This is a genomic window from Candidatus Francisella endociliophora (assembly GCF_000764555.1).
GTDB lineage: Bacteria > Pseudomonadota > Gammaproteobacteria > Francisellales > Francisellaceae > Francisella > Francisella endociliophora.
The window spans coordinates 922,742-979,287 of the sequence record NZ_CP009574.1 but is presented as its reverse complement, the minus strand read 5'-3'; the positions used below and the strand labels follow the sequence as shown (position 1 = coordinate 979,287).

Below are 56,546 nucleotides of genomic sequence, written 5' to 3'. Positions count from 1 at the left end.
TAGCCCTAAAAGATTCTATAACTTCTTCTAAAAACTTTAACGAGCATTTTTCATTTTGATCAATATCGCGAATATCGATAGCAAAGGGTGTATTTTGGAAAAAAGCCTTTGATTGAGAAATCTTAGAATTTAGTAGACTCTCTATTTGAGTGAACTCAGTTACATTAATGTTGATAGCACTTATAGTATAACTACCACCTTTAAAATGAAAAGCTTGTTTCATATCAGTAAGGCCTTAAGAGATATATGGTTTGTACTATTTGATCTTAGCTTCTTTATACATTACGTGTTTACGAACAACAGGATCAAACTTTTTGATTTCCATTTTTCCAGGCATTTCTCTTTTGTTTTTAGTAGTAGTGTAGAAGTGGCCTGTTTTAGCAGAAGAAACTAATCTGATTTTTTCTCTCATTTTATTATTCCTTTTTTAGAAACTTATTATTAAATTTTATGCCCTTGAGCACGAAGATCAGCAAGAACAGTATCAATACCTTTCTTGTCGATAATTCTCATACCTTTTGAGCTGATTTTTAGCTTAACGTATCTATTTTCGCTCTCTACCCAAAATCTATGAGTATGAAGGTTTGGAAGAAATCTTCTTCTAGTTTTGTTTTGAGCGTGTGAAACGTTATTACCTGTAGTAGGTCTTTTACCTGTAACTATACAAACTTTAGACATTTAGAAACCCTCCCTGGGCATTATTTTATTATCATTTATACAATATCTCGATGATTTTAGTACTTTTGGTATAAAAAGTAAACTAGAAAATACTATTAAATTATAGTTTTAGATATCTGGAGTCCCACCTGCATTTGAGGAATTTTGGATGTTTTTGTCAAAATTAAAGTTATCACCACTATCTACTAGTTCACTAGTCGGTGTATTGTAGTTTTGAGCTGGTGGTGTTGGGTCATTATCAACTTTAGTTGTTGTGCTCCCTGAATTAATTGATGAGCCTGAGTTAGCATTTTGACTATCAGATGAGTTGCTTTTATTGTTCTGTTCAGAGTTTTTTATGTTTGATGAGTTAGTGTTAGCTGGTGTATCACTGTCCTTTGCTTCACTTATTGCAGTGTTATTGTCTGAGGTATGTGGAGTGCTTTGCTTTTGATCATTGTCTTGGCTTTCTATATTGTTCTGAGGCGGGTTGTTGTCATCATTAGAGTTACTGTCTGTATTCGATGCTGTATCTTTTATTGTCGATCCTGATGTGGCCATAGTTGATCCAGAGTTTGCACCATCTTGATCAGGAAGGTATAAATCACCAGTTTGCCCACAAGCAGATAGTCCAATTATAAGGCTAGATATAAGAGCTGGCAGTATTAGTTTTTTCATTATTTAATCCTTTTATAGTATTTGTATGCTTAGAATTTAACAATAAAGACACTGGTTGGCAATATTATTGCGTATTTGTTGATTAAAATGATAAACTTTTAAATAGAATTATGTGGTTTAAAAAGATATGGAATTTATTGATTTTGCGGGTGTTGGGGAGGCAACTATAAAGGCTCTAGAAAAATATAATCTAGATAGTCCGCAAGACTTGTTAACTATATTCCCCAAAGATTATAAAGATACTCGTCACATATCATTGATTAAAGATCTTGTTTCAGAAAAAAAGTCTTTAATAGAAGGTAAAGTTAGTAATGTCACTTATAAGAAATTTGGTAGAAAGTTTTTACGTTTTGTAGTTAGTGATGGTACAGGTTTCTGCACGGTTGTTTTATTTAAGTTTTACCCAAATCAAATAGCAATGTTAGAAAATGCAGATATGGTTAGATGCTATGGTAAAGTGGAGATGTCTTTAAACCCTCAAATGGTTCACCCAGAGTGTGCAATTGTTAAAGATGGTCATAGTAGTTTAAAACAAGGTTTATCAGCTATTTATAGACTTAAGAAAATCCCTGATAGAATAATTACCTCGATAATATCTAAGCTTTTACAAGATAAAAAAGTTGCCAATATAGTTCCTAATGAATATCTGAGGCAGTTTAGTTTAATGAGTTTTAGAGATGCTTTGTACTATGTTCATGCTTTAACAGATTCAATAGATAAAAAACTACTAGCAAAAGCCAAAAAGTCGATTCAATTTGAAGAAATGGTAGGTTATCGCCTAGCAGAAGAAAGTATTCGTAAAGATGTTTCAGTATCTAAAGCGCCTATAATACATCTTTCAAAAACTCTAGAAGATAGATTCCATGCTAAATTGCCATATAGTTTAACTAATGCTCAATCAAGAACAATTAGTGAAATCTTTAACGACCTAGAACAAGATCAGGCAATGATACGGCTTTTGCAAGGTGATGTTGGTGCAGGTAAGACAATTGTTGCAACAGCTGCATTATATGCTGCTACTAGTTTAGGGTATCAAGCAGCTATTATGGCACCTACAGAGATTTTAGCTGAACAGCATTATAGTTTTTTATTAGATTTTCTCGAAGGTCTTGGTATTGAGGTTGTGCCATTGCTTGGAAAATTAACTACTAAACAGACAAGAGAAAGCCTTGAAAAGATTAGTAGGTTAGATAATTGCATAATTGTTGGGACTCATGCGATATTTCAAGAGCGAGTTGAATATAATAATTTAGGGTTGGTTATAGTTGATGAGCAACATAGGTTTGGTGTAGAGCAGCGTTTGGCTCTGATAAATAAGGCATCAGCTAAAGGCAATAAACTTGCACCTCATCAGCTTATAATTTCTGCAACACCGATCCCTCGAACTTTAGCAATGACTTTGTATGGAAACTTAAAGTTATCAATACTTGATGAATTACCTCCTAATCGTAAACCTATTTTAACAACTGTTTTAAATAGAGCTAAAAAAAGGAACTTGATATCTAAGTTAAAAGAAGCAGTCTCTCGAGGTGAGCAAATATATTGGGTTTGTCCATTAGTTGAAGAGTCTGAAAATATGGATTTTCTACAAGACGTTAAGACATTGTATCAGGAGTTAAAAGCAGATCTCGATGAGCAAAGAGTTGGGCTTGTTTACGGAAGTATGAAATCTAAAGAAAAAGTCCAAGAGATGGAAGCTTTTAAAAGTGGAAAGTATGATGTGCTTGTTGCTACAACAGTTATAGAAGTCGGTGTTGATGTGCCAAATGCCAGTATAATGATAATAGATAATGCTGAAAGGTTAGGTATTTCACAGCTACATCAGCTTCGTGGTAGAGTCGGTAGAGGCTCTAAAGAAAGTTACTGTATATTGTTATATAGTGATAAGATCAGTGAAGTAGGAAAGAAAAGATTGTCTTTAGTCAGAGAATCTCAAGATGGATTTTATCTGGCAGAAAAAGATCTTGAAATACGTGGTGCAGGAGATGTGTTAGGTAAAGAACAGTCAGGGATTTCTAGCTTTAAAACTTTTGATATAAATGAATACTATGATCAGTATGAGGATGTAGCTAAGCTAGCAACACTAATTGAGGATAATTATCCTGATGCAGCTAAAATGCTAGTAAATAAATGGTTTGATAAAAGGGTGAGTTATGTCGAGGTTTAATATATGTTTATAATAAGTATTTTTTCTATAGTTATTACTTTGCTTGTGACTTTATTTTTTGCAAAGAGACTTTATAGCTTTAGCGCAAAAAATAATAAACTTAAAACAAGAGCTGATTATGTTATAAATGGCGTAATACTGGGGTTTACATTTTTTTGCATTAGTAGTTTTATATATGTTTTGTTATTAAATATTATTTAGCTATTGAGGATTTATAAGAAAAAGATTAGTATTTGTATCTTCCAAAATTTGCCTTTAATTGTAGTTTAAATGTATTTTCTAGTAATTGCTCTTGTTATACTTCTGTCTGCTGTATGTATGGCTTATATGCTATATAAATTATTTAGGGGTGATGATTCATACCCAATAGATTCATTTTCTCAGAAAGTAAAATTAGCATTCTCTGGGATTGTCGCTTTTATTGCAGATACAATTGGTGTAGGTAGCTTTGCTGTTAATATTGCAATAGCTAGAACTTTTAAACTTGTTAAAGATGCAGAATTACCAGGTTTTGTTAATGGTGCTCAGATTATACCAGGAGCTATTGAGGCAGTATTTTTTTTAGGAGCTTTACACGTTGATCCTATTACTCTTATTATATTGGTTTTAGGAGCTACAGTTGGGGGCTTTGCAGGAGGTATGTTCGCATCTAGAATAAGTACTTCTATTATTAGACTTATTATGGTTTTTACTTTTATTTTAGTTATTTGCTTGTTAATAGGTAAATTGATGCATATTCTGCCTATAGGAGGAGATCTTTTGGCGCTGAAAGGGTGGAAGCTTTGGATAGGCTTTATCGGAATGTTTGTCTCTGGATTTTTAGTTTCCTTTGGGGTGGGTTTGTTTGCCTTGGTTCAAACGGTATTGTTTCTGCTAGGGATGTCACCTATAGTAGCATTCCCAATAATGACTACGGCTGGAGCTATTCAGCAACCGGTAACAACTTTTGCATTTCTATTGAATAATACTATTCCCTTAAAGAAAGCTTTGATTGTAGGTTGTTTTGGTATTATAGGTGTTTTTATCGGATTTAATATTATTACTATACTCTCTACAGAACAGTTGCAATGGCTTTTAGTTATTGTGATTGGATATAATACTATTTCTTTGATTAGAGCTATTAACTCTAAGAATAACTAAAAGTATAAAAGTTAAATATGATATTATTTAGCTATGTAATGAAGAATTAATTTTAAGTCTTATTTATGTCAAAAGAAAGTTGGGAGCTATTATCGTGGCAGGATGCCGTACCGCATATCTCTGAAGTGAATAATGATTTAGCTGAAACTATAAAAAATATTTCGCCACCTGATGATTGTGGGTTTGTAAAAGTTAGATATGAATATTCTCAGTTAATTCTTGAGAATGGTAAGGTTCATATTCCATATGGAGATAAGCTTTATCCTTTGGGTAGTAAAGAGCTACCTAATTATGTAAATGATGAGCTTGGTTATACAGATATTCCTATGGGACTTCCTCTTAATAAATTATTGGAACTATACCTTAGACAGGGGCAATATGATATTCCTTTCTCCATATATAATCCAGGAAACATCTTTTCACTATGGAGTGGATTGCAATTTGGTGTGTCAGCACCTCATAAAAGGTTTAAGAAAGGTTGGAGCATAGCAGCAGGAAATAGATCTTTATATTTGTTATCAAAAATATCTGATACTAGAAGTTATAACAGATTAAAAAAAGAGTTTAGTCTGGATTCAAAAAAGCCAGAGAATCTACTTGAACAAAGAGACGTTTTTGAAAAAATCTCAAAATACCAGTATAGAGATAGGTGGTATGTTGATGTTTTGTTTTTTTCAAAAGGGTGGTTCAGTGAGAAAAATGAGAAGGCATTAGAATCTTTTAAGTTGTTTCTTTATCGCCAAGGATGGGCTAGTACAACATTTTTAAGAGATAGTATCTCTTTTAAGTTTGATGTTTCATCAATTCTTGCCGAACAGAATAGTAAGCCGAATCCATATATTATTGATACAATTGATCATCTATATGCAATTGGATATGGTTATCATCCAGGGTTTTCAGCTGCTGATAGCCAAGCTGCGCCATTAGATTTCTTCAATGAAGTTTTATTAGAGATTTATGGATTAGAAAATGTTCCAATATTCTTTGGAGCTCAATATTTTGATATAAATGGAGAGGTGCCTTCTTACTATTCTTTATACCTACCTACATTAGTAGATTTTTCTCCACGTTCAAGAAAAGCAAGTAAAGTAGTTGATCTGGTCGAGTTGCATAATACTATAAAGCAAATTAGTTCATATTGTGATTTAAAGAAAGGAGAGTATGAGGCTGTTGATTATTGGTCAAAAATGACTCAGTATAGTTTCTTTCATACTCATCAGCTAGATAAGTATAGTATGCTACAGCCAACTTCTGAGATGCCAAACTATGATAGTAAACTAAGAAGCTGTCTTTCGAAATATCCTTATTTATCTTTTGGTGAGTCTTCTTCTTTTCTTAGAGGGTGTGTAAGAATAGATCCTAAAAGTTAACCTTGTTCGATAGGTCAAGATTAAAAAATATCCTATTGCTTTTATAATTGATAATAAGTTTAAATGTTTTGTAATAAAAGTATTTCTAAATTGCAATTATTGAGATTGAAGATCTGTTGCAGAGGCAATTTAATACATCAAGCATACAGACATAAAGAAACTAAGTCAGCAAAAGATGTAGTAGATGTTTTTCTAATATATGTGTTAGGCTGATTTGGTTAGTTTTAATCGCTTCATTAAATAGTTTAAGGTGGATATTAATTCTTAGAGTGGGCTATAATAGGTAGGATTTTAGACTTAATTTTAATATATGCTACTTTTTGGCATATAAAATCTATTAAACAGTGATGTAATAAATATGAGTGAAAGAAATATAGAGTTAGTCTCATGGCAAGAGGCCCAAAGTGTGATATCTAAAGTTAACCCTGACTTAGCTAAGGTAATAGACGAAATTGCTCCAAATGAAAGTTGTAAGTTTTTTAAGACAACATACCATTTTGGAGATGATATTGTGAAAAATGGCGAGTTACATATACCATTCAAAGGAGAACTTCATCCAATAAGTGCTACTAGTTTGCCTGCGAGTATTGTTAATGAGCTTTCATACTCAAATATCCCAGTAGGTTTGCCTGTAGATAAAAATATTGAAATATACTTTGAAGACTCAAGAGGAGTAGTTCCTTATGATAATTGTGTACCAGGTAGTCTATTTTCTATGAGATCTTTATTTTCCCATGATTATAACCATCAGGAGTTTACACAGACATGGAATATATCTGCTGGAGCCAGATCTCTTTATCTATTGCCAAAAATATCTGATACCAGAAGTTTTAATCGCTTAAAAAGAGCTTTTTCGCCAAATATCGCTAAAGCAAAAGATATGTTCGGGCAATGGGATATATTTAAACTTATATCAGAAAACTCGGATGATAAAGGTAAATGGACTGTAGATGTGTATTTTTTTACTAAGGATTGGTTTGATGAAGCCAAAAATGCAAACTTATCTATACTGAAACTTTACTTCTATGATTATATGTGGCCTTTCTTTAGTCGTATAGGTAATAGCATTTCTTTTAAATATAACTTTTCTAATATTTTGATAGATGAGTCAATGAGTGTTAATTCATATATTCTTGATACGTTGTATCATCTATATTCTATAAGACATAATATATTCCCAGGTTTTGGTATAGCTAATAACTTATCAGCGCCTATTGATACATTTGAACGAGCTTTAATAGATATTTATCAAATATCAGATATACCTATTTTTATGGCTCCTAAATACCTTAATGAGGATGATAATAATTCTGTTTATTATTCTTTGAAAATTCCTTGTCTGATGGATTTGTCATCAAGGCGTAAAGTTAGTAGAAAGACTGATATGTTAGACTTACTCGATTTAATAAACAAATTTAGCTCAAGAGTAAATTCAATCTCTGGTAGCGGTAGTTGTGAAAAAACATTGAAAGACTTTGTTATAAATACCCAATATGATTTTATTCATGGGGATGGTGATGACGGTGATGATAAATTCAAACCTATATCTAATGTTTATAAAGAAGATAAATATCTAGCTAACTATATGCAAAAATATCCTTCACTTAAGATTTCTGAAAGAGCTTCTTTTCTTCGTGGAAGTATTAAGATTTCAACCAAATAGAACAATACTAACCACATCATTATAAATGAACTTAAAAAAAAATCTATTGCTGTTATAATTAAAGCCGAGTTTTAATATTTCTAATAAAAGGATTCTTAAATGGCAATAATCAAGACTGAAGACTTTATCAATAGTGTTGCAGAAGCACTTCAATATATTTCATATTATCATCCAAAAGATTTTGTTGATGCGATGTATGAGGCATATCAGCGTGAAGAATCAAAGCCTGCTAAGGATGCAATGGCTCAAATACTTATAAACTCAAGAATGTCAGCAATGGGCAAGCGTCCAATTTGTCAAGATACTGGTATGGTTTGTGCTTTTGTTAAAGTTGGTATGGATGCTAAGCTTGATAATACAGATAGAACTATAACAGAGCTTGTAAATGAAGGTGTTAGAAGAGGATATGCTGATGAGCATAATCCATTAAGAGCATCTATGGTTTTCCCACCCCATGGAGCAAGAAAAAATACCAAAGATAATACTCCAGCAGTTGTACATATTGATATGGTGCATGGTGATAAAATTGAAGTTGATATCGCTGCAAAAGGTGGCGGATCTGAGTTTAAATCAAAATTTAAAGTACTAAACCCGAGTGATAGTATTGTTGATTGGGTAGAAGAAATGTTACCGACAATGGGTGCTGGTTGGTGTCCTCCTGGTATTATTGGTATTGGTATTGGCGGTACTGCTGAGAAGTCTATGCTTCTTGCAAAAGAGTCTTTAGGTGAGAAAATTGATATGCAAGATATTATCAAGAATGGACCACAAAATGAAACTGAACAATTAAGGTTAGATATTTATAATCGTGTTAATGCTCTTGGTATAGGCGCTCAAGGTTTAGGTGGCTTGACAACTGTACTTGATGTAAAAATTAATGAATATCCAACTCATGCTGCATGTAAGCCTGTGGCTCTAATTCCAAATTGTGCTGCTACACGTCATGTGCACTTTACACTTGATGGTTCTGGTGCGGTAGACTTACCAGCTCCAAAATTAGAAGACTGGCCTGTAATTGAGCAAAGTCAAAATGATGATGTGAAAAGAATTAATATAGACACTATTACAAAAGAAGAAATTCAATCTCTAAGATCAGGTGATAATGTTTTAATTAGCGGTAAGATCTTGACTGGTCGTGATGCTGCTCATAAGCGCTTACAAGATATGTATGAAGCAGGTGAAGAATTCCCTGTAAGCTTAAAAGATAGATTTATCTACTATGTTGGTCCTGTTGATCCTGTTGGTGATGAGGTAGTAGGTCCTGCTGGTCCGACTACTGCGACTCGTATGGATAAATTCACACCATTTATGCTAGAGAAAGCTGGTGTTGCAGGTATGATTGGTAAATCTGAAAGAGGGCAAGCAACAATTGATTCAATTAAGAAAAATAAAGCTGTATATCTAATGGGTGTTGGTGGTGCTGCTTATCTAATTTCTAAATCTATTAAAAAAGCAGAAGTTGTAGCATTTGCTGATCTTGGTATGGAAGCTATCTATGAGTTTGAAGTTGAAGATATGCCTGTGACTGTAGCGGTTGATTCTTTAGGTGTCTCAGCTCACCAGCAAGGGCCTAAACTGTGGAAGCAAAAAATAGCAGAAATTAAGAAGGTATAAGTTATGCAGGAATTAGTATTTTTTATAATGAAGATCTTTTATGTGGTGCTTACAATAGCTGTCATTGGTGGCATATTATTGATTTTTGTGAAAAAATTTAAGCGAGAAAAGGGTAGTTTATCTAAGAAAGATAATTCAAACCCTAACAATAGTTTAAAATGAAAAAAGATCAAATCTTTGAGTTTATAAAAAAAGTCCAAGCAATCTCACATACAGGTATTACTTACTCAAAATGTGAGTATGCTCTAGATAACTATCACGAGCTGTTAGAACTAAGCTCTAAGATGCTGCATGAGTATATAAAATCAGATGTTCAACCTTATGATATTTATCGTGAAATGTACTATCCAACTCCGCAACCAGGAGTGAGGGTAGTGATTTTTAAAGATAATAAACTTTTGATGGCACAGGATGTTGATACACCTGATAAATGGACTATTCCGGGTGGTTGGTGTGATATTGATCTTTCACCAGTTGAGACTTGTGTAAAAGAAGTCAAAGAAGAGACAGGTTATGATATCAAGGTAACCAAATTTTTAGCGCTTATGGATCGCAATAATTATACTCAAAGTGAAATTTATAATGTTTATAGTTTGGTGTTTTTAGCAGAGATTATCGGCGGAGAGAATAATCCTAATTTCGAAGTAAATGAGGTTGATTTTTTTGATTTGGATAGTTTGCCACCTTTGTCTCATAAATTGACACAAGAAGAGTTAGATATTATCTTAGAAACTTATAAAAAAGGAACAATATATTTTGAGTAAGGTTTACATTTGAGTTATAGATAAATACCATTTGTACTAATTTGGTAAAAATGGAAAATTAGATGATAATTTTAGGTGTGCATCTAACAATAGTTTTAAAATTTATAGTAACACTATTGGCTATAATCAATCCTTTTTCAATTTCAGGAATATATTTGAATGCTGTCGATTCGCTAAACAAAAAAGAGCAAAATGCTTTTGCTCTGACTGTTGCTATTACAGTTTTAATAACACTTATAGTTGTAACTTGGATAGGTATTAGTGTTTTAAATGCTTTTGGAATAAATATTGATGCATTTAGGTTTGGAGGGGGAATTATAGTACTTTTCTTTGGTTTAAGAGTAATTGGGATTATTCCTCAAATGCCAAGCTCAAAAGCTCAACAAGATGCTAAGAAACTAGCGATAGTGCCAATTGCAATTCCGTTAATTGCAGGACCTGGATCACTTGTTGCTACTATCTCACAGGTTCATGTGTACTTTACAACTTCAGAAACAAAGCTTGTTGCTTCAGAGTGTGTTATAGTAGTTACCTTTTTGCTTTGGATGTTTTTTAGAGAGTTGCCAAGAATTTTAGCTGTATTAGGGCATAATGTTATGGATATAATTGCTAAAATAATGGGATTATTCTTAACAGCCTTAGCAGTTGAAATGATGTTTGATGGTATTAAAGGTTTCTTTTTTAGTTAGGCTAAACAATATAGGAAAAAATAGATGATAAAAGTATTTGGGATAAATAATTGTACAAGCGTTAGGAATGCTCTTAAGTTTTTTGAAGAGAAGGGCAAGCAAGTAGAATATGTGAATCTTAGAAAAGAGAAACCTTCTTGGCAAGAAATGCAAAAGATTAAAGAAATGGGAGGTTTTCAAACTATAGATTTATTTAATTCAAAAGGAAAGCTATTTGCTGAAATGGGATTGAAAGAAAAGTTTACAAATTTATCAGAAGAGGAAGCATTTAAGCTTCTAGTTACTGATGCCTTACTTTTTAAAAGACCTTTGGTTGTAGATGGCGATTATGCTAGAACCGGTTGGAATAAAAAAGAATATGAAGCTCATTGGAACTAACAAAAATAAATATTCTCAGTCTTATTATGTTGCATCAGACTTAGCTTTTTCAATTTGAGCATCTAGTTTCGCAGCTTTTGAAAGATTTTGTTCAGCTTTAGCATTTAGAACTTTTGCTTGATCTTTTTCATATTCAGCTTTTGAGCTAGAAGCTTTAGATTCTTTATCAAGATTTTCAGCATCTGTAGCTAAGTTGCTTGCTTCAAGTTGGTTGTCTTTAGCTTGCTGGTTGAGTTCTTGTTGCTGTTGTTGAAGGTCTTCAAGAGCTCGTTCTTGTTTATTTGGTCCGCAAGATGTTAGTAAGCTGGCAAATACTGCTGATGAGATCGCTATTGTTAATATTTTTTTTAATTTCATAACTAGTTCTCCTAATTTTATACATTGTTGAGGTAACTAACTTAGTGTAATTATGCAAAATTACATAGAATTAGTAAATGATTATATGTTCGAATCATGCTTTATAATAAAAGTATTAAAATAGATTTACAGCATTAAAAAACATTATAAAACAGAAAAAAGTGATAATTATTGCTGTTAGGTTTAGTTCATTTCTGTTGCAAAAAAGTGAGATTAAAAACCAAGTGATAATTCCTGTGGCAATTCCTGTTGATATAGATGATGATAGTATCATCATTATTATTGTGAAAAAAGCAGGGGTAGCATGTCTAAAGTTGTTCCAGTTAACCCTTTCAACTTGCTGCATCATGATTACACCAATTAGGACTAATGCTGGAGATATTACTTCTATTGGTATCGCATTTATTAAAGGAGATAAAAATAGAAAAGGTAAGAACATAAGTCCAGCGAATACTGCTGTTAAACCTGTTCTACCACCTTGAGCAATACCTACACCTGACTCTACGGTTACTGTTGTTGGACTAGACCCAATTATCCCAGATAAAGTCGCAGATATAGAATCAGCTAAGAATGTTTTTTTGAGTTTTTTATCATTTAATCTTTGAGGCTTATCCATCTCATTATAAAGACTTGCGATTGATCCTGTTCCATCAAATAAACTAAGAAAGCAAAATGTAAAAATAGTTGGTAATATACTGAATTTTAATCCATCAAAAAAGTTGATTTGTCCTAAGAGTGAGAAATCAGGCCTTTCTAAAATTGTAGGAGGCAGATGAATGATTTTTTCAGTTGTTAGAGTATTTAAAAAAGCTGCTAAGACACAACCTGCTATTATAACAATAATTACCGGAGCAGGGGTTTTTTTGATGAATAAGATTAGTAAAGTAATTAAACATATTAAAAATAAAATATTGTGAACGTTTATCGAAGCCAAGCAAAGCATTTCGCTATTTGTTGTAATTAGGCCCCCATTGATTAATCCAACGTAAGCTACAAATAGTCCTATACCAGCACCTAAAGATTGTTTGACTGCAATGGGTAGACTGAGCATTATTTTTACACGAATGTTTAATATGACTAATAAACTGAAAATTATCCCAGACCAGAAAGTTGCTCCTAGTACTGTTTGCCATGGTAAGTGATATATCTTAACGGCAGTATAAGAAAAGAAGATATTCATTCCCATGCCAGGAGCTATAACAAATGGATTGCGAGCAAACAATCCCATCATAATAGTTCCAATAGCTGAAACTAATATAGTGCTTGTAACAAGTGCATCGTTAGGCATACCAGCTGCAGCTAGAATTTTTGGATTAACAACAATAATGTATGAAATGGCAAGAAAGGAAGCTAATCCCGCAAGAAATTCTTTCTTGATGGATGAGCTGTTTGCTTTTAAGTCAAAAAAAGCTTCTATTTTATTTAACATTTGCATATAGAAGATTACTAAAAGCTATATTGTAGTTTTATGTGATTTAAAAGTCTATTTTATTTTTAATTTTAATTAAATTTTTGAGTATTAATATAGCCTCCAGGCACTGATTCAATCAAAGATTTCATTTCTAGTTCAAATAGTATTTCTGTTACTTGGTTATATGGAAGCTTAGATTCTATAATTATTTTATCTAAAGTTGTTAAATTACTAGCTACAATCTGCAAAATACTCTGCTCTTGTAGACTAAGATGAGCTATTTGTGATTTTTTATTATTTTCTTGGATAGCTGATGGGTTACTATGATAATCAATATTTATTTCTTCAAGAATATCATTTATATTACTAACAAGTTTAGCCCCTTGTTTTATTAAATCATTACATCCTTCACTGGTTTTACTAAAGATGCTTCCTGGGATTGCAAAAACTTCTTTGTTTTGTTCTAGGGCTAATTGAGCTGTAATAAGCGAACCACTTTTATGAGCAGCTTCAACAACTATTACCCCTTTAGCTAAACCACTTATAATACGATTGCGTTGAGGAAAGTTATGTCTTAGTGGCCCTGTTCCTAAGGGAAATTCTGAAACTATTAATCCACTATTTTGTAGAATTCTGCTATATAAATCTCTATTCGAGCTTGGATATACAATATCTGCACCAGTTCCAACTACAGCTATCGTATTAAGGTTATTATCAAGGGCAAACTTGTGGGCTAAAGTGTCAATTCCATAAGCAAGCCCGCTTGTTACTGTAATTTTACTTTTAGAGAGATCATGACAGATTTTATCAGTTACATTTTTACCGTATGTCGAGTAATTTCTAGCACCAACTATAGCGAGTTGGGGAGAGTCTAAAAGAGTTAAGTTACCACTGCAATATATTATGAACGGAGCATCTGGCAGTTCTCTAAGGTTTTTCGGATAGTTTTTATCTAAAATTGTAACTATATGATTTTGTGGTTTGTTAATCCATCTATTTGCTTTTTCTAAGTATTGTGAATATTTTTCCTCTTTTAGGAAGCTGATAGTCTCTTTGCGAAGTTTAAGAGTTTTTATATGCTTATCAGGAAATTGTATGATTTCCTCAAGCTCAATGCCATTATTAATAGCAGTAGAAAATCGTGAATTGCCAAAGTAGGGCGTGTGAGATAGGATTATAGAGCTCTTAGTATTTGTAAGCATTATAAAATAGTTGTTGCCATTGTATCGCTGGTGATTTCTTGTAGAGAATTTACAATCATAGCTACTGAATAATGGTCAGACTCTCTGTATACAAAGCCATATCCAACATAGCGAGGAGGAACTGGATAACCATCAGATCGTGATTCTGGTTCGTATAAAAGCATCTCAGCACCAATTTTTAACCCATCAGCAGAGCCTTTGTTTAGTAATACGCTGTTGTAAGTTGATGAAAATGAATTTGTGTTCATCACATCTTCTAAAACATTTGCTGTTATTTTACTTTTCATTTTAAAGGTTTCTTCAGGTAGTTTTTTATCAACAAGATCATTTGGGATTACATAGTCTCCTACAGCAGCTTCTCGTGATAAGTTTGTAATAGTCATTGCTGTGATGCCTTTGAATACATAATCATACTTAGCATCTCCTAACTTATAGACTTTTTTATCTCCATTAAAGATCGAGATTGGCTTAGGATCTGTAATTATTCGGAATTTGAAGTCACCTTTTTCTTTTTTGATGTATTCTTTGTTTACAAAGAATTTGAAATTCACTCCTAAAACAGGTCTTTTTTCTCTAGAATCATATATTCTAGCAGTGTCTTCTAACTGGTTATTGCTTAGGAGATAGACGTTCGCAAAGAATTTAGTATAATCAGCAGGTCTTACATGCTTTATGTTATGTTCTATATTATCTATTTGTTCAAGCATTTTGCTTTGAATAGTTATTTCGACTCTTTGATTAATTGCTCTATTTGCATTTGAATCATTTGGGACTAGTGGATCTTGGTAACCTAGAGCTTTAACAGTAATGTCATTATCTTCAGATTCAAGTCCTTTGTTTACTAAATACTCTCTAACACTAATGGCTCTATTCTTTGATAATCGAATATTGTGCTCAGTTAATAAGTCTTTGTCAGAAATAAGTTTAGAATCTACCTTACCTGCATAGCCTTTGACCGTGAATCTTGTTGTTCCACTTAGCTTAAGATAGGCAAATAACTTATCAAGGACTTCTTTTGCTTGATTGTTTAACGTAAAGCTATCAGAGTCAAATTTTACATTGGTTTCTATTAAGTCAGCGCCTGCTTGCTCTTTTATACAGATAAAAGATTTACTTTCCTCAAGAAGTTTTGTTGTGCAGGGTTCGAGAGTGGGGAAAGATAGGGGAGCATCTTTTTTATCTTTACTATTTTCTTTTTCATCACTTGTGTCCGAGCTAAGCGTTTCACAGCCAGTTATTAAAACTACTAATAAAAGTAGGAAAGCAGTACGTAATAGATGTTTCATAAGATTATTTTAAAACTTATAATTTTATGGTAATTCTACTACAAACTTACCAATGTGAATAGTGGTATTTAGATATGATTTGTAACAGCTCTAAACAAGGGATGATTAAAATATTCAAATATGGTATCTTTGGGTACAAATTATAAAGATGATAAATAAGTATGGAAATCGCGTCAGATAGTTTTGTAAAGATGCATTTTAAATTTAGACTTAAAGATGGGTCGATTGCTGAAGATACTGAGAATTATAATAGGCCTTTTATATTTCAGATGGGTCAAGGTTGTTTTACAGATAAGGTTGAGAATGAACTAATAGGGGCAACCATCGGTACAAGTAAGAGAGTTGTATTAATGCCAGAAGAAGCTTTTGGTGAAAAGCATCCTGCCAGTATATATTCAGTACCGAAGTATAGATTCCCAAAAAATATGGATCTTGAAGAGGGTTTGATAGTGTCATTTAGCCAAAAAGATGGTTCAAAGCTTCCTGGTTTGGTTACAGAGATTGGTGAAAATGATGTGACAGTTGATTTTAATCATCCTTTATCAGGCCAAATAATAGTTTTTGAAGCAAAGATTTTAGATATCGCAGATGAAGAAGGTAAATTAAATGAAGATATTGTTAGCTAACCCTAGAGGCTTTTGTGCCGGTGTTAGCAGAGCTGTAGAAACTGTAGAAAAAGTTTTAGAGGTTGAAACATCTCCAGTATATGTCCGTCATGAGGTTGTTCACAATAAAGTAGTAGTAGATTCTCTTAAGAAAAAAGGAGTTACTTTTGTTAAGGAAATTGATGAAGTACCGAATAATGCAGTATGCATATTTAGTGCTCATGGGGTTTCTTTAAAAGTTGAGGAAATGGCAGATAAAAAGAATCTGGTTCTTTACGATGCAACATGTCCTCTTGTAACAAAGGTTCATAGAGGAGTTAGGCTAGCTAGTAATAATGATGCTGAATGTATTCTTGTTGGCCATAAGGGGCACCCTGAAGTTCAGGGCACAATGGGACAATATCGTAGTGAAAAAGGCTCTATATACTTGGTTGAGAGCGAAGATGATGTGGAGAAACTTGAAATAAATGATCCTGAAAATGTCCATTATGCAACGCAAACAACTCTATCTGTTGATGAGACTCAGGGTATAATTCAAGCGCTAAAAGATAAGTACCCTAATATTAAAGGTCCTAAAAAAGAAGATATTTGTTACGCGACACAAAATCGCCAAGCGGCAATAAAATCTATGCTTAATTATATTGATGTTTTGGTTGTAGTAGGCTCTCAAAATAGCTCAAATTCAAATAGGTTAAGAGAACTGGCTACTCTAGAGGGAATAGAGTCATATCTTGTCGATAATCCTGCTGATATAGATAAAACATGGTTTGTTAATAAGAGTATTTGTGGAGTAAGTGCAGGAGCTTCTGCACCTGAGTATCTTGTTCAACAAATAATTTCTAAAATAACAGATGTTTGTGAGACTGAGGTTGATGTAGAAGAATTTGATGGTATAAAAGAAGAAGTATACTTTCCATTACCAAGACTTTTAAAACAGAAATTTAGTCAGAAATAGGTTTGTTTATGCAAAGATCAATAAGAGGAGCAACAACTATTGCTGAGGATACTAAAGCAAATGTTGTTAGCGCAACAATAGAGTTGCTTCAAGAAATTTTGAATCAAAACTCAGTAGAAATAGATGATATTGTAAATGTTATATTTACAGCTACTACTGATATTAGCTCGGGTTTTCCAGCAGTAGCTGCTAGAGAGCTAGGCTTAATAAATGTGCCGTTGATAGACTGTCAGCAAATGATGTGTGAAGATGCTTTAGAGCTTTGCATAAGAGTTATGTTGACATATAATACTCATAAGAGCCAAAGGGATATTAACCATGTTTACTTGCATGGTGCAAAAGTCTTAAGACCTGATTTACTAAAATAATAAAAGGTATTTTTTTTATGTGGTTATTAGAAAATATAGATATGAAAAAATCTAAGTATATATTGCCTAGCTTATTTACAAGTGCTAGCTTGTTATTTGCTTTTTTAGCAATTATATCAGCTTTTCAAGGTAGATTTGTATCATGTGCTGTATATATGCTTTTGGCAGGATTTGCAGATGCATTTGATGGTAGAGTAGCTAGATATACGCATACTCAAACAGAGTTTGGTGCTGCTTTAGATAGCTTAGCAGATGTGGTTTCTTTTGGAGCAACCCCTGCTTTAGTTATGTACTTTTGGAGCTTACATCATATTGGTCCTTTAGGGGCAGCAATTTCTTTTTTATACTTATTAGCAGTGGCTCTAAGATTGGCAAAGTTTGATACTATGCCATCTAAAGATATTAATGAAGAATGTATTATAGAGCGTAGATTATATTTCTATGGTATGCCTTGTCCAGCAGGTGCTGTAACAATATCAGGTCTTATTTGGCTTGGACAAAAGACTTTTATAGGAGATTATGCTTTTATAACTGTTTCATTAACTATCTTTACTGCTTTGTATCTAGCATTTATGATGGTAAGTGATATTAAATTTAGAAGTTTTAAAGATAGTGATGGTCATGGGAATATAAGTAAATTATATGTTATCTGTTTTATTTTGATTATTCTTATGTTATTCACAATGCCTGAAAAGCTACTTTATTTAATAATGATGGGATATGCATTATCAGGGCCAATATCTCATTATAAATATAAACAGAAAATAAAAAACAATGATTTAAATGAAAAATCAAGTGTTGATGGGAAGCAAATAATTGATGCAGATTAGAGATTAAGCCTTATTCTCTAATTGTAAATGCATCATCATGGCTAGGGTTTCCTTGTTCTGCTTCTATCTCTGCAGCTACACCACCAGGTTGTTGTAACGGTCCTGCCTCATTTGAATCAAGATCCTGTTCTGATGGTGGTGGAGCTACATATCCAAAAGAATCTCCTTGAGAGTTTGTACATGATATTAATGCTGTTATAAATACAGCCAATATTAGTAAAGCTAACTTTTTCATTTATTTACACCTCTAAAAATAGTTAATAGTACTACTGTAATAATAGCAGATTTATATCTAATTTAGATGCATTAAATAGTTTATAAATTTCTTTAGTTTTCGTATAATGATGGCAGTATGTGTAAAAAAATAAGCAAATAGTAAGCTTTTAGGATTAATCATGGATAACTCTATTTCTTTAGTGCAACTGATATGGCATGCAAACTTTATAGTTCAACTTATAATGTTGGCTTTGGTTGCTATGTCGATATATTCATGGGCTATTATGTTTGAAGTAAATAATCGTGTTAAGAAGTATCGTAATGAGCAAGCACAGTTTGATAAGCTTTTTTGGGCGGGGCATCACATTCAAAAATTATATGATTATTACTTACAGCATAAGGAGAATATCTTTGGGAAATCTATAATATTTTGTTCGGCTTTACGAGAGTTTAATGGACTAAAAGAGACTGGTGTTTTAAAGGGTGATACCATCCTTGAGGGTATGGAAAGAACTGTTAGTATAGCTATCTCTCAAGAAGCAAAAGAGCTAGATAAAAAACTTCCTGCTTTAGGTACTATAGGTGCTGTAGCGCCGTATATTGGTTTGGTTGGTACCGTTTGGGGAATCATGTCTTCATTTAACACTTTAGGTGGTGTGGAGCAAGCTACTATTTCAGTAGTAGCACCACATATTGCAGAGGCTTTGATTGCAACTGCTTTAGGTCTTTTTGTAGCTATTCCAGCTGTTATAGGACATAGCAGATTGTCAAATCAGGTTGATGATGTTCTATCTAGTTATGAGTCATTCCAGGATGACCTATGTATCTTGCTTTTGAAAGAAGCGTATAGGGATGAAACACAGTATCAAAATCAAGAAAGCCTTTAGGAAAGTCTTTTAATATGAAAAAAAGAAATAAAAGATTCTTTAGAAAAAAAAGACCTATGGTAGAAATCAATGTAGTTCCTTACATTGATGTTATGCTTGTGCTTTTAGTGATATTTATGATCACTACACCAATTCTAACTCAAGGTGTAAAAGTGGATTTACCAAAAGCTCAATCAGAAAAGATACCATCTAATGATAGTAAACCTATTGTTGTGACTGTTAATAAGCAGGGTGAATATTTTGTAAATCAGGGTGTTAGTGATCCTAAGCAAGCCTTAAGTTCAGGGGCTCTTGCAAATGCAGTTGTTAATTTGTCAAAGCAGAGTCCTGGTAAGCCTGTATATGTCAGAGGTGATAGTAGCGCAAGCTATGGTGAAGTTGTAAAAGCAATGGCTCTTATTCAAAGAGCTGGGGTTGATAAAGTGGGGTTAGTCACAGAAGATGGCAAATCTTAATTATCATAAAATATTACAATATTGTAAAAAACAAATAGATCAAAACCCATATACAGCTAAGGCTATACTGGTCCATGTTGGTATAGTAGTTATATTGTATATATTATCATTAGTTAGTATGCTCAGGTTTGAGTCTAGTCAAGCTACCTTACACGCACAAGTTTCAAATTCACCTAAGAAGATACAAGTAATTCAAGCTACATCTATAAGCAGTAGTGAATTAAGTAAACAGCTCTCTGCTTATGAAGATCATCAAAAACAGCTCAAGCAAGCCCAAGCAGATGTTAAAGAAGCTAGGCAAGATGTTAAAGAGGCGAGACAACAAGCTCTTAAAAGACATCAGCAAAAGATGAAGGAAAAAGCTGAAGCAGAACGTAAGGCTAAACTTGAAGCTAAACGTAAAGCAGTACTAGAAGAGAAGAGAAAACAGCAAGCTCAAGAGCGTAAAGCTGAACAGGAAAAGCAAGAGAAATTAGAAGCTGAGCGTAAGGCAAAAGAAGAAGAAAAGAAAAAAGCTCAAGAAGCTGCTAAGCGCAAGAAAGAGCAAGAACGTAAAGCAAGAGAAGAAGCAGAACAAAAAGCTCGTCAAGAAAGGTTGGCAAAAGCAAAAGCTGAGGCTCAAGCAGCAGCTAGAAAACAAGTTGAACAGAGCCAAGCTCAATCTGCAATTTCTAGCTATATATCTGAATACCAGAGTAGAGTTGGTGCCAATTGGATTAAAGATTCATGTCGAGGAATATATAATTTACCAAGAGCGGTTACACAAAATGGTAGATTTATTAAGTTAACGGGAACATCGGGTAGTTATAGGTGTGATCAGTCATTGATTGATGCTGTTAAAAATACTCAACCGCCAAATATATCAAACACAATTGCAAAACAAACAATACAAAGAGAAAACTTAAGCTTTGAGTTTGAGTCAAAATAGGAGTTTAGAAGAGGGTTATGATGAGAAAAATTGTTACGAGTTTTTTTGTTTTTGTTTTTCTACAGTCTAGCTTACAGGCAGAGCTAGTTGCTAGGGTTACTACAGGGGTAATTCAAAAGCCTCTTGTTTCTGTAATGAGTAATAACGTTATAGATCAGTTTCCTCAGGATATTAACTCTGTAATAGTTTCTGATTTAAACCATAATGCAAAGTTACATGGTAATGATACTATCAAGTATGAGATCAAACAAAAGCAGGATGTGCCTTGGACAAAGTTAAAAGCTGATTATGTTGTTTTAACTAAGTTTACTAAGAATTCTCATAATAATTATACTGTTGAAGTACAGATCTTAAAGAGAAATAATACAAGTTATATTCAGTCAATTACGTATAGAAATATAAATGTATCACTTATGCGAACTTTAGCGCATAAAATTTCTAATTATGTTTATGAGAAAATTACGGGGGATAAGGGCTTTTTCTTAACAAAACTTGCTTATGTGAAAGTGAGTAACCCATATGCTAGATATGGTAGAATTTATGAGCTTGTTATATCTGATTATGATGGCTTTAATAAGCATGCTGTACTTAGACAAACAGATAATCCAATAGCTACACCATCATGGTCAAAAGATGGTAGATATATTGTATATTCTAGCTATAGTGGTGGAAGTATGGGTGTTTATAAATTAGAGATTAGCACTGGGAAAGTTACGCGTATTACTAATTATAAGGGTATTAATAGTGCGCCATCATTCTCTCCAGATGGTAACTCAATTGCATTAGCTTTATCAAAAGGTTATTCAGACCAAACTAATGTTTATATAATGAATTTAGTTACAAGATCGCTTAAAAGAATAACTATAAACGGTATAAATACAGCGCCAAGATTTTCTCCTAATGGTAAGAGTATAATATTTACCTCAGATAGAGGTGGTAGGCCAAATATATATGTAGCACCTGTGAGTTCTAAATACCCTCAATCATCAAGATTAAGTAGCAAAATATATCAAGGGTATGAGCCAAATTATACTCCAGATGGTAAGGATGTTGTCTTTATGTACCAGAGATCGCGCTCAAGTGGTATTCAGATTGCTGACTTTAATTTAGCTAGTGGAAACATAACCACTTTAACAAAGGGTAAATCAGATAGTTCACCTACTGTTTCGCCATATGGAGATATGATAGCTTATATATCTACAAACTCTAGAGGCTATAGCTCTCTAGATATGGTATCATTAGATTCAGATAATCATTTTAATGTCGAAACAGCAAATGATGGAAGTACACTTATTCAATCACCAAGCTGGTCGCCTAAGAACTTTTAAGGGGCTTTAAATGAGAACTACTTTAAAAATTTATATTGTAATTTTTACTAGTATAATTCTAACAAGTTGTGCTTGGTATAAAGGCCCTCCTCTACAGTCAAATGCAAATGGAAGTCTTGATGGATCATCTCTTGATGAAACAAGTGGTCCTGGTTTTATTAGTACTTTAGAATCTGCAGATAATTATGGAGCTAGTGATACAGGCTATGCAGATAATGGTGGTAATTATGTTGTTTCAAATTTTGATAATGTCGATTAATATAGGAGATTAAAATGAAAAAAAGTATCGTAGGATTAGCAGTAGTAGGCTCTATGCTTATGTTATCAAGCTGCTCTAGCACTAGACCTGATAATAGTGATTTGATCAAAGATAAGTATGCTGGAGTGGATAGCTCTCAAGCTTTAGAAATGTCATCTCAGATATTTGGCTCTGATAATATGAGCTCTGATGAAGTTGCTAAAATGAAAGAAGAACTTATGAATATTAATTGCAGATCAGTATACTTTGGTTTTGATAGTGATAATATCACAGATGATGCTAAGCAATGTCTTGATCAAACAGCTGACTATTTGATTGCTCACCCAGATCAACCTATTAAGTTATCTGGTAATACTGACCCTAGAGGAAGTGAGAAATATAACTTTAATCTAGGTCAGAAGCGTGCTGAGGCAGTTTATAATTATCTACTAGATAAGAATGTTAATAAAGACCAGCTTTGTGTAGTAAGTTATGGTAAATTAAAGCCAGCAGCAGAGCCAACACAATTTTATGATGAGTTCTGTGCTGATGGCGTAAATGACTCTTGCTCATATAAAGCATCTGAGAAAGCTTACTATTTGGACAGAAGAACTGATCTTGACTTTGGTGTTAAGTGTGATGAAGATAGTTCTTCGTCAGATGTCGCGAGTGAGATGTAATTTTCTTTATCTATTTTTTTCTTTAGAATTGTTCTAAAATAGTCATATAAATTTATTTTTCAAAACATTAATATGATTAAAATTCCTAAAATTGGCTTTGTTAGTCTTGGCTGTCCAAAAAATCTTGTTGATTCTGAGCGTATAATAACTAAGTTAAAAGCAGAAGGTTATGACTTGGTAGATAACTATGATAATGCTGATATGGTTATCGTTAACACATGTGGATTTTTAAATTCTGCTATTGATGAGTCTTTAGAAGTGATTGGTGAAGCAATTGCTGAAAATGGTAAAGTCTTAGTAACAGGGTGTCTTGGTAATAAAGCTGAGATGATTAAAGAAAAGCATCCTCAAGTTTTAAGTATTACTGGCCCACAGGATTATGAAAATCTTATCGAAGCTGTACATACACATGCACCTATATTTGCAAATGATTTTGTTTCGTTAGTACCACCTCAAGGTATTAAGCTTACACCAAGGCATTACTCATATTTAAAGATATCAGAAGGGTGTAATAATACTTGTACTTTTTGTATTATTCCAGATATTCGTGGTAAATTAAAAAGTCGTTCTATAGACAATATCATGAAAGAAGCTGAAAAACTTAAAAATGCTGGTGTCAAAGAGTTACTTGTAATATCGCAAGACACATCTGCTTATGGTGTTGATATTAAATATAAGCCTGGAATATGGAATGATAAGGAATATCAGAGTAATATTTTAGACCTTGCTACAGCTCTTGGCGATTTAGATATGTGGACAAGAATGCATTATGTATATCCGTATCCACATGTTGATAAGATTGTACCGCTTATGGCTCAAGGAAAGATACTTCCTTATTTAGATGTACCTTTACAACACTCATCACCAGAAGTTTTAAAAAGAATGAAACGACCAGCTCATACTCAAAAGACTCTTGATAGAATCAACAAGTGGAGAGATATTTGTCCAGATATAACTATTCGTAGTACATTTATAGTTGGTTTCCCAGGTGAGACAGAAGCTGATTTTGAGCACTTATTAGACTTTGCTGAAAAAGCTCAACTAGATAGAGTAGGTTGTTTTAAGTACTCTGAAGTAGAGGGAGCAAAGGCTAATCAATTTGATAATTTAATTTCTGAAGAGATTAAGCAACAGAGATTAGATGAATTTATGGGATTACAAGCTCAAATAAGTGCTAATAAGCTTGAAGGTTTTGTTGGTACAGAGCAACAGATCATAATTGATTCAATAAATCCTGACGAAAACTATGCTATTGGGCGTACAAGATATGATGCACCAGAAGTAGATGGACAAGTTATTGTAGGTGATGCAGCAGAGAGAGGGTTAAAAGTAGGTGAATTTGCGAATGTTGAAATTACTGAATCTACTGAATATGACTTAATTGCAGATTAGATTCTTTTCATTAAACTTTCTTAATATTTATCTGTGTAAAAAATCCATAAGTTTATTTGTATACTTAGAATACTAAACTTTTATTTGGGAGAGTTTTATGAGTAGTAATCTAGTTGTTATTGGAGCTTCTGGTTCTATAGGACATTCTGTAACTAAAAGATTAAGGTATTTGTACCCAGATGTGCATATATATGCTTTTTCACGCACCAAAGTAACTAATTTTATAGATGATGTGGTTTATCAATACATTGATTACTTTGATGAGTCAACAATCGAGAAAGCTGCAAAAGATGTTTATGAAAAATCAGGAGCTATTAGTCTAGTTTTTGTAGCCACTGGTATACTACATACTTCCGAGATAAAACCTGAGAAAGCTCTAAAAGAGCTATCCGCTGATAAATTTATTGAACTTTTTAAGGCAAATACAATTTTTCCAGCTTTAGTAGCAAAGCATTTTATACCCAAGTTATCTAAAGATACTAAATCTGTATTTGCAGCCGTCTCTGCACGAGTTGGTAGTATTTCTGATAATAAACTTGGCGGTTGGTATGCTTATAGAGCTTCAAAGGCTGCTTTAAATATGTTTATCAAAACGGTAAGTATTGAAACTAAGCGTGTAAATCCAAACACTGTAATAGTTGGGGTACATCCAGGAACTGTCGATAGTCATTTATCAGAACCTTTTCAAGCAAGAGTACCTCAAGGAAAGCTTTTTACACCTGAGTATTCAGCTAGTAAGTTAATTGACGTACTAAATGATTTAAAAGTAGACGACAGTGGTAAATGTTTTGCATGGGATGGTAAGGAGGTGTTACCTTAATTATGAAGAAATAGCACTTACCTACGAAGACAGTAATCAATCATTTAATTGGAATAAGATGTAGGGAAGAAGTAAAGTACTGTTTAGATATGTGTTAAAGATCAAATAAAAAATAAGTTTATCAATTTAATGTTGAGAGTTTTCCCTTTGCTTTTTTAATATCTAGTTGAAATTGTTTATTCTCTCTTAATTTTTTGAATACTGCTAAAGCTAATCTTCTAGAGGCATCAACATCGCTTTGCCAATGCACACCTAATATAACTCTGCTGTCTCCAAACTCAACTCCTCTTAAAAATAGTTGCTTTCTATATTCATCTGGGAGTATTTCTATCAGAGTATAAGCTGCTATCATACCTCTTGTTGCATGACCGGATGGATATGAGCCTGTTTTTAAGTCTTTTTTAGAACATTTTTTTATAGCTTCAGGTATTTTTTTATTTAGATATTCACATGGTCTTTTCCTATTATAAAAGTCCTTAGCGCTATTTGTTGCATTACGAGCATCTTCACTTACTTTTTCTATAATATTGACTGTTTGTTTTACGATTTCATTTTTTATATTTTCAGGAATATCGTCAATAGGCTTTATGAAACTACTTACGATATATTCTGGAGTTTTGACTCTATCTGCTTCGGCCTGATTTTTAATTTCTGGAGCAATTTTTTTACCTGTTATAAAGTCTATATCGTTTATATATGCTGTAGAAATATCTATATCTAGCTTAAAGTTACTATTGTCTATTTTCATTTCAGGGGGAGGAGGCAGAAGTTCCAAGCTCTCAATGGCTGGCCTATCTTCAGGAAAGTAGCCATCTTTGGTGAAAGAAAGAGAACATAGACATAAAAAGAGTATTTGGATAACTACTAGTTTTTTTAACATTTTTATTTTTACAAAACTTATATCTGATATTCAAAGTTATAGTTTTTGTACATAAAAGTAAAGTTTGCCAGAGAATATGAATATTTTATTGACATGTTTGTCTAAAGTAGACTAAAATGTATAAAAATTAAAATAGATAAATAAATGAAAGCAGAATTAGAAGTATATATTGGGGTAGCGGAAGCCATAAGCAAATTGTTATATCCATTTGCTGAAGTGGTAATTCATGATCTAGCTAAAAATCAGATAGAAGCAATATTTAACCCTATTTCTAAAAGAGAAGTTGGAGATTCATCGTATTTAGATCATATTGACTTTAAAACTTATGCTGGAGGTTTTCCAAATGTAATAGGGCCTTATGAAAAGTTGAACTATGATGGCCGAAAGATGAAATGTATTATTACTGTTATCAAAAGTAATGACAGCAAAGTTATTGGAACGTTGTGTATAAACTTAGATATTTCTGTTTTTGATAAATACCAAAATATTTTAAACTCTTTTTTAACCAATAATGATACTCAAATGTCTGAGCAAAAGCAGAATATGTTTAGAGATACATTATATGAAAAGATAAATAACTTTGTAAAAGAGTATTGTATTGCTAATACAATATCTATAGATAATCTAACCCGTAATCAAAAAAAAGATTTAATTTTAAAACTTAAAGAAAATGGTGCATTAGATGGTAAAAATGCAAGTAAATATATTGCTAGTTCTTTGGGTATTAGTAGGGCTACTGTTTATAACTATCTTAAATAAATTAACAGAAAAAGGAAAAAATAAATTATGTTATTAGTACTAGGGGCTATTGTTGGTTTTGTAGCTAGCTTTATTTCTACACTACTTGGAGGAGGGGCTGGGTTAATTGCAACACCAGCTTTTTATTATATTGCATTACATATATATGGTCCTCAGTATGCAATGCAAATAGCATTAGCAACTTGTTATGGTATGTCTGTTTGTTTAAGTTTAGTTGCTACATATAAGCACCAAAGAAAAGGTAATATAGCATTTGGAGAGCTTAAATATTATTTGATATTTTTAGCTATAGGAACAATTATAGGAGCTTTTATAGTTAGACATATCAATACAGAATTACTAAAGTATATTTTCTCAACTTTATTGATATTAAGTGGTATTTGGATGATTCTACATAATGATAGTAAAGTTATTAATCCTCCAGAAAAAGTTAAATACTTTGTATCAGCTATTTGTGGAACTCTTGGTGTGTTAGCAACATCAACTACATTTACAACGATGTTTTTTATAAAAATTGGTACAGAACTTAAAAAAGCTATATCAATAGCAAGTGTATGTGTGCTTATAACTTCATCACTAGCGACAGTTATCGTTGTTTTTGGAGTAAATATCGATGTGCCTAATACATATGGTTATGTAAGTATACCTATGCTTTTAGCATCAGGAATATTTGGGATTATAGGAAGTCTTTTAGCTGTTAGATTTCTCGGATTTATATCACCAAAGATATTAAAGATTTTGTTTATTGTTTTAATGTTTGTCTCTGGGATAGTAATGCTTTTATAAAAGTTTGAAAATACTTAGGGTAAACGGTATACTTTGAGTTCTTATGGAGAGGTGGCCGAGTGGTTGAAGGCGCACGCCTGGAAAGCGTGTATAGTTTAACGACTATCGAGAGTTCGAATCTCTTCCTCTCCGCCAGTTTAAGGAAGAAAATTGATGGCTAAAAATGCTCTTATTATAATTGATGTACAAAACTTTTTTATAACAGAAGATATGCATCAGTTGCCTAGACAGATCAAAGAGCTAATAATATCTAAAAATTTTGATCATGTGATTTTTTGTAAGTTTGTAAATGATCCACAAAGTAATTTTTATAAAATACTTGATTGGAAATATTGTGAAGAATCACCTGATATAGATATACATCCTGAGATGTTAGAATTTGTTAATGAAAATAATGTTTTTGAAAAATCAACATTTTCTGCATTTAAATCAGAGCTTCCTGTGTTTCTTAACAAAGAGAATATAAATAAATTATACTTATGTGGAGTAGATACTGATGCATGTATACTGGCTTCTGCATTTGATGCTTTTGATTTAGGATATGACGTTGAGATATTGATAGATTACTGTCAAAGCAGTAATGGTGATAAAGCTAATTTGGAAGCTTTTAAAATTATCAGAAGAAATTTTGTTAGAGCTCAGAATGAGAGCTTTTCTTAAGTAAGATAACTGCTGCTATCGCCAAACTAACCCAACCAAGCATAAGCGAAGTTCCACCTATTGGAGCTAATTTCATAACAGTTGGAATATTGCAAACTATAGAAATATAAATTCCAAAGCTAAAAAGTAAAGTTCCAATTATAAAAAGGATATTACTTAATTTAAGTATCAAGCAATTTGCTAAGTTTTTACTACTTAGAAGTGCTAAACCAATACCACTTATAATTATTGCATAAGCTTGATTATAGCGAACTGCCGTCATTATGAAATCAAAGTGTTCAGCTGAAAGTTGTGTTTTTAGTCCATGTTCTGCATAAGCTCCAAAAGCTACAGAGATAAAGCCCAGAATGGCTCCTATTATTAGGTGCATAGTTATTTTCAGGTATTTAGATTTTGTTTTAGGATAAATTTTATAGGTTTGAAAAGCAATATAAGAGTTATAAAATCATATAGCTTATTTAAATATTATTTTCTATTGGTTATTTTTTGGAATATAATAAATTTATGTGATGTTTGAAAGTATTTACTTAAAATTAATCACACTATTTCTTAGTAACTTCCTAGGGGTCAAAAATGAATTTTTCTAATAAAAAGATATTACTAAAAGCTATATTTATTTCATCTGCTATTGGTTTGGTAACTACTTCTGCTTTTTCAGAGAAAGTAGACATTCAAGTAAAGCCTGTAGAACAAAAATCAATAGGTAGAGTTGATCAGATGAGTCAAATACCTAAAGATTTACAGATAATAAATTTTAAATCTTTAGCACAAAATTTCGATAAAGAAGTATTTAACTGGAATGTAAAAGCAGAGCATTGGCCAGTAATATGGATGGATAAAACTCAGAAAAATTTTCCTCAAAATACATTTGGCATATACACAGCAATGGGTGATGCCCGTCAAGGACCTGATAATACTGATGGTAAGGTTCATGAAGCAGTAGCTGGTATGGGAGCTGTTTTAGGTAGCACTTTGGTTGGGGTTGATAAGAGTAATCAAGATACTTATAACTATGTAACAATGCTTAAAAACTACTATGGTGAAGATGGTGGTTGGAATATTATGCAAAATAATGTTGATGATGAGTCTGGTGCAACTGGCGGCGGTTACCATCGTGATTGGTGGTACGATATTTTTCCTAATGTTATGTTTTATGCAATAGCAGATAAATATCCCAATCAGCGAGATTTTACAAAACTACAAAAAGCAATAGCAGATAAGTTTTATGCTGCTAATAATATCTTGAAAGGAGATTATGGTTATTCTTTCTTCAACTATGCTCAAATGCTTCCTCAACATAGTGATGTGCCAGCTCAATATGATGCAGCTGCGGGACATTCGTGGGTATTGTATGATGCGTATAAAAAATTTGGAGATAAGAAATATCTTCAGGGTTCTATAGATTCATTACAAGCATTAGAGGATGTAAAAGAAGATCCTACACAAAACACTCCATTCTATGAAGTTCTTATGCCGTTTGGAGCATATATGGCAGCTAAGCTTAATGCTGAACAAAATACACATTTTGATGTACAAAAAATGCTAGATTGGAGCTTCAATGGTAAAGGCGGCCCTCGTCCAGATTGGGGAGTGATTGTTGGTGAGTGGAATGGCTATGATGTATCAGGAATGGTTGGTAGTACTTCTGATAGAGGTGGTTATGGCTTCTTGATGAACACATATGATATGGCTTGGCCTTTAGTTCCGATGGTTCGTTATGATCAAGAATATGCTAATGCTGTCGGTAAATGGATGCTTCATGCTGCGAATGTAGCTAGGTATTTCTATCCGCAATATATGAATCAAAATCATCAAGCTCTTAAAAAAGGCTATGCTGAAAATACTGGTAAAAGTGTGATAGCGTATGAAGGCTTGATTCATGATTTCCATCCAGTTACAGATTATGCTGGCCCAGATGCTGACAAATTTAATAATGATGTTGATAATATCAAAGCTCCAATTGCTCAAGGAGATGGTCCTGGTTGGATAAGAGATGAAGAAGGCAAAGCTATAAATCCAGTATCAACTGAATTAGGTGTATATGGTAGTGCACATGTAGGAATATTTGGAGCAATTATCGAGAAAACTAATGTAGATAATATTTTACAATTTAATCTTTTAGCGACTGATTTTTATCATGATCCTGCTTATCCAAGTTATTTATATTATAACCCTAATACTCAAGCTAAAACTGTAAGTGTTAATCTTGCAAACTTAACAAAAGCTAAAAAAGTATCTATATATGATACTGTGAATGCAAAATGGCTTAAAAAAGATGTTGTTGCTAGAAAAATAGATATATCAATATCTGGGGAGTCTTCTAAGGTGTTAGTTATAGTTCCTGCAAATGCTAAGATTGTTGCTAAGGCAGGTAAATTATATGCTAATGGTAGGGTTATTGATTATAACTATCAAGGAGATAAGTAATGTCTGATTTAGCTAAAAGATTTCAACAAAACCCTATATTAAAACCTGCTGATATTGTTCCATCACATCCTGATTTGGAAGTTACATGTTTATTGAACCCTGGTGTTTTTAGATTTGATAATAAAGTTTGGCTTTTACTAAGAGTAGCTGAGCGACCAGTGCAAAAAGAGGGCGTAATATCTTTTCCAATACTTAATGAGGATGGCTCTATGGTAATCAAGGAGATTGCTGAAAATGATCCTGATTTGATTGCTGATGATGCCAGAGTAATTAATTATAAAGGAGATGATTATCTTACTACATTGTCGCATTTAAGGCTTGTATGTAGTGACGATGGTATTAATTTTAGAGAAGATCAAAATTATCTAGGAATCTTTGGGATAGGTGGGCATCAAACTTTTGGTGTTGAAGATTGTCGAGTTAGTCAAATTGGAGATACATACTATCTTACATTTACAGCAGTATCTCCAAAAGGTGTCTGTGTTGGGATGAAAACTACAAAAGATTGGCAACACTTTGAGGATCATGGAGTTATTTTCCCTGCGCATAATAAGGATTGTGCAATCTTTGAAGAAAAAGTTAATAGTAAATATTATGCTCTACATCGTCCAAGTAGTGTTGATATTGGTGGAAATTATATATGGATTGCTGAATCTCCAGATAGTCTACATTGGGGTAAGCATAAGTGTATTATGCAAACACGTGAGGGTATGTGGGATAGCGCTAGAATAGGGGCTGGAGCAGCTCCAATCAAAACTAAAGATGGTTGGTTAGAAATATATCACGGAGCAAATGAAAAACATCAATATGCTCTTGGCGCTGTATTATTAGATTTAGAAGATCCATCTAAAGTACTAGCAAGAAGTGAGAAGCCTATAATGTTGCCGCAAGAGGACTATGAATTGAATGGTTTCTTTGGTGAAGTTGTATTTACAAATGGTCATATTGTTGATGGTGATAAATTGACTGTATATTATGGTGCGGCTGATGAGTTTGTTTGCGCGGCTGATTTTTCAATTCAAGAGATTCTAGATGGATTATTAAATCATGACTAGTTTACGTACAAAATTAATTAAGTTTACGATAGTCTATACATTTTTCTCATTAGCAATGTTTACAAGTGTGTTGTCTACATTTATCCTACAAGCAACGCATTATTATCATGTTTCAAATGCTAGTGCAGGGACTTTAGAAAGCTATCAAAATATTACACAGGTTCTACTTTCTTTTATCGCATTTTCGATATTGTTGAAAGGTGGTTATCGTAATACTATGCTGGTTATATTAGTATTGATGACACTAACTTGTATTAGTATGCCGTTTTTAGATTATTATTGGATACTTAAGCTTTATCTAGTGTTTTTAGGATTTGCATTAGTTTTTTTAAAAATAGGTGTTTATTCATCAATAGGCCTGGTAACTAATTCTCAAGAGCAACACGCATCTTTTGTATCTGTCGTTGAAACTAGTTGGATGATTGCAAGTATGATTGGTATGTGGGTTTTATCATTCTTTTTGCACCATATTAATTGGTTATATGCTTTTTGGATATTCGCAGGTTTTGGGATTGTAAATATAGCTTTATGGTTGTTATCACCGCTTAATGAATCCGCTTTAGAAAAAGAGAAAAATAAAAAAATATCAGAGCAATTCAAAGAAATTGGTCAATTTTGTAAGAGTAAATATATTTTAATGTTTATAGCTATGGCTTTTATAGCTGGATTAGTTGAACAGGGTATATTTGCTTGGTTACCATCATTCTATAGAGATGTTGTAGATTTACCTGGAAGCTATAGTGTGCAATTGGCTAGTGCTTTTGTATTGTGTATGGCTCTAGGTAGAATTATCACTATTGCTTTACTTAAAGTTTTGCGTTGGGATAGAATACTATTTTTGAACTATATATTTGGAGTGGTTTTCTTACTTTTCTGTCTAGGGCTTATTCAACAGCAGACACATGTGATTAGCTCCTGGTCTGAAGTTCATATAGAGGCATTTTTACTGCCATTAATCGGTATATTCATAGCCCCAACTTCACCACTATTAAACTCTACTATTTTGAGCTCGTATGATAAGGCACAACATAGTTTAGTTATGACAATCATTACAATCTCTGGCGCATTAACAGGTAGTATTGCTGCAAGGTTATTGGGTGAACTATTTGATGTTTTACCAGGGATTACAGCTTTTAAAATATCAACAATTATTCCACTTGTGATAGTCGCTATAGCTATATTGCCGTATGCTAAAGTGATTAATAAAAAGAATGCAAAGACACATTAAAGATATTGAAGCAAAACGACTAATAGTATTATTAAACCAACCCAGTGGTTGTCAGAAAAAGCTTTTATACAATTTGTGATGCCTAATTTTTTATACATGAAATAATTTCTAACAAAGAAAATAGCATTCACTAAAACTCCTATGTAGAAAATAATATTGAAGTCTAAATTTATTCCTAAAAAGCATAAAAAAACTAAAGAGAAAAAGTTAAATATAAAAATATATTTAAATACTTTATCACCAAACAATACTGCGGATGAGTTAATACCTATCTCAAGATCAAACTCTCGGTCAGCTAAGGCGTATACTGTATCATAAGCGATAGTCCAGCAAATAGTTGATAAATAAAATATCCAAGCTTCAAAAGGTATATGATTTTGCGTAGCTGAAAATGCCATAAAAATACCAAAATTAAATGCTAGGCCAAGTACTAGCTGAGGAATCGCAAAAAACCTTTTACAGAATGGATAAAGTACAGCTAAAAATAATGCGATAAATGATAATAAGATTGTGTATAAGTTTAAAAATAATACACATATAAATGCAACTAATGTGAGAGCAATACAGAGCCAAATAGCATTTTTCACAGTAAGCTTACCACTAGTCAATGGACGAGTATTTGTACGGGCAACATGCTTATCAAAATCAATATCAGCAATATCATTAACAATACAGCCAACAGTTCGCATAATAACTACACCGAGTGTGAAGATTACTAAAAGCTTCAAGCTTGGTAAGCCATGATTAGCTAAAACTAAAGCGGTAAGAGTTGGCCAAAGAATTAGTAATATTGGAATAGGGCGGTGAAGTCTCATTAGCATAAAATATGCATTTAATTTTTCTCTACTAAGCATCACATTGCTCCGGTAGGATCAAGAAATATTCTGTAATCAAAAACTTAAGCTGGTTGTCATGTTTGTATTCAAATACTGAGCTACGCGAGAAAATATCTTTATCTATGATTTTACCTGTTTCATTATAAAAATCTTCAGAAGATAATTGAGAAATTATAAACTCTCCTCTTTGAAACTTTGATTTGTCAAATAGTAGATTATCTCCAATTGGTTTTGTACCTAAGTCATCTAGCTCTTGAGTGAAAAAATCATAAGTGTCATTTGGTACAATAGTTCTTGCAAAAACAAATGTTTTATCTGAGTTTGAGAGTGTGATTTGTCTAACCAGAGCAGTATCTATATTTAATAGTTTTTTCTCTAAAGAGTTTAATTTAGCAAATTCTTGAGAGATCTTTTCTAGAGCTATTTCACCGTAATGTTTAGATAGGCTAGTAACTAAGTTTTTAGCATCATTTAGCCAATATTTTTCAATTTTAGTTAAGCTATCTTTGTTGATTATAGTCATATATGAGAAATACCTTTAAGTTAAGGTTTCTTATTTTCTTTTGCATTTGTATAATTATACACTTATAAAGCTATGAAATTAATCAAAAAGGATTCCAAAAATGCGTCCAAGTGGTAGAGATAATGATCAATTACGTAATGTAAAAGTTACACACAACTTCACAAAACATGCAGAAGGTTCTGTTCTTGTTGAGTTTGGAGATACAAAGGTGCTTTGTACAGCTTCTGTAATGGCAGGTGTACCAAGATTTAAAAAAGATTCTGGTGAAGGATGGTTAACCGCTGAATATGGTATGCTTCCTCGCTCAACTCATACTCGTATGGATAGAGAAGCTGCTCGTGGTAAGCAATCAGGCAGAACACAAGAGATCCAAAGACTAATCGGTAGAGCTTTGAGAGCAAGTGTTGATCTAACAGCGATTGGTGAAAATACTATCAAGGTTGATTGTGATGTAATCCAGGCAGATGGTGGTACGCGTACAGCTTCTATAACAGGCGCTTCTTTAGCTATTAGAGATGCTATAAAGTATATGAAAGAAAATAATATGATTGCTGAAGATGCTGAGCCGCTTTTATCACAAGTTGCTGCAATTTCTGTAGGTATCTACAAAGATGAGCCAGTATTAGATCTTGATTATGATGAAGATTCAAATGCTGAGACAGATATGAACGTTGTCATGAACTCAAATGGTGGTATGATTGAGATTCAAGGTACAGCAGAGGGCAAAGATTTTTCAGAAGAAGAGTTTGCTAAAATGTTAGGTCTTGCTAAAAAAGGTATAAAAGAGATTTTTGATACAATTTTTTAAAATTTAACTCTTTTAGTTTGGTGTTGAGCTAGTCCAATTTATAACTGATCCATTTATGATGTTTGGGGCACATGTTGGTATTATTTCAGATGATTGAAATATTACACTATTCCAATTTGTTACACCGGTTGGTACGGTATCTGTTACAGCAGAGCTTTGTCCATCATTTTCAATTATTATCATATACAGAAGAGCATCTTGACTAGAATCATCTCTACTAATATTATAATCTGATCCTGCTGTTAGGGTAACGGAACTTGTATGTGGTAGTGGGGTAAAGTTAACAGGGCATGTTATTCTTATTGTGTTAGATGAAACCTTAACATTCATGCCGGGTAGTTCACTATTAAGGTAAGTTCCTGCTTTAAAGTTGGCAAAATTACCTTTAATTATAGAAACATTTGTCGTCTCTTTAATACAGCTAGATAAAATTAGTAGTGATGGTAGTATTACTGAGAATAATGATTTTCTTGCTAATTTCTTCATTTATCAACCTATTTTTAATTATTTGATTACTTAAAAAAGTCTATATAGTAATAAAATATAAAGCTGTTTCAGCACTGTAACAGTGTGTAACAATTTTGATACAACGTATAAGATTTAGGTAAATGATTAACATAGTTAGATTGCCTAAACTTAGGTGATTTGATTGGTTAGGAGTCATTTGTTGGATTATGAGTTTGGTAGATAGTATAAAAGGTTAGATTGTGCTCGCAATATATTCTTCTGATTCCAGGATTTATCTTATTAGGTTTTATTTTTCTGATAAAAAGTCTATTATTAAGTTTGATGATAAAATTTAGTGGTTATGTTGGTAAATTTATATAATTAATCAGAAAGGCTCAAATAAAAACATGACTACCTCTAAAAAAGATATTTTCTATACTTTTGTATTTTTATTAATAGCTTTTTTCTTCAAGTTATAATTACCTCGAGATTATCTAGCTTAATAACTAATGTTAATATTTTGGCAGATTTTTTGGCTTTTACTCAGATCATTATGATTATAGCCGTATATATTTCTCTAGGTTATGACTTATCTGTTGATAAGTATGTCAAATGGTTTATTGTGAATAAAAAATTTAATACTCTAGATCACTATGTCAGTTTATATGCGAATATAATTCTTAAAACATCAGCTTTAGTTTGCCTGATTATTATATTGCACTATATTTTAATCTTTTGCTTTCCAGCTTTATACAAACTTTTTAGCGGGATTAATTATTTTTACTGTAATTTTGTTTTTATTGGTGTAATTACTGTAATTCTTAACATGATCTATTTTACAGGAAGGATAATCCGTTGTTATTTAGGATCTCGATATTATGTTCTAATAGCTCAGATGCTGCCTTTTGTATTTATATGTTTAGGACTAGTTTTTATTCGAAGTAGTTTAACAAAAGATGATTTATATGTATTGGATCTTTTGTATATAGCAAGTTTTGCACTTACTGCAGGTATTGCTTTTTTAGTTCTACGTAAGATTAGTAAAAAGCGTATAGTTATAAAATATAAACCATTTGATTTTAAGATAAATAACTTTGTGAGAACAGGTTTTGCATTTGCTAAATCAGGCATATCTGCCTATATTTGATACTTTATAGTACCAATAGCAGATGTCGTTAGTTATATACGATCTACTCCCTATGTTGCATATGTTTCGACTAGTATAGTGCTTAATATTTTCATAGAAATTTTAGGTAGGACGATTTCTGCTGTAATTAAGCCAAATATTCTTCTTGCTTATAAGCAAGGAAAGGATACTTTTGTCACTAATATCCATAAGTTAGAAGCTTATATATTATCAATATGTATTGTATATCTTTTTATTGTAGTAGTATTTGGACGACAAATTTTAGTTTATCTTTATGGACAAGCTTTTGCACCTGGATACTGTATATTGTTTTAATAAGCTTTGGTGCTGCGATAGATTTACTCTTCTTACCATTTAGGCTTTCTCTTGAAATATTAGCCGCACGTATTTCACTTAGGGTAAGTATATTAACATTGATTACCTTGGTTATTAGTGGCATCTTTGGGGTGTATGCTGTGTGTATAATATATCTTATAAACCGTATAATTTATAGTTTGACCTTGTATCTCTATTTTAAGATGCAACTTAATAAGCCCAAAGCTTATCTATATACAAACTAACATCAAAAAGAAATCATTTTTTCAGGAAAAATTTTTGATTTAACTTCTAATGCAGCTGTTAAAGTTGGTATTAGAACAGGTGATAAAAATCTACCCATAGGTATATTAATGTTTGGTACTTTGCAAAGCATATCAAAATCATCGCATTGATGAACTATCTTATCACTAATGGCTTTTCCAATACGAACGGTTTGAGCTACACCATGACCACTCCAACCAAAAACACTGTATATTTTATCTCCAATATTATAAGCAGCAGTTGGCCCTTTAACAGTTAAGTCAGTTGTACCACTCCATACAAAATCAAGATTTGTTTGGGATAAACTAGGAAAAACATCTGTTATTCTTTCTTTTAACATAGTTGATGTTTTCTCGAAATCCCATCTTGAACCAGTACCAGCAGCGCCAAAAAGAATTCGATTACCTCTTACTTTGCGAAAGTAGTCAATTTGTAATGATGTATCATATACTGGCATATTAGTTGGTAGAAGTTCATTTGAATCAAAACTTAGAGGTTCTGTAACGCTTACATAACTATAAAAAGGTATAGTAGCTTTTGCTTCTTGAGAAAGTATTTCAAATGTTGATACATGAGTTGCAACAATCACTTTATTTGCAGTGATTTTGCCTCCTTCAGTCTCAACTATTATTTTATTATTGTGCTGGTTTAGGTTTAATGCTTTAGTATTTTCGTATACATTGCCTTTATTTTTTTTAAATGCGTATACCAATCCTAAATTTAATGCTAGTGGGTGGATATGGCCACCAATACTATCAAATATACCACCATGATATATCTCCGATTTTATATGCTTTTTTATACCTGTAGTACTTAGTATTTTAGGAGCATTATCTCCTAATTTCTTTCGTGAATTAACAGATTTCTTTAAGGCAGTAATATGTCCCGGATGGATAGCTGCTGTTATATGCCCCTGTTTATAATCAACATCAAGATTATATTTTGTAATAATATCCTGAATAGTTTGCATTGAACTGTGAGATGTAAATTCCCAGAGTCTTTTTGCTTCATCTATTGTGAAGCTTTTAGCGATATCACAAGCTTCCCAACGAGCAAGCCCTGGGGTGAGTTGGCCACCATTTCTACCAGAAGCATTTACTCCAATTTGATCTTGGTCAATTAATATTGTATCAATATTGTTTTCTGAGAGGTGTAGGGCTGTAGAACTACCAAGTAGACCTGCTCCAATAACTAGCACATCGCATTTTGTATTTCTTGCAAGTCTTTTATGTTGTGGTAAATCTTGTAAAGATGCTTGGTAATAGTTTTCAGAATCTTCACGATTTGGTAGATTTGATTGCCATGACCAATCACCAATAGTGTTTGACCAACTTTGAGAGTTTAACTTTGGAATATCTAAGATTTCTGGTTTATATTTAGTGGAGTTCATGGTGAGTGTTATTTAATGTTATTCTACAAATACACTTATATCATAGAAAATATATAAAAGATAATGGTATTTAATTAGAGCTAGATATATATGAATTAATTTTAGTAAGTAGTTCAAAATCTTTTGATTTTAATTCAAATAAAAAGTCTTGAAGGGGCTCGCTTTTTGCAAAAAGAAGTCTTTGTTCAATTTGTTTTATTTGATGTTCAATAGTTTTTCTTTCTTGATAAAGATTATTTAGAGCTTTATCAGCATTTTTGAAAAAGTTTTGGATATTATCTTCTTTTTTAGCTTGTAACTTACTTTTAAGATTACTGCTAAGGCTTGAAGTTCTATCTGTAGAAAGTTTTTTTCTACCTAATGAAAGTTTTTTACGAGGTTGTTGATCTGACATTTTGTTTACTTCTTTATTGTTAATTTGTATTTGTTTTTTTATAGAAAAATAAAATCCTGAATGAAATTCATGATCATTATAGTATATTTGATACTAAATTTATAGCCTATACCAATTACACAATACATCAATATGTATTTATAGTTTATATTAAACGATTTCACCTGGTGTTATTTTTAGGGTTTCTAAGTCAATAAGAGCACCATAACTTTCATCTTCGCCTGCTTCTCGTATTGAGAGCTTACTAGATTCGGCATTATCAACATTTGAGAGGTCAATATTTATTGTTTGCCATTCTTGTGAGAAATCACTATGTGTATAAACTAGCTGATCTCCAAGGTAAACTTCAAAATTACTCGAGTCATCACCAGTTCTTGGATAATAGTCAAATGTTAAACTCATATTCTCGAAGTTGTGTGAAGATAAGTCGTGAGAAAGTTCTACTATTTCATTACTATCACCATCAAGCTCAGCTACTGTATCACGGCGGTCAGATATCCTATCAAAGTTATTCCAAAGTTCTATCTCTTCATCACCCCCTGAAACTTGCCAATCTCCTAAAAATGGATGATCTTTACCAATTTTTCCCCAGTCATTATCATTAACAGGTACATTTCCAAGGTCAAAATTTTCATCTGAGCTAAGCATATTGTTGTCCTTTAGAATCCTAAAAAAAGTATCAGAGCCAAAAATACAATGATTAGGTACACTAGATTGAGATAGATTCTCTCCGGATACAATACAACGCCATTTAATAGAGTCTGGAGGTACAGCTTCTGGGCGAATCATAATTTCAGCATTTCCCTTAACAACATTTGCTCCAGCTTCACCTATATTTTTAGTAATAGCTCCGTATTTATTAATTACAGAGTGTACGCCAGCAATATCATCGAACTCTTTACCATCTTTTTTGAGATCATATATTTGTCTAGCTTGGGCAGAAAGGACTGAGACTTGATCCGCTATTTTTGCACGAGTAACATAATTTGAGTATGTGGATGTAGCAAAAATAGCTAAAATTGCAATTATAGATATAGCTATAATAAGTTCAATAATCGTCAGACCTCTATTTTTTTCTGATGATTTTTTTGTTTTCTACACATATCTAAATCCTATTAATTACATATAGAATTATATCTTATTTATAAAGTTATCATCAGGCTAAAGTATTGTATCTTGGGCGTTTAGTAAGAAGGAGAAGTTAATTATTGTGATTTGACACCGATTGATGAGAGTCTTTTTTCGATAGATGGATGAGTAGAGAATAAATCTGACATATCACCACCACTGATTCCCGCACTTAGAGGATCAAATATATATGATGCTCTTCTTAGATTTTCATTTTTGTTATGTTTATAGCTATATTGAGCTTCAGCAGTTTTGCTATCTCCAGATATTTTAAGTAGGGCATTTGCCATCGGAACGTTTGTACGCATTAACTCAACAGCTCCGGCATCAGCCATATACTCTCTGGTACGGCTTAAAAATAGCATCATAAATATTGTAAATATTTGTAATACATAGCGTAAAATCATAATTATTATGAAAAAAGCAGCAGCATTATTATTACGATTGTTACTATTTCTGTTGTTTCCTGAGAAAAGAGCCGAGTAGAATAAGAAATCCATAATAATAAGCATCATATTTGATAAAACCATTGTGAAAAGGTTTAGCTTAATATCTTGGTTTCTAATATGCGTAAGCTCATGTGCCATTACAGCTTGTAATTCATCACGAGTAAGAGCATTTGCAAGCTTTGTTGTGATAGCAACCATAGCAGACTTTTCAGAATATCCAGAAGCAAAGGCATTCATGTAGTTAGCATCTATAAGAAATACTTTAGGCATATATCTCATACCAGCAGCTACTTTCATTTCTTCTACAACATTGTAAACTCTACGAGCTAATGTATCTTGATTATCAGCTGTAATTTCTTGGTATTCTGTACCAGATAGCATGATTTTGTCATACATACTAAAGGTTACAAATACCCAAATTACAGCTACACCAGAGATTATCATAGTAGCATACGGTGGAATTTGAAAAGTTGCTAATGCCCAAAATACTTTTGATATGGATAATTGTGTACCTGTATGGCTATAATAAGCATTTGCAAGCTCACCATAACGCCAAAAAGTATCTACAAAAATACCTAGTAGAAAAAAAACTACTAAAAATGTTGCAATCACAAAGTATGTGCGACGAGTGTTTTTGCGAACAACTTCTCGCCAATTTACTGAGCCATATTGCAGATTATCAGTATTTGACATTTTATAGTTCCACTCTTGATTCTTCTAGTTGAGCTTTTTTCTCTTCTGAAATATTCCAGTAGATGAAATTTTCATTTAGCTTCTTGAAGAAGCCAACAATCATGCCTGCAAAGAAAGATTTCTTATGAGCGTTATATCTCTCAATAGAGTCATTTAATGCTTGCTTTGCAAAAGCTAGTTTGTTCTCTGTAGATGTAATCTCTTCTTGAAGTTGGATTACATTTTGATTTGCTTTTAGCTCTGGATAGTTTTCAAATTGAACATTTATGCCTTTTGCTAAATCAGAAATTTGATTTTCAGCATTTATTCTTTCCTTGATATCACCATTTGCTTTTGCAAGGTTAGCTTGATTTCTAAGAGCTACAACTTGTTTTAGAGTTGTTTGTTCATAGTCCATATATTTTTTTACAACATTAACTAGTGAGTCAAAAACTTTTGCTCTACGATCAAGTTGCACATCTATTTGCTTTTCTGAATTCTTAACTGTTTCTATCTCTGCAATTAGTTTGTTATATGTCATTACAACATATACCGCTATTATTGCTACTACTATTAGTATGATTATTCCAATAGACATTTCTTCTCCTTTTTAAGTTACCTAAGTATATAAGTGGTATTAAATTTCATATTTTCAAGTGGCTTTTATGCACCTAGTTAATTTCTTGTTCCATAAACTCACAAAATGCTTTTGTAAGAGCGGTATGGTATTTCTTTTTATGTAAAAGTTTATAAAAGTTTCGTGTTAGATCTAGGTCTTTTACTTCTAGGATACTGTATTTATTTGTATCCCAAGCTTGTTGAGTAATTATCTCTGATAAGCATGCCAAGCAATCACTATTTGCAATATATTGTTTTATAGCTTCAGAGCTACGCAATGTTATAGCTTTTTTTATACTAGATACTTTATCTTCAAGAGCATTGAAAAATATTTCAAAGGTTCCTGAACCTTGCTCTCTAGTTACCCATTCATATTCTAAAAGATCTTTGAGTTTAATATTTTTTTTACCATATAGCGGGTGGTCTGCTCGGCATATAACTTTTAGATTGTCTTTTCTCCATAGGCTAGTATCAATTGCGGGACTATCACATTCTCCCTCAATAAAGCCAATATCACAAGTTAGAGACTCAACATCATGAATAATCTTTTTAGTATTGCTGGATATTATTTCAAACTCTGTTGTGGGATATAGATTTCTAAATTTAGCTATATATTTTGGTAAGATATAGTTTGCTATAGTTGTACTAGCTCCGATAGTTATTTTTCCCGATAGTTCAGAACTGCCCTCACTGAGAGTCTCAAATTCTTCTATCTCATCTAGTATTTGGATTGCTTTTGCTAAAAGGTTTTTGCCGTTATCATTAAGTTTCATACGTTTGCCAATACGATCAAATAGGGTCGTGTTGAGCATTGTCTCAAGCTGAGATAAAGACATGCTTGCTGCAGCCTGAGATATGAAGCATTTTTCAGCACCAATACTTATTGATTCAGCTTTTGCTGTATTTACAAAAACCTGCAGTTGTTTTAAGGTGATTCTCATTAGTATCTTTTAAAAATCTTATGTTTAGTAATCTTATTATAAGTATTTCTGATATTCAATATTTGAATATTTATTTTATCCAATAGTGGAGAATTGGTTATACTAAATAATCTTTAATAAATTTCTATATATCATATTTCATGAAGAAACATATTAAATATAGATGGGCAATAGTCGGTGCTGGACCTGCTGGAATGGCGGCTGTTGGTGAGCTATTAGATAACAATATTAAACCAAAAGATATTATTTGGATTGATCCGAGTTTTAAAGTAGGAGATTTTGGTGAAAAGTGGGGCGAAGTCAGTAGTAATACAACGGTAGAATTATTTCTTAGATTTTTAAATGCTATAAAATCTTTTGAGTATGAAAAAAAATCTAAAATTTTTGAGCTAGATGGTTATGAAAGTCAAACTTTTACACAACTAAAAGAAGTTACAAAAGCATTACAATGGATTACTAATAACCTATTAGAAAAAGTTGATTATAGTCTCGATACAATTAGCGATATGAAGGTTTCACAAGGTATGTGGAATTTGGATGGTATAGAATCTTCTTATATGGCTGAAAAAGTTATCTTAGCTACAGGGTCTTTACCACGATCTTTAAATATTCATAATTTTGAAATTACGAAAGAAATACATATTGCTAAAGCCCTTGCACCTAGTAAATTAAAAGAAGAACTTTTAGAGGGTGATAAAGTAGCAGTTTTTGGATCATCTCATTCAGCAATGATAATTATTAGAAGCTTGCTAGAGCTAGGAGTAAAAGATGTTGCTAACTTCTATCGTCAGCCATTAAGATATGCTGTCAATATGGGTGATTGGATACTTTATGATAATTCTGGATTAAAAGGTGAAACAGCTAAATGGGTAAGAAAGAATATTTCTCAAAATTTAGATAGTAGGGTTAAAAGATATTTATCTACAGATGAGCAAATAAGTAAACATTTGCATAAGTATAATAAAGTTATCTATGCTACAGGATTTGAGCAAAGAGTACCGAGTGTTGAAGGAATCGATGCTAGATCTTATGATCCTACGACTGGAATTATTGCACCAGGGCTTTTTGGAGCAGGTATAGCATTTCCTCGAGAAATAACAGATCCAAATGGTAATGTTGAGTTAAATGTTGGATTGTTTAAGTTTATGAACGATATTAAACATTTTTTACCATTATGGATGAAATATGATATCTAGCTTATTTTAGTAGTCGAAGAGAGTTTATTATAACAATAAAAGTTGCTCCCATATCTGCTGCGATAGCCATCCATAGAGTTGCTAAATCAACCATAGCTAGAGAGATAAATATAGCTTTAATAGCTATAGCAAAAGTTATATTCTGTTTTATTATTTTAAGAGTTCTTCTAGAGTGTTTGATTAACCATGGTAATTTTGCAATATCATCTGACATCAGAGCAATATCTGCTGTTTCTATTGCTATATCATTACCAATAGCGCCCATTGCTATACCAAGATTTGACCTTGCCAAGGCTGGAGCATCATTGATACCATCACCAATCATAGCGACACTTTTGTATTTGTTGACTATTTCCTCAACTTTACTAACTTTGTCTTCTGGTAGAAATTCCGCATAGAACGTATCAATACCTGCTTGTTTAGAGATAGTTTTTGCTGTTCCAGTATTATCACCAGTAAGCATTATAGTTTGTGAGATTCCTAACTCTTTAAGTTGAGCTAAAGAGTCACGAATATTAGTTTTTATAGTGTCTTGAATAGCAATAGCACCTAACATTTTATGATTGTCACCAACAAAAATTAAAGTATAGCCATCATTTCCAAGTTGAGAAGCTTGTTGATGTAAGGCCTCATCTAAACAAAGATTTTTTTCATGGGCAAAAGCATGACTTCCAAGCCAAAATTGTGAGTTATTAACTTCTCCAGAAATTCCTTTACCACTAATAACATTAGTATTTGCAGCATTTGCAAAATTTATACTGTTATTATTAGCATGGTCAATAATTGCTTTGGCTATTGGGTGATCAACAGAATTTTCTAAGCTAGCTGCTATAGCTATTAATTGATGTTCCGAGAAATTATTTGTTGCTAATATATTGGTAACAGAAGGTTTGCCTTGTGTTAATGTTCCAGTTTTGTCAAAAGCAATCGCTTTAAGTTTTGCTGGGATTTCTATAAAACTGCCACCTTTGATAAGAATACCATTTCTAGCAGCTCTTGCTAAGCTTGAGACAATTGAAATAGGCGTTGATATGACTAATGCACAAGGACATGCTATAACTAATATAACTAGTGCTTGGTATATCCATTTCAGCCAAGAATCTGCTAATAAAAGAGGAGGGATAATAGCTACTATTAAAGCAAATATAATCATCGTAGGAGTATAAACTCTGGCAAATTTATCTACCCATTTTTCAGACTCAGAACGCTTTGATTGAGCATGTTCAACTGCTTGAATAATTTTTGCAACAGATGAGTTATCAGCAGTTTTTGTAGTTTTGATTTCAATTGTCGCGTTGCCGTTTATACTACCAGCAAAAACTTCATCATTGATATTTTTTTCTACAGGTATTGATTCACCTGTTATAGGAGCCTGATTTATAAAACTATTACCTTTGATAATAACTCCATCAAGAGCAATTTTTTGTCCCGGTTTTATAAGCACTCTTTTGCCAACATTAATTTCAGCAATAGGTTTTTCTTCAAATTGCTTATCATGACAGCAGTAGACTAAGGCCGTATCAGGAGTTAGATTCATTAACTTTGTTATTGCAGAGCGTGCATTACCTACACTCCATGATTCAAGTAGAAGGGAAAAAGCAAACAAAAAGCTAACTACAGCAGCTTCAAAAAACTGTCCTATAATAATCGCCCCAAGTATGGCAATTACCATAAGTAGATTCATATCCGCATCGAATCTCTTGATTGCAGAAAAAGCTTTAGGAAAAACAAACCAACTCCCAAAGAAAATAGCTAGAATATAACTAACCTGTGAGACCAGAGGAGATGTTTGAGAGCCTGCTTCATCTCCAATAAAAGCATGTGTAAATCCATGATCTATGCCATGATAAATATAAGCTAATATAATCAATAAGCCACTAATGGAAGTTGTTATTAATTTAGCATATTTATTCAAAAAATTACTATTTTGATCCTTGGTGATATAGTCATCCCATGATGAAGCATTTAATCCAGATTTTTTTATTAGAGAGATAATCTCTTTCTGAGAAATATCTTGATCTTTAATTGAGAGCTTACCATTTAATAGATCAAATTCCATATTATCTTCAGGAATTTTTTTATTTAGAGCTTTTTTGATAATGTTGACTTCTTCAACACAATCTAGACCATATATTTTGAATCTTAAATATTGATTATCACTCATATAATACTTTCCTTTGCATGTATTTCAGGTAGGTGCTCAAAATCTTCTTTGATCATTTGTTTTATTAGCTTTTGATCACTTTGAATAGTTTCATCATCAGTAAGCATTTTAAATAGCCAATTTAACTGCTCTTGATATACAGAATTAAAATAAAAGTAGTGAAATCTACCTTGTTTTCGCTTATGAATAAAACCATTACGTCTGAGTATGTCTAGATGTTTAGATATTGTTGAATTGGCAAGTTTGAATATATGTGCGAGATGACAAAGACATACTTCATGCTGATATATTACCATCAAAATTCTAATTCTAGTTTCATCACCAATAGCTTTTTGGAAGTCTACAATGTTTGCTAATTTCATCTTCTAAAACTATATTTCGCTAAATAACGAAATGATATTGATTATCAGAACAATAATCAAGACCTTTATATAGCAAATTTTTATTTCATTTTTTAAAAATAGTGCTAAAATCCCCTCACTTTAAATTTAGGAGTATCTTAAAGTGCCTAAAAAAATTATCGGATTGATATTGTTTGTTTTTATATTAGCAACTAGCTATGCAAGTGGTAATTATGCAAATGATACATATATAAATAATGTTGTAAAAACCTTTGGTTTGCCGAGTAATCAAAATATAAAACTTTTAGATATAAAAGATCACCAGCAAACTACAGATTATACATGTGGCCCAGCTGCTGTCATGAGCTTACTTAATTACTATGGAATGCTTAAAGACTCACAAATGAATCATGCTACAGAGTTAAAGATAGCCAAAGAAATGGATACGGATGAAGATTATGGAACAAACGCTGAGCAAATTGCAAATTGGCTGGAAAAAAATGGTTTTGAAGTGAAGTATGGCACAAAAGGAGATGTTAAATTACTCTATCAAAATATAGACAAAGGTATACCTGTGCTAGTCGATTGGATAGATTGGGGAGGGCATTGGACTTTAGTCTCAGGCTATCAAAAACTTGGTAAGTCTATTGATGATGACAAAGATACTCTTTTTATGATCGATCCAGCGGTACATTTTAATAATGTCAAAACAGTTTATGGGCTTAGTACAATAAACCCCGATAGATTTCAATATATGTGGCAAGACTCAAAAGGTGTAGAAGGTATATATGTGATAGCTTACCCTAAAGACTCTAAGCTTGTTGCTGGTGAATAATCCCCAGGTTTGTGGATATATCTTGGATATTATTTAATGCTTCACAATCGCCATTTAGCTCGCAATTTGAATCGATATATATTTTGTCAGATTCTTGACAGGTATTGTCGATAGTACACTGTAAACCATCTTTGATAATATAAATTCTTCTTCCATCAGCATCTCTATAGAATTGAAAATTTGATGGATCTACTGCATTTGCACCATTACCGTTTGTATTATTATTGTTTCCATTTCCATTGCTAGGGCTATCTGTAGTATTCCCATTTCCATTTCCAGAAGTGTCAGTCTTGTTGCTATTCCCATTTCCATTTTTGGTGGTATCAGTTTTATTACCACCACCTTTTTCATTATTGGTTTTTTCTTTCTTCGCAGCTACAGAAAGATTTATAGAAAAGATAATACAAAATAAAACAAATAGTTTTTTGAAGTGATTTTTCATTTAAACACCTGTACTTATTTGATTAAGAATGTTTCCATCTAAATCTTTTATATATACATTAGTTGTCGTAGTAACAAATTCAAGACCATATTTTATAACTATATTTTCAATAGTTTCTCCATTATAAGTTTGCTCTTGTGGAGTATTAAGTGCATTTGTACCAAAGGTATAAAGATATTTATATGAATTACTACTATCATAAATTATTACATAAGAGCTATATTCATCTTTTTTAACTATAATCGGTTTATTTTCAATTGGAATTATAAGTGGTATTTCTGCGCCTAACGTTAGGATATTATTATCGGTATAATTAAGCGGTATAAAGTTATTTCCAACAAAAATAAAAATAGAAGATTTATCAAAGTTTGAATTTTGATCTAATACGGAACTATAAACATTATCTTGAGCTCCAATATTAATAGCAGTTGAGTTGACTAAACTTGTAGAAAACAAATTTGTATTAGCAATATATTTTGAACTGTAAATATCTAAAGTTTTCTTTTTTGTCTCATCTAATACTAGTAATTCAGGTGTATTTGAATACGTTGGATAATACCAGTCAATATCCAATATTTGATTGAATGACTGCGAGTTGTTTATAGCTACTCCAAGATCATACTTAGCTTGGGTCGGGTTATTTACAAGATTATTAATAGTTGTTTTAAGTACTTTAATATTAGTGCTATCGTATAGTGTAATTAAGATAGTCCAATGACCATCTTCTAAATTCCAACCAGTTTTTATTTTATAGTCGCTACTAAGATTTAATGATGATGTTGATATCGTATCTACCGTGTTACCGATGTTAATTATAAAAGAGTCACTGGATTTTTGTATATAGCCAACAAAACCTCTTTCAGAATCTAAAATACTATTTTCACTAAGGTGGTAATCTTTTTGACTCTGAGACATTCTCTTAGTGCTTATATAAGGGATGTTAATAGGAATATTATCACCATTATAGTTTATCATTGAATTTTTGGGCAATTGATTTAGAACGAGATTCTTACTGTCTTTTAGAATATCTCCATAATAAAGCTTATGAGAAATAGTAGAGCTAACGTATAGAGGTTCTGTATCATATAAGAGACTATTTATATTATTAGTAGCGAATAGGGGATCTATTGAAGTAACAGTATTCACAGATTTATAGTCACCAAACATTTTTTCACCAAGGTGATTATAGTCGATATCTGGAAGTTCTGTTTCATGGTTTTTTTTAATAATTGCCTGATTAATTCTATCTGTTTCATCTTTTGATAAAAGGCTATTAATAGAAGTTACATTTTTTTTTGCAATGTATGTAACAGTTGATGCTGTAGCTAATACTGCAAAACCAATAATTAGCATAGATGATAATGAAGAGCCTTTTATTTTAGAACTTAATTTCATTTATAAATGCCTTATCATAATAAAACTATTTTGCTAAAGTTTTCACTATTTATTGTAAACGAGAATTTTAGTGCAGAAGTATCCAAAGTGTCAACATCAACATCATTAGATACATTATTCCAAATAATACTGTTATTATCTACAGTTGCATAACTAACTTTTAGGTTATTAACTCCACTAACGAGTTCATAAGCTTGCCCTGCATTAGCACCACTTTTTATATATAAAAACAATGAGTATATGTCATTACCATCACTATCAACTCTACCACTGTCACCTATGTAAAATAAGAGTATTTCAAACTTCCCGACATAGTCACCTGTAATATACTGCCCAGTCGCAGGATTAGTTAATGTTATATCATTTTGATTGATAGTTGAAACTTTTACTAGATCTACTTGCTGGCTATTGCAGAGAGTTAAGTAGTCGCCAGTTGCTATACCTTCAGATGAGTCTAGGTTTAATGTTGAATTAATTAGATTTCCTGACAATGTTGCCGATTTAACTTGTCTTTTTACCATGATGTAATCTGTGTCATTTTGATAACACGTTCCTAAACATTCTGCTCCTAGGTTTGTTTCTAGATAATCTGAGATATTTGGAGTAATATTTCCAATACGTATGTTTGAGGAGTCTGTTAAAAAGCTATCACCAGATAAGTCATCTCCAGTATTGTTTGTATAGGTTTGAGAGCTTGTTCCATAAGCACATGATAGTCCAGAGCCAATGATGCTATCATAGATAGCTTGCTTAACAGTCAGTTCTTTGACATCAGCATCAGCTTTTTCAGTTGAGCTCTTATAAAAATCTTTGATATTTAGGTAGATATTGATAGCTATAGATGATGCTATGATAGATAGTGTAACGGCAACAAGTAGCTCAACAAGACTTAAACCATAGTTTTTTTGCCGGCTAATATTTATCACAACGGTTATACAATAGCATTAATATAAAAATATATTATAGCATTTGTTGCTCTTTGTAGAAAACAAGTTAAATTTAGCTGATTTTTGATACTTCTCTTGATACCTGCAGATTAAAGTCAGTGTTATTGGCTTCAAATTTAATTAAGTCAGGATCTTCCTCAACATCAAATTGGGAGAAAGTCATACTACCAGAAGAGCTAGTGTTAAATGTTCCAAGTATTGCATATTCATCGATTCTTTCATCTAGAGCATCTGTGAGTCTTACCTTCTTATCTGCTAGTGTAGAGGTTGTGATAGTAGATGATATGACTAGTGAGAAAGTAGTCATAATAAAAAGCATAATAGCAATTGATATAACAGATTCTATCAAAGATATTCCTTTAATACTTTTATACTGTTTTAACTGCATCTATGCTATGGTTTAGAAAAAATTATTAACGATATTAACATATTTCTTTAATATAAAAAATTGCTATCTAAAATATGCATTAAGAGGCTAAGGTTAATGTTGGTGCTGAAAAAGTTTGACTAGAAAAACTATTTACTTGATATAAACCATAGCCGTAAGATGACGAAATAATTCCTAAAACCGTAACTGCTGCTAAAATAAATTTTTTCATTTTTCTTTCTCACTAAGTACTATTTAATTTTATGATTCTATTATTTCATTAGTATTGTTAAATGTTAAATATATTGATTTTATGAGTAGTATAAGGAAAAGTTATTGTGTTTTGGTGTTTACTCTTTAGCAACTATCGAATATAGTAAAAGTAATGTTGTCTTTATATTTCTTTTTATGCAAAAAAATATACTTGTTTTAGGCGCTGGTGCTTGGGGTACAGCGTTAGCGTTACAGTTAGCTTATAAAGGACATAATGTGAAAATAAACTCTTGGCGAGCTGAGCATAATCAACAAATGCTAAAAGATCATAATAATGCTAAATATTTACCAAGTATTGAAAAATTTCCAGCAAATTTAGAAGCTGTATGCGATTGGCAAGCAGGTATAACTAAGTTTGATGATATTTTGGTGGCAACTCCTAGCTCTGGATTTAAGAAAACTATTTCTGAATTAAAAGAATATCTTCAACCTCATCAAAACATAATTAGTGCAACAAAAGGTTTTTGTCATGATACTTATGCTCTTTTAAGTGAAATAGTAGAGGACATTTTACCAGCAACTAAGTTTGCTTTGTTAACTGGTCCAAGCTTCGCAAAAGAAGTTGCTAATAAGCTCCCAACAGCGGTAGTTATAGCTTCAAAAGATATTGAATATGCAAAGTATGTTCAAGAACTTTTTAGTAATGAGAATTTTAGATGTTATACAACTACAGATATTATTGGTGCCCAAGTTGGTGGAGCTGTAAAAAATGTTTTAGCAATTGCTGCTGGTACAGCTAGTGGTATGGAATTTGGTGTAAATGCTCATGCTGCACTTATAACAAGAGGTTTAGCTGAAATTAAGAAGTTGGGGCTTAAACTAGGTGCAGATGTTGAAACATTTATGGGGTTGAGTTGTCTTGGTGACTTATTATTAACTTGTTCAGATAATCAGTCGCGTAACCGTAGATTTGGCCTTTACTTAGGGCAAGGTATGACAATAGAGGAATCTCTTAAAGAAGTTAATAATGTTGTTGAGGGTTATTCTACTGCGAAGGCTGTTTATAAGCTCGCTAGAAAACATGATGTTGATATGCCATTAGTTTTTGCAACTTATAGAGTTTTATATGAAGCTGTTGATCCAAAAGATATGGTCAAAGAGTTAATGACTCGCCAATTAAAAAATGAAAATTAAAGCTAAGTTTTCAGTATCTATACAGTAATCGCCACTGCATAAAGTTATAACTATCCTCCCGCGACTTCTTTAGGAACATAATCTTTTAGATTAGTTTCTTGCATTCTAACTCTAGTATTAAATGCATAATCACCAACTTTGACAAGTGGTTTTACAAAAGCTGAATTTTCCCATAGAGAACTATCTTTAACAGAATCAAATGAGTTCAGCGTTGAACAAATTATTGCAAAGATGAAACTAAAACGAACAAATGCTATAAAGAAAGCAAATAGGGTATTTGATAAGCTTTCTTTTTCTTTATTATTACGCATAAAAATTTTCATAACTCCAAATATTATTAAATATGCGCAAATTAAAACTAGAACAAATGAAACAATATAAGCTGTATTTGGGTCAGTTATTAATGAGTTTATATATGTCTGCTGTATTTTTTGAGCTAATATACCTGCCATTACAACGGCGAATATCATAAGAATAAATAAAACTATATTCTTAAATAAACCTTTTACTGCTGCAAAAAGACTTAATATGAAAATGACAATAATTATTAAAATATCTAAAAAATTAATACTTTCTAGAAACTCCATATATTTTATCCTATAGTTATATCTTTTATTTGATTTAAGTTTGTAATTCCAATTACTTCTATACCTTCGGTTTTAAGTGATTTTGAGATATTGGCTTGAGGAACGATAATCTTTTTAAATCCATGTTTTTTTGCTTCATTGATTCTCTCTACTCCATAAGGAATAGGACGAATTTCTCCAGATAATCCAACTTCTCCCATTATAAGCATATCATGAGGAATCTCTATTTCTTTTATGCTAGAATAGATTATCAAAATAAGTGCTAGATCTATACTTGTCTCAGATATTTTAATCCCTCCAACAACATTTAAAAAGACATCTTTATCATATAAATCTAAGTGCATATAGCGTTGAATCACCGCTAAGATCATTGCTAAACGATTACTATCAATACCGACACATAATCTACGTGGAGGTTGATTAATATTTTTATCAACAACTAGAGATTGTAGTTCTACTAAAAGAGGGCGAGTGCCTTCCCAAACAGATACTATTACACTACCAATTAGATTTGTGCGACCATTATTCAGGAATATCGCTGAAGGGTTTTTGACTTCTTGCATTCCTTTATCTGTCATTGCAAATACGCCAATTTCATTGACAGCACCAAATCTATTTTTAAGAGCTCGCATCATGCGATATCTACCGTTATCTTGAGATTCTATAAATATCACAGCATCAACAATATGCTCAAGAACTCTTGGGCCTGCAACCTCTCCTGATTTTGTTACATGACCAATTAAGAATATAGAAATTTCATGTTGCTTAGCAATTTGGGTGATATATGCAGTTGACTCTCTTACTTGAGAGACACCACCAACCATAGATGAGATTTCGGGGTTATACATAGTTTGAATCGAGTCAATCACGATAACTTCAGGCTTCTGTTCAATTATATAACTAGCGATTTGTTCAATATTTGTTTCGCACATAACTAGCAGGTTATCTTTTGGTAGATTTAACCTTTCAGCTCTTAGTGCAATTTGTTCTAGAGATTCTTCACCACTTACATATAGTACTTTTTTATTTAAGGATAAAAATGACATTATCTGTAGGAGTATTGAGGATTTACCAATGCCAGGGTCTCCACCAACTAATGTTACTGACCCTCTAACAATACCTCCTCCGAGCACTCTATCAAACTCAGATATACTAGTTGTAGTACGAGAATACTCTTTACCTTTGATATTTGATAGAGCAGTTGCTTTTGAAGTACTTCCAGAAAAACCTGAACGAGCTTTAGGAGTTTTTTTAGGATCAGCTTTTATCTCTTCTACAAAAGTGTTCCATTGATTACAGCTATGACATTGACCTTGCCAACGAGGAGAAGATGCTCCACATTCTTGACAAATAAATACTGTTTTTTGTTTTGCCATAATAGTTTATTTTACTTTATAACCTAATAGGTATTTTGAGAGAATTCTATCTGTTTCAGGAGCGTTTGGGCCAATAAACTGGACTATATAACGATATTTGCTACTATTTTCCTCTGATGAGGCACGTAAATTAGGAGGGAATACAGAAATAATTCTTGCTTCACAACCAACTTGCTCTTTTAATTCTGTTAAAGTCACGGATATTCTTATAATATCGTGTAGCTTTAAAAGTCTCTTTGCACCAATTTCCATGCCACCATGCTTGATTGCTTTAACATAGTGATTATATAGTTGATCACGCTGGTCAAATGTATATTCGACCTCTAGCTTAATATCTTCTTCAGCATAATCAACACTTAAATGCCCCTCTACTATATCACTGTTTTCATCTTCATGATTGTCTTCTTCTACAGTGGTATCAGCTTTAGTTACATTAACATCTTCTTCAGATTTTATACTATCCTCATCCTCATCTTCAACTAAAGAAGGGTCAAGATCTAAGCCACCATTACTACTATCTAGGTCAATTTCGATAATATTGACATTTTCATCATCATTTTCATCTGGATCTTCAGAGGTATCATAATCTGTGTCATATTGAGTAGCTGGAGAATCTTCTAATTCATTCTCAAAATCATCATCTGATAAAATATCATCAGTTAGATCATCTTCTCTTTGTGGTATTTTTTTTGTTTTTTCTTCTAGCATACCGCCTCTAGGATTATTGCTAGAAGGTTTGTTTTTATTGTTGCTTGCAGTTCCTTTTTTTAGAAGATCTAGTCTACTCATTTACCTGCCTCTTTGATCTTGATCGAAATATTCTGTAGCTTAGGTATATAATACTTGAAACTAAGATAAGTATAAATATTGATGGGTATTTATTATGAGATATCCAAAGTTTAATATCAGCATGGTCAATAAATCTCAAAATAGTATGGCCACATAAATATCCCAAAGATATATAAATAACAGACCAAAAAAAACTACTTATACTGTCAAGAAGTACAAACTTGAGTTTATTAACTTTACTAAGTCCAACAATTAGGATTGTTATTGTTCTAAGTCCATACAAGAATCTTATGCTAAGTATTACTATATTTTCATGTTTTTCTAAGAGTTTAAGAGAGTGTTGAGCTTTGTAACTCCATGAGGCTTTTTTTTTGATTATTTTCTGACCCACAAATTTCGAGAGTATAAAAATTGAGTTATCATGGAAAATTGCGCCAATTGTGGCAGCGATGATTACTAATGGATAGTCAAATAGTCCAGCTGCCGCAGCAACTCCAACCATTATAAGAAAAATTTCTCCTTCAATGAAAACAGCTAAAGCAACAGCCAAGTATCCCCAGTCAATTAAGAGCTTCCAAAACTCATGTTCACCCATATTTATCTCTTATATGATTTTGTAATGAGAAATTCATCTACTATGACAAGAGCAAGCATAGCTTCTGCAATAGGAACACCTCTTATGCCGACACATGGGTCGTGTCTACCTTTAGTTATAACAGTGGTATCATTACCATTTATATCAATACTTTTACCAGGTTGTAATATGCTTGATGTTGGTTTAAATGCTAACTTAGCTGTTATATCCTGGCCTGTAGAAATGCCACCTAAAATACCGCCAGCATGATTTGAGAGGAATCCTTTTGCTTTAGTGATTTCATCGCGATGCTGACTACCTTTTTGCGCAACACAGTCAAATCCATCTCCGATACTGACTGCTTTAACAGCATTTATACTCATTAGAGCATGAGCAATATTTGCATCTAGTCTATCAAATACCGGTCTACCTAATCCAGCCTCTAGTCCTGATGCAATTACTGTGACTTCAGCACCAATAGAATCACCTTCTTTACGTATCTTATGGATTAAGTCTTCACAGCTTGATATAGCACTTTCATCTGCGATGAAAAAAGGGTTTTGGTTTATAAAAGTTTTATCTTTGAAATTTATTCTAAGGTCACCAATTTGTGAGCAAAAACCAAAGATTTCTATATTATGATGTTTTAATATCTTTTTAGCGATTGCTCCAGCAGCAACACGCATAGCAGTTTCTCTTGCTGATGACCTTCCACCACCACGATAATCACGAATACCATATTTTTGGGTATAAGTATAATCAGCGTGACCAGGACGAAACTTATCTTTGATATCACCATAATCTTTTGATTTTTGATCTTGATTTTTAATAACAAGACCAATTGGTGTGCCAGTTGTTCTACCCTCAAAAACACCTGATATAATCTTAACTTCATCAGGTTCTTTGCGTTGAGTTGTGAATTTGGATTGACCAGGTTTACGTCTATCTAGTTCTAGTTGAATATCTGCCTCACATAATGGAATATTGCTAGGGCAGCCATCTATAATTGCTGCAAGCGAGTCCCCATGGCTCTCACCACAAGTTGTTACTGTAAAAATTTTGCCGAAAGTATTTCCTGACATGCTTTGTAATAGTATGTAATTTATACATTTATAATAGCATAAATATGGAATCATTTTACCTATATAAAGAAGTATAAATTATTTAAAGATATTTGAGTTCAGTCAACGATATGATTTTGTCTTAACGAGTATCTCAAAAGAATCATTACAGATTTTATAATTGCATACTTTATTTATGTTCTACTAAAAATGTAATAGCTTATTAAAATAGCAATTTCTATCTTCTACTATTCTTATGG

General features: G+C 32.4%; 65 protein-coding genes, 1 tRNA gene and 1 pseudogene (2 of these 67 running past the window's edge). 34 read left to right on the top strand and 33 right to left on the bottom strand.

Annotation, left to right across the window (positions count from 1 at the left end):
- From minC to lptM, 4 genes and pseudogenes are all read right to left on the bottom strand, one after another.
- Positions 1-223 carry the start of a septum site-determining protein MinC gene (minC, locus tag QI37_RS04875; RefSeq protein WP_040009080.1) on the bottom strand. 464 nt of this gene lie to the left of the window's left edge, so only the first 223 of its 687 coding nucleotides appear in the window; it begins with the start codon at positions 221-223; the stop codon falls past the left edge of the window.
- Positions 224-256: 33 nt separating this feature from the next.
- Positions 257-412, bottom strand: a complete 156-nt coding sequence (gene rpmG, locus QI37_RS04870; RefSeq protein ID WP_040009078.1) for a 50S ribosomal protein L33 — start codon at positions 410-412, stop codon at positions 257-259.
- 29 nt (positions 413-441) lie between these two features.
- Positions 442-678 carry a 50S ribosomal protein L28 gene (gene rpmB, locus QI37_RS04865; protein ID WP_040009077.1) on the bottom strand — a complete coding sequence of 79 codons (237 nt, stop codon included), beginning with the start codon at positions 676-678 and terminating at the stop codon, positions 442-444.
- A 513-nt stretch (positions 679-1,191) separates the two neighbouring features.
- Positions 1,192-1,335 (bottom strand): annotated as a pseudogene (gene lptM, locus QI37_RS10485) (LPS translocon maturation chaperone LptM); the annotation flags it as partial.
- A gap of 127 nt (positions 1,336-1,462) precedes the next feature.
- On the opposite strand from lptM, the gene QI37_RS04850 reads away from it, so the two are divergent.
- From QI37_RS04850 to QI37_RS04810, 9 genes are all read left to right on the top strand, one after another.
- A complete protein-coding gene (locus QI37_RS04850) occupies positions 1,463-3,502 on the top strand; it encodes an ATP-dependent DNA helicase RecG (RefSeq protein ID WP_040009075.1) in 2,040 nt (679 codons plus the stop codon).
- Positions 3,503-3,772: 270 nt separating this feature from the next.
- Entirely contained in the window at positions 3,773-4,642 is an 870-nt protein-coding gene (locus QI37_RS04840; protein ID WP_040009069.1) for a sulfite exporter TauE/SafE family protein, read from the top strand.
- 65 nt (positions 4,643-4,707) lie between these two features.
- On the top strand, positions 4,708-6,012 hold the full coding sequence (locus QI37_RS04835; protein ID WP_040009066.1) for a hypothetical protein: 1,305 nt from the start codon (positions 4,708-4,710) through the stop codon (positions 6,010-6,012).
- Positions 6,013-6,370: 358 nt separating this feature from the next.
- Positions 6,371-7,675: a hypothetical protein gene (locus QI37_RS04830; protein WP_040009063.1), complete on the top strand. Its 1,305-nt coding sequence runs from the start codon at positions 6,371-6,373 to the stop codon at positions 7,673-7,675.
- 99 nt (positions 7,676-7,774) lie between these two features.
- A complete protein-coding gene (locus tag QI37_RS04825) occupies positions 7,775-9,289 on the top strand; it encodes a fumarate hydratase (protein ID WP_040009060.1) in 1,515 nt (504 codons plus the stop codon).
- Positions 9,290-9,292: 3 nt separating this feature from the next.
- Positions 9,293-9,451, top strand: coding sequence for a hypothetical protein (locus QI37_RS10305; RefSeq protein ID WP_200883205.1), 159 nt, complete (start codon positions 9,293-9,295; stop codon positions 9,449-9,451).
- A complete protein-coding gene (locus tag QI37_RS04820; RefSeq protein ID WP_040009057.1) occupies positions 9,448-10,053 on the top strand; it encodes an NUDIX hydrolase in 606 nt (201 codons plus the stop codon). Before QI37_RS10305 ends, QI37_RS04820 begins: the two co-directional genes overlap by 4 nt.
- A gap of 62 nt (positions 10,054-10,115) precedes the next feature.
- On the top strand, positions 10,116-10,742 hold the full coding sequence (locus tag QI37_RS04815; RefSeq protein WP_235261404.1) for a MarC family protein: 627 nt from the start codon (positions 10,116-10,118) through the stop codon (positions 10,740-10,742).
- 24 nt (positions 10,743-10,766) lie between these two features.
- Entirely contained in the window at positions 10,767-11,120 is a 354-nt protein-coding gene (locus QI37_RS04810) for an arsenate reductase family protein (RefSeq protein WP_040009055.1), read from the top strand.
- Positions 11,121-11,144: 24 nt separating this feature from the next.
- Here QI37_RS04810 and QI37_RS04805 read toward each other — a convergent pair whose 3' ends face one another.
- The 4 genes from QI37_RS04805 to QI37_RS04790 form a co-directional block, all read right to left on the bottom strand.
- Positions 11,145-11,477 (bottom strand): hypothetical protein, encoded by a 333-nt coding sequence (locus QI37_RS04805; protein WP_040009053.1) that lies wholly within the window; start codon positions 11,475-11,477, stop codon positions 11,145-11,147.
- A 115-nt stretch (positions 11,478-11,592) separates the two neighbouring features.
- Positions 11,593-12,906, bottom strand: coding sequence for an NCS2 family permease (locus QI37_RS04800; RefSeq protein ID WP_040010708.1), 1,314 nt, complete (start codon positions 12,904-12,906; stop codon positions 11,593-11,595).
- Positions 12,907-12,977: 71 nt separating this feature from the next.
- On the bottom strand, positions 12,978-14,090 hold the full coding sequence (gene dprA / locus QI37_RS04795) for a DNA-processing protein DprA (protein ID WP_040009050.1): 1,113 nt from the start codon (positions 14,088-14,090) through the stop codon (positions 12,978-12,980).
- Positions 14,090-15,376: an OmpA family protein gene (locus tag QI37_RS04790; RefSeq protein WP_040009048.1), complete on the bottom strand. Its 1,287-nt coding sequence runs from the start codon at positions 15,374-15,376 to the stop codon at positions 14,090-14,092. Before QI37_RS04790 ends, dprA begins: the two co-directional genes overlap by 1 nt.
- Positions 15,377-15,537: 161 nt before the next feature.
- On the opposite strand from QI37_RS04790, the gene fkpB reads away from it, so the two are divergent.
- The 4 genes from fkpB to QI37_RS04770 are packed head-to-tail and all read left to right on the top strand — an operon-like array spanning position 15,538 to position 18,134.
- The gene (gene fkpB / locus QI37_RS04785; protein WP_040009045.1) at positions 15,538-16,002 is read left to right on the top strand and encodes an FKBP-type peptidyl-prolyl cis-trans isomerase; all 465 of its coding nucleotides are present in this window, start codon (positions 15,538-15,540) and stop codon (positions 16,000-16,002) included.
- On the top strand, positions 15,983-16,936 hold the full coding sequence (gene ispH / locus QI37_RS04780) for a 4-hydroxy-3-methylbut-2-enyl diphosphate reductase (RefSeq protein WP_040009042.1): 954 nt from the start codon (positions 15,983-15,985) through the stop codon (positions 16,934-16,936). The genes fkpB and ispH overlap by 20 nt, the downstream gene beginning before the upstream one ends.
- Positions 16,937-16,944: 8 nt before the next feature.
- The gene (gene aroH, locus QI37_RS04775) at positions 16,945-17,304 is read left to right on the top strand and encodes a chorismate mutase (protein WP_040009041.1); all 360 of its coding nucleotides are present in this window, start codon (positions 16,945-16,947) and stop codon (positions 17,302-17,304) included.
- Positions 17,305-17,321: 17 nt separating this feature from the next.
- The gene (locus QI37_RS04770; protein ID WP_040009040.1) at positions 17,322-18,134 is read left to right on the top strand and encodes a CDP-alcohol phosphatidyltransferase family protein; all 813 of its coding nucleotides are present in this window, start codon (positions 17,322-17,324) and stop codon (positions 18,132-18,134) included.
- A gap of 10 nt (positions 18,135-18,144) precedes the next feature.
- Here the strand turns inward: QI37_RS04770 and QI37_RS04765 are convergent, their stop codons facing one another.
- Positions 18,145-18,369, bottom strand: a complete 225-nt coding sequence (locus QI37_RS04765) for a hypothetical protein (RefSeq protein ID WP_040009039.1) — start codon at positions 18,367-18,369, stop codon at positions 18,145-18,147.
- 160 nt (positions 18,370-18,529) lie between these two features.
- On the opposite strand from QI37_RS04765, the gene tolQ reads away from it, so the two are divergent.
- The 8 genes from tolQ (at position 18,530) to QI37_RS04725 (ending at position 25,078) form a co-directional block, all read left to right on the top strand.
- Positions 18,530-19,237: a protein TolQ gene (gene tolQ / locus QI37_RS04760; protein ID WP_040009036.1), complete on the top strand. Its 708-nt coding sequence runs from the start codon at positions 18,530-18,532 to the stop codon at positions 19,235-19,237.
- A 14-nt stretch (positions 19,238-19,251) separates the two neighbouring features.
- Complete coding sequence (tolR, locus tag QI37_RS04755; protein WP_040009034.1) at positions 19,252-19,692, top strand: protein TolR; 441 nt, start codon at positions 19,252-19,254, stop codon at positions 19,690-19,692.
- Entirely contained in the window at positions 19,679-20,620 is a 942-nt protein-coding gene (tolA, locus tag QI37_RS04750; RefSeq protein ID WP_040009032.1) for a cell envelope integrity protein TolA, read from the top strand. Before tolR ends, tolA begins: the two co-directional genes overlap by 14 nt.
- Before the next feature lie 20 nt (positions 20,621-20,640).
- Positions 20,641-21,948 (top strand): PD40 domain-containing protein, encoded by a 1,308-nt coding sequence (locus tag QI37_RS04745; protein ID WP_200883208.1) that lies wholly within the window; start codon positions 20,641-20,643, stop codon positions 21,946-21,948.
- A 10-nt stretch (positions 21,949-21,958) separates the two neighbouring features.
- Positions 21,959-22,207 (top strand): hypothetical protein, encoded by a 249-nt coding sequence (locus tag QI37_RS04740; protein WP_040009028.1) that lies wholly within the window; start codon positions 21,959-21,961, stop codon positions 22,205-22,207.
- A gap of 14 nt (positions 22,208-22,221) precedes the next feature.
- Positions 22,222-22,866 (top strand): OmpA family protein, encoded by a 645-nt coding sequence (locus QI37_RS04735; RefSeq protein ID WP_040009026.1) that lies wholly within the window; start codon positions 22,222-22,224, stop codon positions 22,864-22,866.
- Positions 22,867-22,938: 72 nt separating this feature from the next.
- Positions 22,939-24,258, top strand: a complete 1,320-nt coding sequence (gene rimO / locus QI37_RS04730; protein ID WP_040009024.1) for a 30S ribosomal protein S12 methylthiotransferase RimO — start codon at positions 22,939-22,941, stop codon at positions 24,256-24,258.
- A gap of 97 nt (positions 24,259-24,355) precedes the next feature.
- The gene (locus QI37_RS04725; protein WP_040009022.1) at positions 24,356-25,078 is read left to right on the top strand and encodes an SDR family NAD(P)-dependent oxidoreductase; all 723 of its coding nucleotides are present in this window, start codon (positions 24,356-24,358) and stop codon (positions 25,076-25,078) included.
- 121 nt (positions 25,079-25,199) lie between these two features.
- On the opposite strand, the gene QI37_RS09955 is transcribed toward QI37_RS04725, so the two are convergent.
- Positions 25,200-25,958 (bottom strand): phosphatase PAP2 family protein, encoded by a 759-nt coding sequence (locus QI37_RS09955; RefSeq protein ID WP_052399155.1) that lies wholly within the window; start codon positions 25,956-25,958, stop codon positions 25,200-25,202.
- Between the two features lie 144 nt (positions 25,959-26,102).
- Here QI37_RS09955 and QI37_RS04715 point away from each other — a divergent pair, with 144 nt between their 5' ends.
- The 4 genes from QI37_RS04715 (at position 26,103) to QI37_RS04700 (ending at position 28,163) form a co-directional block, all read left to right on the top strand.
- Complete coding sequence (locus QI37_RS04715; RefSeq protein WP_040009021.1) at positions 26,103-26,717, top strand: helix-turn-helix transcriptional regulator; 615 nt, start codon at positions 26,103-26,105, stop codon at positions 26,715-26,717.
- Between the two features lie 27 nt (positions 26,718-26,744).
- Positions 26,745-27,503 (top strand): sulfite exporter TauE/SafE family protein, encoded by a 759-nt coding sequence (locus QI37_RS04710; protein ID WP_040009019.1) that lies wholly within the window; start codon positions 26,745-26,747, stop codon positions 27,501-27,503.
- Between the two features lie 45 nt (positions 27,504-27,548).
- Positions 27,549-27,638: transfer RNA gene (locus QI37_RS04705), tRNA-Ser, on the top strand.
- An 18-nt stretch (positions 27,639-27,656) separates the two neighbouring features.
- A complete protein-coding gene (locus QI37_RS04700; protein WP_040009017.1) occupies positions 27,657-28,163 on the top strand; it encodes a cysteine hydrolase family protein in 507 nt (168 codons plus the stop codon).
- Here QI37_RS04700 and QI37_RS04695 read toward each other — a convergent pair.
- Positions 28,135-28,533, bottom strand: a complete 399-nt coding sequence (locus QI37_RS04695; RefSeq protein ID WP_040009016.1) for a DUF423 domain-containing protein — start codon at positions 28,531-28,533, stop codon at positions 28,135-28,137. The genes QI37_RS04700 and QI37_RS04695 overlap by 29 nt on opposite strands.
- Before the next feature lie 203 nt (positions 28,534-28,736).
- Here QI37_RS04695 and QI37_RS04690 point away from each other — a divergent pair, with 203 nt between their 5' ends.
- Genes QI37_RS04690 through QI37_RS04680 form a run of 3 tightly spaced genes read left to right on the top strand, consistent with a single transcriptional unit; the run spans position 28,737 to position 32,873 of the window.
- A complete protein-coding gene (locus tag QI37_RS04690; RefSeq protein ID WP_040009014.1) occupies positions 28,737-30,590 on the top strand; it encodes a hypothetical protein in 1,854 nt (617 codons plus the stop codon).
- Positions 30,590-31,645, top strand: a complete 1,056-nt coding sequence (locus QI37_RS04685) for a glycoside hydrolase family 130 protein (RefSeq protein ID WP_040009012.1) — start codon at positions 30,590-30,592, stop codon at positions 31,643-31,645. The genes QI37_RS04690 and QI37_RS04685 overlap by 1 nt, the downstream gene beginning before the upstream one ends.
- Positions 31,638-32,873 carry an MFS transporter gene (locus QI37_RS04680; RefSeq protein ID WP_040009010.1) on the top strand — a complete coding sequence of 412 codons (1,236 nt, stop codon included), beginning with the start codon at positions 31,638-31,640 and terminating at the stop codon, positions 32,871-32,873. The genes QI37_RS04685 and QI37_RS04680 overlap by 8 nt, the downstream gene beginning before the upstream one ends.
- On the opposite strand, the gene ubiA is transcribed toward QI37_RS04680, so the two are convergent.
- Complete coding sequence (gene ubiA, locus QI37_RS04675) at positions 32,870-33,727, bottom strand: 4-hydroxybenzoate octaprenyltransferase (RefSeq protein WP_040009007.1); 858 nt, start codon at positions 33,725-33,727, stop codon at positions 32,870-32,872. The two genes, QI37_RS04680 and ubiA, sit on opposite strands and share 4 nt — an antisense overlap.
- A complete protein-coding gene (locus tag QI37_RS04670) occupies positions 33,720-34,232 on the bottom strand; it encodes a chorismate--pyruvate lyase family protein (protein ID WP_040009005.1) in 513 nt (170 codons plus the stop codon). Before QI37_RS04670 ends, ubiA begins: the two co-directional genes overlap by 8 nt.
- Positions 34,233-34,332: 100 nt before the next feature.
- Here QI37_RS04670 and rph point away from each other — a divergent pair, with 100 nt between their 5' ends.
- Positions 34,333-35,040: a ribonuclease PH gene (gene rph, locus QI37_RS04665; protein WP_040009002.1), complete on the top strand. Its 708-nt coding sequence runs from the start codon at positions 34,333-34,335 to the stop codon at positions 35,038-35,040.
- A 12-nt stretch (positions 35,041-35,052) separates the two neighbouring features.
- On the opposite strand, the gene QI37_RS04660 is transcribed toward rph, so the two are convergent.
- Entirely contained in the window at positions 35,053-35,526 is a 474-nt protein-coding gene (locus QI37_RS04660; protein WP_040009001.1) for a hypothetical protein, read from the bottom strand.
- Positions 35,527-36,007: 481 nt separating this feature from the next.
- On the opposite strand from QI37_RS04660, the gene QI37_RS04655 reads away from it, so the two are divergent.
- Both QI37_RS04655 and QI37_RS10215 read left to right on the top strand, forming a co-directional pair.
- Entirely contained in the window at positions 36,008-36,634 is a 627-nt protein-coding gene (locus QI37_RS04655; RefSeq protein ID WP_040008997.1) for a hypothetical protein, read from the top strand.
- A gap of 78 nt (positions 36,635-36,712) precedes the next feature.
- Positions 36,713-36,949: a hypothetical protein gene (locus tag QI37_RS10215; RefSeq protein WP_144242707.1), complete on the top strand. Its 237-nt coding sequence runs from the start codon at positions 36,713-36,715 to the stop codon at positions 36,947-36,949.
- 247 nt (positions 36,950-37,196) lie between these two features.
- On the opposite strand, the gene QI37_RS04645 is transcribed toward QI37_RS10215, so the two are convergent.
- From QI37_RS04645 to QI37_RS04615, 6 genes are all read right to left on the bottom strand, one after another.
- Positions 37,197-38,603 (bottom strand): NAD(P)/FAD-dependent oxidoreductase, encoded by a 1,407-nt coding sequence (locus QI37_RS04645; protein ID WP_040008991.1) that lies wholly within the window; start codon positions 38,601-38,603, stop codon positions 37,197-37,199.
- Positions 38,604-38,673: 70 nt separating this feature from the next.
- Entirely contained in the window at positions 38,674-38,997 is a 324-nt protein-coding gene (locus tag QI37_RS04640) for a hypothetical protein (RefSeq protein WP_040008990.1), read from the bottom strand.
- A gap of 150 nt (positions 38,998-39,147) precedes the next feature.
- A complete protein-coding gene (locus tag QI37_RS10460) occupies positions 39,148-39,399 on the bottom strand; it encodes a hypothetical protein (RefSeq protein ID WP_040008988.1) in 252 nt (83 codons plus the stop codon).
- An 803-nt stretch (positions 39,400-40,202) separates the two neighbouring features.
- The gene (htpX, locus tag QI37_RS04625; protein ID WP_040008985.1) at positions 40,203-41,267 is read right to left on the bottom strand and encodes a zinc metalloprotease HtpX; all 1,065 of its coding nucleotides are present in this window, start codon (positions 41,265-41,267) and stop codon (positions 40,203-40,205) included.
- Position 41,268: 1 nt separating this feature from the next.
- Positions 41,269-41,844: a LemA family protein gene (locus QI37_RS04620; RefSeq protein ID WP_040008984.1), complete on the bottom strand. Its 576-nt coding sequence runs from the start codon at positions 41,842-41,844 to the stop codon at positions 41,269-41,271.
- A 73-nt stretch (positions 41,845-41,917) separates the two neighbouring features.
- Positions 41,918-42,805: a LysR substrate-binding domain-containing protein gene (locus QI37_RS04615; RefSeq protein ID WP_040008982.1), complete on the bottom strand. Its 888-nt coding sequence runs from the start codon at positions 42,803-42,805 to the stop codon at positions 41,918-41,920.
- Between the two features lie 140 nt (positions 42,806-42,945).
- On the opposite strand from QI37_RS04615, the gene QI37_RS04610 reads away from it, so the two are divergent.
- Positions 42,946-44,001, top strand: coding sequence for an FAD-dependent oxidoreductase (locus QI37_RS04610; protein WP_040008980.1), 1,056 nt, complete (start codon positions 42,946-42,948; stop codon positions 43,999-44,001).
- Position 44,002: 1 nt separating this feature from the next.
- Here the strand turns inward: QI37_RS04610 and QI37_RS04605 are convergent, their stop codons facing one another.
- The gene (locus QI37_RS04605) at positions 44,003-46,165 is read right to left on the bottom strand and encodes a heavy metal translocating P-type ATPase (protein ID WP_040008977.1); all 2,163 of its coding nucleotides are present in this window, start codon (positions 46,163-46,165) and stop codon (positions 44,003-44,005) included.
- Positions 46,162-46,527, bottom strand: a complete 366-nt coding sequence (locus tag QI37_RS04600; RefSeq protein ID WP_040008975.1) for an ArsR/SmtB family transcription factor — start codon at positions 46,525-46,527, stop codon at positions 46,162-46,164. The genes QI37_RS04605 and QI37_RS04600 overlap by 4 nt, the downstream gene beginning before the upstream one ends.
- 142 nt (positions 46,528-46,669) lie before the next feature.
- On the opposite strand from QI37_RS04600, the gene QI37_RS04595 reads away from it, so the two are divergent.
- Positions 46,670-47,341, top strand: coding sequence for a C39 family peptidase (locus QI37_RS04595; protein ID WP_040008972.1), 672 nt, complete (start codon positions 46,670-46,672; stop codon positions 47,339-47,341).
- On the opposite strand, the gene QI37_RS04590 is transcribed toward QI37_RS04595, so the two are convergent.
- From QI37_RS04590 to QI37_RS10415, 5 genes are all read right to left on the bottom strand, one after another.
- Positions 47,319-47,783, bottom strand: a complete 465-nt coding sequence (locus tag QI37_RS04590) for a hypothetical protein (protein ID WP_040008970.1) — start codon at positions 47,781-47,783, stop codon at positions 47,319-47,321. The genes QI37_RS04595 and QI37_RS04590 overlap by 23 nt on opposite strands.
- Positions 47,784-49,178 carry a hypothetical protein gene (locus QI37_RS04585; RefSeq protein ID WP_040008968.1) on the bottom strand — a complete coding sequence of 465 codons (1,395 nt, stop codon included), beginning with the start codon at positions 49,176-49,178 and terminating at the stop codon, positions 47,784-47,786.
- A gap of 14 nt (positions 49,179-49,192) precedes the next feature.
- The gene (locus QI37_RS04580; RefSeq protein ID WP_052399154.1) at positions 49,193-50,104 is read right to left on the bottom strand and encodes a hypothetical protein; all 912 of its coding nucleotides are present in this window, start codon (positions 50,102-50,104) and stop codon (positions 49,193-49,195) included.
- Between the two features lie 73 nt (positions 50,105-50,177).
- A complete protein-coding gene (locus QI37_RS04575; RefSeq protein WP_040008966.1) occupies positions 50,178-50,513 on the bottom strand; it encodes a hypothetical protein in 336 nt (111 codons plus the stop codon).
- Positions 50,514-50,592: 79 nt separating this feature from the next.
- Positions 50,593-50,724: a hypothetical protein gene (locus QI37_RS10415; RefSeq protein WP_268746177.1), complete on the bottom strand. Its 132-nt coding sequence runs from the start codon at positions 50,722-50,724 to the stop codon at positions 50,593-50,595.
- Between the two features lie 176 nt (positions 50,725-50,900).
- On the opposite strand from QI37_RS10415, the gene QI37_RS04570 reads away from it, so the two are divergent.
- On the top strand, positions 50,901-51,899 hold the full coding sequence (locus QI37_RS04570) for an NAD(P)H-dependent glycerol-3-phosphate dehydrogenase (RefSeq protein WP_040010705.1): 999 nt from the start codon (positions 50,901-50,903) through the stop codon (positions 51,897-51,899).
- A gap of 50 nt (positions 51,900-51,949) precedes the next feature.
- On the opposite strand, the gene QI37_RS04565 is transcribed toward QI37_RS04570, so the two are convergent.
- The 6 genes from QI37_RS04565 to QI37_RS04540 all read right to left on the bottom strand — a co-directional run.
- Complete coding sequence (locus QI37_RS04565; RefSeq protein WP_040008964.1) at positions 51,950-52,486, bottom strand: CvpA family protein; 537 nt, start codon at positions 52,484-52,486, stop codon at positions 51,950-51,952.
- Between the two features lie 5 nt (positions 52,487-52,491).
- Positions 52,492-53,862: a DNA repair protein RadA gene (gene radA / locus QI37_RS04560; protein ID WP_040008961.1), complete on the bottom strand. Its 1,371-nt coding sequence runs from the start codon at positions 53,860-53,862 to the stop codon at positions 52,492-52,494.
- Positions 53,863-53,868: 6 nt separating this feature from the next.
- Positions 53,869-54,651, bottom strand: a complete 783-nt coding sequence (locus QI37_RS04555; protein ID WP_040008958.1) for a hypothetical protein — start codon at positions 54,649-54,651, stop codon at positions 53,869-53,871.
- Entirely contained in the window at positions 54,644-55,246 is a 603-nt protein-coding gene (locus QI37_RS04550) for a DedA family protein (RefSeq protein WP_040008955.1), read from the bottom strand. The genes QI37_RS04555 and QI37_RS04550 overlap by 8 nt, the downstream gene beginning before the upstream one ends.
- 2 nt (positions 55,247-55,248) lie before the next feature.
- A complete protein-coding gene (aroC, locus tag QI37_RS04545; RefSeq protein ID WP_040008953.1) occupies positions 55,249-56,307 on the bottom strand; it encodes a chorismate synthase in 1,059 nt (352 codons plus the stop codon).
- A 217-nt stretch (positions 56,308-56,524) separates the two neighbouring features.
- A protein-coding gene (locus QI37_RS04540) for a PQ-loop repeat-containing protein (RefSeq protein ID WP_040008951.1) crosses the window boundary here: on the bottom strand, positions 56,525-56,546 show its final stretch. It continues 590 nt past the right edge of the window; only the last 22 of its 612 coding nucleotides appear in the window; its start codon lies off the right edge, out of view; it ends in the stop codon at positions 56,525-56,527.

What these genes read in the sequence shown, in the direction of transcription:
- tolQ (WP_040009036.1), top strand. Translation starts at nt 18,530, where the DNA reads ATGGATAACTCTATTTCTTTAGTGCAACTGATATGGCATGCAAACTTT.
- QI37_RS04620 (WP_040008984.1), bottom strand. Translation starts at nt 41,844, where the DNA reads ATGTCTATTGGAATAATCATACTAATAGTAGTAGCAATAATAGCGGTA.
- QI37_RS04790 (WP_040009048.1), bottom strand. Translation starts at nt 15,376, where the DNA reads ATGAAACATCTATTACGTACTGCTTTCCTACTTTTATTAGTAGTTTTA.
- QI37_RS04575 (WP_040008966.1), bottom strand. Translation starts at nt 50,513, where the DNA reads ATGCAGTTAAAACAGTATAAAAGTATTAAAGGAATATCTTTGATAGAA.
- QI37_RS04715 (WP_040009021.1), top strand. Translation starts at nt 26,103, where the DNA reads ATGAAAGCAGAATTAGAAGTATATATTGGGGTAGCGGAAGCCATAAGC.
- htpX (WP_040008985.1), bottom strand. Translation starts at nt 41,267, where the DNA reads ATGTCAAATACTGATAATCTGCAATATGGCTCAGTAAATTGGCGAGAA.
- rimO (WP_040009024.1), top strand. Translation starts at nt 22,939, where the DNA reads ATGATTAAAATTCCTAAAATTGGCTTTGTTAGTCTTGGCTGTCCAAAA.
- QI37_RS04690 (WP_040009014.1), top strand. Translation starts at nt 28,737, where the DNA reads ATGAATTTTTCTAATAAAAAGATATTACTAAAAGCTATATTTATTTCA.
- QI37_RS04700 (WP_040009017.1), top strand. Translation starts at nt 27,657, where the DNA reads ATGGCTAAAAATGCTCTTATTATAATTGATGTACAAAACTTTTTTATA.
- QI37_RS04835 (WP_040009066.1), top strand. Translation starts at nt 4,708, where the DNA reads ATGTCAAAAGAAAGTTGGGAGCTATTATCGTGGCAGGATGCCGTACCG.
- QI37_RS04550 (WP_040008955.1), bottom strand. Translation starts at nt 55,246, where the DNA reads ATGGGTGAACATGAGTTTTGGAAGCTCTTAATTGACTGGGGATACTTG.
- dprA (WP_040009050.1), bottom strand. Translation starts at nt 14,090, where the DNA reads ATGCTTACAAATACTAAGAGCTCTATAATCCTATCTCACACGCCCTAC.
- QI37_RS04740 (WP_040009028.1), top strand. Translation starts at nt 21,959, where the DNA reads ATGAGAACTACTTTAAAAATTTATATTGTAATTTTTACTAGTATAATT.
- QI37_RS04610 (WP_040008980.1), top strand. Translation starts at nt 42,946, where the DNA reads ATGAAGAAACATATTAAATATAGATGGGCAATAGTCGGTGCTGGACCT.
- tolA (WP_040009032.1), top strand. Translation starts at nt 19,679, where the DNA reads ATGGCAAATCTTAATTATCATAAAATATTACAATATTGTAAAAAACAA.
- QI37_RS04745 (WP_200883208.1), top strand. Translation starts at nt 20,641, where the DNA reads ATGAGAAAAATTGTTACGAGTTTTTTTGTTTTTGTTTTTCTACAGTCT.
- QI37_RS04590 (WP_040008970.1), bottom strand. Translation starts at nt 47,783, where the DNA reads ATGAAAAATCACTTCAAAAAACTATTTGTTTTATTTTGTATTATCTTT.
- QI37_RS04735 (WP_040009026.1), top strand. Translation starts at nt 22,222, where the DNA reads ATGAAAAAAAGTATCGTAGGATTAGCAGTAGTAGGCTCTATGCTTATG.
- QI37_RS04695 (WP_040009016.1), bottom strand. Translation starts at nt 28,533, where the DNA reads ATGCACCTAATAATAGGAGCCATTCTGGGCTTTATCTCTGTAGCTTTT.
- fkpB (WP_040009045.1), top strand. Translation starts at nt 15,538, where the DNA reads ATGGAAATCGCGTCAGATAGTTTTGTAAAGATGCATTTTAAATTTAGA.
- QI37_RS04670 (WP_040009005.1), bottom strand. Translation starts at nt 34,232, where the DNA reads ATGACTATAATCAACAAAGATAGCTTAACTAAAATTGAAAAATATTGG.
- QI37_RS04660 (WP_040009001.1), bottom strand. Translation starts at nt 35,526, where the DNA reads ATGAAGAAATTAGCAAGAAAATCATTATTCTCAGTAATACTACCATCA.
- QI37_RS04565 (WP_040008964.1), bottom strand. Translation starts at nt 52,486, where the DNA reads ATGGAGTTTCTAGAAAGTATTAATTTTTTAGATATTTTAATAATTATT.
- QI37_RS04765 (WP_040009039.1), bottom strand. Translation starts at nt 18,369, where the DNA reads ATGAAAAAGTTAGCTTTACTAATATTGGCTGTATTTATAACAGCATTA.
- QI37_RS04815 (WP_235261404.1), top strand. Translation starts at nt 10,116, where the DNA reads ATGATAATTTTAGGTGTGCATCTAACAATAGTTTTAAAATTTATAGTA.
- QI37_RS04710 (WP_040009019.1), top strand. Translation starts at nt 26,745, where the DNA reads ATGTTATTAGTACTAGGGGCTATTGTTGGTTTTGTAGCTAGCTTTATT.
- QI37_RS09955 (WP_052399155.1), bottom strand. Translation starts at nt 25,958, where the DNA reads ATGTTAAAAAAACTAGTAGTTATCCAAATACTCTTTTTATGTCTATGT.
- QI37_RS10415 (WP_268746177.1), bottom strand. Translation starts at nt 50,724, where the DNA reads ATGAAAAAATTTATTTTAGCAGCAGTTACGGTTTTAGGAATTATTTCG.
- ubiA (WP_040009007.1), bottom strand. Translation starts at nt 33,727, where the DNA reads ATGCTTAGTAGAGAAAAATTAAATGCATATTTTATGCTAATGAGACTT.
- radA (WP_040008961.1), bottom strand. Translation starts at nt 53,862, where the DNA reads ATGGCAAAACAAAAAACAGTATTTATTTGTCAAGAATGTGGAGCATCT.
- ispH (WP_040009042.1), top strand. Translation starts at nt 15,983, where the DNA reads ATGAAGATATTGTTAGCTAACCCTAGAGGCTTTTGTGCCGGTGTTAGC.
- QI37_RS04680 (WP_040009010.1), top strand. Translation starts at nt 31,638, where the DNA reads ATGACTAGTTTACGTACAAAATTAATTAAGTTTACGATAGTCTATACA.
- aroH (WP_040009041.1), top strand. Translation starts at nt 16,945, where the DNA reads ATGCAAAGATCAATAAGAGGAGCAACAACTATTGCTGAGGATACTAAA.
- QI37_RS04640 (WP_040008990.1), bottom strand. Translation starts at nt 38,997, where the DNA reads ATGTCAGATCAACAACCTCGTAAAAAACTTTCATTAGGTAGAAAAAAA.
- QI37_RS04555 (WP_040008958.1), bottom strand. Translation starts at nt 54,651, where the DNA reads ATGAGTAGACTAGATCTTCTAAAAAAAGGAACTGCAAGCAACAATAAA.
- QI37_RS04685 (WP_040009012.1), top strand. Translation starts at nt 30,590, where the DNA reads ATGTCTGATTTAGCTAAAAGATTTCAACAAAACCCTATATTAAAACCT.
- QI37_RS04820 (WP_040009057.1), top strand. Translation starts at nt 9,448, where the DNA reads ATGAAAAAAGATCAAATCTTTGAGTTTATAAAAAAAGTCCAAGCAATC.
- aroC (WP_040008953.1), bottom strand. Translation starts at nt 56,307, where the DNA reads ATGTCAGGAAATACTTTCGGCAAAATTTTTACAGTAACAACTTGTGGT.
- QI37_RS04800 (WP_040010708.1), bottom strand. Translation starts at nt 12,906, where the DNA reads ATGTTAAATAAAATAGAAGCTTTTTTTGACTTAAAAGCAAACAGCTCA.
- QI37_RS04770 (WP_040009040.1), top strand. Translation starts at nt 17,322, where the DNA reads ATGTGGTTATTAGAAAATATAGATATGAAAAAATCTAAGTATATATTG.
- rpmB (WP_040009077.1), bottom strand. Translation starts at nt 678, where the DNA reads ATGTCTAAAGTTTGTATAGTTACAGGTAAAAGACCTACTACAGGTAAT.
- QI37_RS04850 (WP_040009075.1), top strand. Translation starts at nt 1,463, where the DNA reads ATGGAATTTATTGATTTTGCGGGTGTTGGGGAGGCAACTATAAAGGCT.
- QI37_RS10305 (WP_200883205.1), top strand. Translation starts at nt 9,293, where the DNA reads ATGCAGGAATTAGTATTTTTTATAATGAAGATCTTTTATGTGGTGCTT.
- QI37_RS04600 (WP_040008975.1), bottom strand. Translation starts at nt 46,527, where the DNA reads ATGAAATTAGCAAACATTGTAGACTTCCAAAAAGCTATTGGTGATGAA.
- QI37_RS04585 (WP_040008968.1), bottom strand. Translation starts at nt 49,178, where the DNA reads ATGAAATTAAGTTCTAAAATAAAAGGCTCTTCATTATCATCTATGCTA.
- QI37_RS04825 (WP_040009060.1), top strand. Translation starts at nt 7,775, where the DNA reads ATGGCAATAATCAAGACTGAAGACTTTATCAATAGTGTTGCAGAAGCA.
- QI37_RS04605 (WP_040008977.1), bottom strand. Translation starts at nt 46,165, where the DNA reads ATGAGTGATAATCAATATTTAAGATTCAAAATATATGGTCTAGATTGT.
- QI37_RS04570 (WP_040010705.1), top strand. Translation starts at nt 50,901, where the DNA reads ATGCAAAAAAATATACTTGTTTTAGGCGCTGGTGCTTGGGGTACAGCG.
- QI37_RS04805 (WP_040009053.1), bottom strand. Translation starts at nt 11,477, where the DNA reads ATGAAATTAAAAAAAATATTAACAATAGCGATCTCATCAGCAGTATTT.
- rpmG (WP_040009078.1), bottom strand. Translation starts at nt 412, where the DNA reads ATGAGAGAAAAAATCAGATTAGTTTCTTCTGCTAAAACAGGCCACTTC.
- tolR (WP_040009034.1), top strand. Translation starts at nt 19,252, where the DNA reads ATGAAAAAAAGAAATAAAAGATTCTTTAGAAAAAAAAGACCTATGGTA.
- QI37_RS04810 (WP_040009055.1), top strand. Translation starts at nt 10,767, where the DNA reads ATGATAAAAGTATTTGGGATAAATAATTGTACAAGCGTTAGGAATGCT.
- QI37_RS04840 (WP_040009069.1), top strand. Translation starts at nt 3,773, where the DNA reads ATGTATTTTCTAGTAATTGCTCTTGTTATACTTCTGTCTGCTGTATGT.
- QI37_RS04725 (WP_040009022.1), top strand. Translation starts at nt 24,356, where the DNA reads ATGAGTAGTAATCTAGTTGTTATTGGAGCTTCTGGTTCTATAGGACAT.
- QI37_RS10460 (WP_040008988.1), bottom strand. Translation starts at nt 39,399, where the DNA reads ATGAGTTTAACATTTGACTATTATCCAAGAACTGGTGATGACTCGAGT.
- QI37_RS04615 (WP_040008982.1), bottom strand. Translation starts at nt 42,805, where the DNA reads ATGAGAATCACCTTAAAACAACTGCAGGTTTTTGTAAATACAGCAAAA.
- QI37_RS04645 (WP_040008991.1), bottom strand. Translation starts at nt 38,603, where the DNA reads ATGAACTCCACTAAATATAAACCAGAAATCTTAGATATTCCAAAGTTA.
- QI37_RS04830 (WP_040009063.1), top strand. Translation starts at nt 6,371, where the DNA reads ATGAGTGAAAGAAATATAGAGTTAGTCTCATGGCAAGAGGCCCAAAGT.
- rph (WP_040009002.1), top strand. Translation starts at nt 34,333, where the DNA reads ATGCGTCCAAGTGGTAGAGATAATGATCAATTACGTAATGTAAAAGTT.